Here is a 54,049-nt window from a genome sequence, read left to right on the forward strand (position 1 = left end):
ATGCCAGTCAGGTTGGAGCACCTGATCCGGGGCCAGTTGTCGGGCGGCGACGCAATGAGCCAGCAGGCCCACCACCGCCAGCGTGCCACGCGTCACATCCGTGAGCGTGCTGGGGTGGGAGTGCTGTTGAGCGGGATCGGCCCAGTGCCCGCGGTGAAGCTTTGGGCGTGCGCGTGCCGTATCATCCATGTCAGCCATGAACAACTCCTCTGAAGTTGGTTGTGGTCAGCGAGCCGTCTGGGCGGCTACCCATTCGGCTCGCGCTTACTGCTTCTTGCAGTGTCGCTCGTGATTCGTGTTTGGATGATGCACGAGCGACGCGCCGAACATCGCATATTTCGTGCGAAAAGTCTTTAGGACGCGTTGGAAAAAAACACCCTGAATTTCAGGGTGTTTTTTTGTATGGAGGGGTATTCAAAAAAGTCATGATGGTGGCGACGGCTCACCTTGTAGGAGCGCATTCATTCGCGAAGCAAGTCGCGACTTGGTCGCGGCTTGGGGCTTTTGCGGCCTGAAAGCCCAAAGCCCCCGTCGGCGACTCAATTGCCGATGGCATCGCGAATGAATTCGCTCCTACCTGCAAAGCGCGGGGTGGCGGTTTAGAGCCCGCATGCGCGTCATCGCGCCTGCCCCAACCACGGCCATCGCCACGATGATTTTGAGTTTGACGGTAAGGCGCATGCTCGATATCCCCTGCCATCGCAAGGGTTATCAAGGCATGGGACAGCGGCTGTGACTATGGCCGCCTCGCAGAATCGGCATGGCTGGCGTTCGCACATGACGAGCGCCAGCCATGCCCCGAGGGTTTACTCCTCGCCGTCTTCTTCGTCTTCCTCTTCCTCGTCTTCGTCACCTTCGAACTCAGCCAGTTCTTCCACGCGCACGAAGTTGGGTGCGGTGTCGGCAAAACCGATGTGCTTGCCGTCGGCGCACATCGGGCGCACCTGGCGGCGGGCTACGCCACCTTCGGTGTTCTCGACCAGGGCAAAGCAGACCAGGGCCTGGGCACTTTCTTCGCCAGCATCCTCGAACACGGCGACCCAGCCGTTGGCGGGCAGGAGTTGCAGGATGGTTTCTTGTTGGGACATGGGGATCTCCAGAGGGTTGGGGTAAACGGGCTAGCTTGCCGCGTGGCCGGGAAAGGGTGCAAGCCGGGCCAGCCACATCGTCTCGGTCACTCAATTCTCTCGACCCACACAAAAGACGGACTGATGCAAGGCTTCTGCTTGGACTTTGGCTTGATTGCGGCCGACTGGTGTCTGGATTTACGATGCGCGTCACAATTTACGACGGTTCCGGAGGGAATCCAGACGCGGTCCGAGGGGTTCGTCTTCGGGCATGAACGTGTCTTTGCGCCGTGGCTACCCCGTACCGACGATGGCCGGTGCCGAGCTTCATGTTCGGTTTTTGCATGACCTGCGGGTCTTCAGGGGGAAGTACATGTCGATCCCATTTTCCAGGTGGCTGCTCACGGCGACACTGATGGCCATGGGCCAGGGCGTCTGGGCACAGGCGGCTTCGTCGTCCGCAGCCGATGACGACCTGGCCAGCCTCGATACGCGCATCACGCCGGCCGTCTTCAATGCAGCGCAGAACGTGGCCGCCATCGCGCAATGCAGCCGCCTGTTATACGTCGACAGTATCGACGGCCAGCGCGCGATGCTGGCCTCGGTGTGCCCGGACCATACCGAGCTTAAGATCCGCTGCGACGGCGACCGCTGCGAGGCCGCCCACTAGCCGCCCGGTTTCGATCCGCCTTGGCCGTGCCCGGTGCAACCATGGGCCGGTGTAGCGCACGACGCCTGCCCGGGCCTGGCCACGCTGTACATGGCCCAGCTTATCTGGCGCAGGAGGGCATTGTGGTCATTGCCCTCGGCACAGAGGTCGAAGTGCCCCTTGCCGGGGATGAAGCGAATATCGGCGTGGGCATCGAGCTTGACCAGCGCTTCTTGCAGGCGATGCACGGCACCGTCTAGATAGAAGGTGTCGACATCACCCACGTAGACGTGCAGGCGCCCATCCAGGTTCGGGCGCAGTACGGGCCAGTTCGACACCAGGTAGCGCACGATGTCGTAGTGGTCGCGCCAGTAGGCGACGACGTCAGGGTCGATCGCACCGCTGTCGCGATCGAACATCGGCATCGGCCGGCCATCCGGGCCACGTGGCGAGAACACCCATTCGAACGAGGCCATCTGCCCACCGTAGGCACCGAGCACACGCTCCATGCGCGAGGAACCCTCGAAGGTGTCGATTACCTTGTCGTGGTCGCGCATGATCGGCGTAAGCGAGCCGTCGGCACGACGATAGAGATTGGCGTGCGGCGCATAGAGATCCACGCCACTGAAGTTGCCAAAGTCGACCGGATCGGGCGAGGTGGCCCAGACACCGCCAAAAATCTTCGGGTAGTGCGTTTGCAGCCACAATGCAGCCCAGCCGCCGGACGAATGCCCGGTAAGCAGACGGCCGCTGGCGCGCGCATCCATGCGGTAGCGTGACTCCAACGAGGGGATCAACTCCTGCGTCAGCGCCTTGCCCCACGGGCCGTTGTTGACCGAGTCGGCGAACTCGTGCGTGCCGGTGGCGCTGGATTGATCCAGATACACCCAGATCATCGGCGGCATCTGCTTTTCCGCCATGGCGCTGTATGTCGTGACCGCGCTGGCGGACAACGAGTGATCGTCGCCGCCGAAACCGTGCGTGTCGTAGACCACCGGATAACGTGCCTGGCCTGAGGCTTCGTAGCCGGGCGGCAACAGCACCCAGCCGCGCATGTGGATGGGATGACCCCAGAACGCGGTCAAGGCGGGACTGACGAAATCGATCGGATGCACCGATTCGCGCGCCCGGGCCAGATAGCGCTGCGCGCTCTGGCTGAGTGCGCCGGGCGGGAAGACCCAGGGCTGGCGGCGCGGCATCATGTGGTCGAGCGTCAAGGACACCGGGGCCGTGGTGGGTAGATGCACCGGGGTGGGCGCGCTCTCCAGGTCACCGCCGCTGCGCCCGCGATAGGCATAGTCGTGATTGGTGTCGAGCACGGCCTGGAACACATAGTCACCCGGCGGCAACGAGGCGAACTCGCGCGGCCACGCAAGCCGGCTGGCGTCGATGTCCACCCCGTGTCCGTGGCTGATGGCATGGACTTCGCCCGCTGCCACGTCGACTTCGGTGGGTGCGAAGGGATCGACATCCACCTGCTTGATCGGCGCGCCCTTGGCCTTGGCGCGCGCCGACGCCGCATCGATGGCAAAAACCAGCAGGCGGCCGGATACAGGGACGTCGCCGAGCGTGCGCACGTCCACGTGCACCACCACGGGCGCCGCAGCCCATCCGGCGCATGACCACGCCAGCGCGGCAACAAGCAGCATGGCACGCACCGACCGATAACCCCGTTCATGACGCGCGGCACGAGCTTCCATCAATGCTCCGGCACCAGCGACACGCGCTGCACCTCGACGGGCAAGGCGGTGCCCTGCACGAACGGTGCGACGGGTGTCAGCTCCACCTGCATCGGCTGGCCTAAGGCCCCGGGGGCACGGCGGATGTGCAGGGCGCCCTGCCCGGGCGACCACGCATGACGTTGGCCATCGACCCAGACATCCATGCGCGCGGAGGCCGTGGGTGCCCGGACCTCGATGTTCACCCTGTACGACGGGGCCTTGGCATCCACCGTCCAGGCCAGCTTGTATAGCGTGGCCGGTGCTTCGTAGCCTTCGCCGTTGTAGTTGAGGAAGTGTTCGGCATGCGTGGCATCGAGCGCGAATTGTCCCTGCGCATCGGCCGGCAAGGCGGGGGGCCGCACACGCAACGTGCCGTGCAGCGGCAACACCAGCACCGGCATGAAGTCGGCAAGGTCCGAATGGGTGGCCGGCCAGCCATGCAAGGCATCGAGATCGATGCTTACGCCATCGCCTTCGTCGCTCACCGCCACCGTGGAGGCTGGCGCGCCCAGGCGATAGGCCGCGCCGAACGCGGCAGCCTTCACGCCTTTCAGGTGCAGGCGGTGATCAGCCGGTGGCTTGTCCACGAACAGGTACAGGGCATCCCTGCCCTGGGTTGCATAGCCGAAATCGAGCGCCGGAAAGGGTTGCCGGGTCGTGGCGTAGATGGCCTGGCCGTTACGCTTCATCCACTGCCCGATGCCTTGCAGCACCTGGGCTTCGTAGGGCACGACCGAACCATCGCCCTCCGGGCCGATGTTGAGGATGTAGTTGCCGCCCTGGCTGACCACACGCACGAGACGCGTGATGTTTTCGCGGATCTTGCCGGGAAGATCGTCGCGTACTTGCCAGGAGCGATATCCCCAGGTCTGCGGAAAGATCGACGCGGGTGCCTGCCATGGCAGTTCCATGCCGACGTCCGGCTCGCTGTTGTCGCCCATGACGGCGAAGTCGCCACGATAGTTCCATACGCGACCGGAGATCATCGTCTGCGGTTGTAATGCATGCACGGTCTGCGCGAAGTGCGCGCTTTGCGCGGGCGTGGGCTTGCCCATGTCGAACCAGATCTCGGCGATCGGGCCGTAATGGCCGAGCAGTTCCTTTAACTGGGCCACATTGAAGGCCTCCTGCTGCGGCGTGATCGGGTTGCTGTTGCCTTCGATGTAGGTGTTGCCGCCCGGATGGTGCCAGTCGATCGTGGAGTAATACACACCAAATTGCAGGCCACCGCGTGCGCAAGCCTGCGCCAGTTGCTTGACGATGTCCTTGCGGTAGGGCGTGCCATCGACGGTGTTGTAAGGCGTCTGTGCGGTATGGAACAGGTTGAAGCCGTCGTGATGCTTGGCCGTGATGACGATGAATTTCATGCCCGCCGCCTTCGCCAGCGCCACGATGGCATCGGGATCGAAGCGCACCGGGTCGAATTGTGCCGCCAGGGCTTCATAGTCCTTCAGCGGCACCGGCGCATTGGCCATGATCTGCTCGCTATAGCCGTTGTCCACGCGCTTGCCCTGCCACATGCCCCCGGCCACCGAATACAGTCCGAAGTGGATGAACATGCCGAACTTGCGATCCTGCCAGGCTTTCACGGTGGACGCGCCGGGACCGGGCCCGGCCGGCGGCTGCGGCGCATCCAGCGGCCGGACAGATGGCCCCGCACCCTTGGCGGCCTGCGCATTCATGGCCATGGCGGCCCATGCCATGGTGCCGAGTACGAGCCAGCGTGCGGCCGTGTTTCTGTTTTGCATGGTTGCCTGCATCAAGGATGAGAACGTCTCGTGGCGAGCATAGCAGCGCGTGTCCGCGCGCATGTCCGCACATCGAAGCATGTTGTCCGCGGACGCGCGACGAGGTACGCGAAGAGGTTGTGAAAATGGCGCAACCATGCGGTTTGCGAGGCACCTCGACCGTTGGCACGACGTTTGCGATATCCCTGGTGAAAGAACCCTGCCACCTGAGGAGAACACCATGAAAGCCGAAGCCCTGATCCTGCGCAGTCTGTTTACCGTGTGCTCGCTGACCTGCCTGCTGACCCTGGGAGCGATGTTGTTCTGATCGCCGCGTCGATCTCGCGGCGGCCTGTTCGTTGTCCTTGAGAGACCCTGTCACCCGGAGGACCATCATGAGCCAGAGCCCCGCACTGATTCCCGCTACCGAGCTTGCCAGCCGCAATGTGATGCGCATGCCCCATGAAAGCGCAGCGTATCGCCAGGCACGGCAAGCCCTGCTGGCCGAAGAGATCGAATTGCGCCGGCACATCGAGCGCGTGGCCGAGCAGCGGCGCGCGTTGCCGCCCGGCGGAGAGGTGATCGGCGATTATCGTTTTGAAGGCGAACAGGGACCATGCGACTTTGCCGCGCTGTTTGGTGATAAGTCCACGCTCGTGGTCTACAGCTACATGTTTGGACCGCAGCGAGAACGCCCCTGCCCGATGTGCACATCACTGCTCAGTGCATGGGACGGCGAGGCACGCGACATGGAGCAACGCATCGCGCTGGCCGTGGTAGCTCGTTCGCCCATCGACCGGCTGCTGGCGTTCAAGCGTGAACGCGGCTGGCGCGCCCTGAAGTTGTACAGCGACGTAAACCAGCATTTCAGCCGCGATTACCATGCACTAGGCGAGGACGGGGGCGATTTTCCCGCGCTCCATGTATTTACCCGCCGCGACGGCGTGATCCGGCATTTCTGGGCCGGCGAAATGGGCGACGAAACCAGGGACCCGGGGCAAGACCCGCGCGGCGCGCCGGACCTCATGCCGATCTGGACGGTGCTGGACATGACGCCTGAAGGACGCGATCGGCATTGGTATCCACGGCTCGATTACGGCGCGTGACGAGTCAGGCAGGGCGGGTAGCGTGATTATCCGTTCGCCTGCCTGCGTGCCTGCCCCGCATCGAACTTATTTTTGCTTGCCGTCCTGGTTGTCCTCACCCGTGCCGTTGATTGCATCGCCACTGGGCGAAGTATCTTCGGGACGGCGCGGTGACTTGTTGGTGTGATCGGGGTTCTTTGGCTTGACCGGCGGTGATGCACGATCCCCGTCCTGGCCTTCGTGAGCGTGCGAAGCGGCGAAAATGGGCGGCACGGAGGACGCCATGGATGAACTCATACCCTGCTCCCGGTAAGAATCGAAGAAGTTCACCTTGACCGACACCGGATCAATCGCCGGTGACGGTCATGTCATCAGCGCGCTTACGGGCCAGGCTTCGTGCGTACGCGGTCGATAGCCGACATGAGCTCTTCGGAGCGATAGGGCTTGAGCAGGAATACGTCATACAGGTACCTGTCACGCTGCATGCTTTCCTCGGCCACCGCGCTACACAGGATAATTGGCCGCTCATAGCCTTGCGCGCGCAGCCGGCCGATCATATCCAGGCCCGACATGACCGGCATCATGAAATCGGTAATGATCAGTTCGGGCCGCTCCTGCATGGCAATCTCCAAGCCCTGCTGGCCATCACTGGCCACTGTGACATGGAAATCCGCCGACTCGAGCAGGGCGCTGACGACAAACGCCACATCCGGATCATCCTCCACGAGCAGAATACGCAGCATCGGCTCAGTCCGTACAGCCGAACGCGTGCAAGCGTTCGTCACTGCCCAGCGCAAAACCACGATGACCAATATGGAATTGCTGGGTATGCGGATCGAAATCCCGGCTACGCATCTTCACCACCGACAGGTAGCGGCGCAGTGCCTGATCATGACGTGACAGGTTGAGCAGGACAACATTGTCGATCATCGCCGACAATTCGTCGGTGGGCATGATGCTGTCCAGGCCGAGTTCGCGAATCTCCATGGAATACAGCGATGTTACGCCCATGTCGCGCAACTGCTGGTTGACGGCATTGATCATGTAAGGAAGGCGGGCTCGATCAAGCAGGCCGTCCCGGATGGCGCCCAGGCCATCGACAAAGACACGACGCGCACCCAGGGTGCGGCTGCGCTCGATGATCAGGTGCATGACCTCATCGGCGAGGATATCCGCCGGCGGCTGCCACACGATATGCGCGGCACCGCTGTCGACCATGCGATCCAGGTCGAACCCAAGGCCCCGCGTGCGGGCGCGCAGGCGCGCGGGCGTTTCGTAGAACGTGAACATCAGCGCTGGATGTTCGGGCGTGGCTTGCGACAGGAAGTGCAGCCCCAGCGTGGTCTTGCCCGAGCCGGTAGGGCCCGATACCAACGTGGACGACTCGGCGGGAATGCCACCACCGAATAATTGGTCGAGTTCGCCCAGCCCGGTGCCGAGCATGCCGGTGGCGTGCTGGGAAGAGGGCAGCGGATCGACGCAGCTCTCGATGCGCGGAAACACCGTGATGCCCCGGGCGCTGATATGGAAACCGTGCTTGCCGGTAATGATGTTCGCACCGCGCTGCTTACGCACCTGGATGCTCTGCACCGACCGGTAGCCCGCTGTCTCGTTGCTCATTTCGATCCAGCCATCGACCATGGTGTGCTCGGGGCTGGTGGCCTGGCGTGCCTGGTGGGTGAGCATGACCAATACCGCACCGGCCATCGCGGCTACGCCCTGCAAGCCATGGATGAAGGCGCGAAACTCCTGCTCCGAGGACACCGACTGCGCCACGAACGTGCCATCGAGCACCATGGCGGTGGCCTGGTGACGCTTGAGTTCATGCTGGATCAACTTGCTGAGGCCGGTGAGTCCGTCGCGTTCGAGCACACCGTAGCCGCTGACGTATTCGAGCCGGCCAGGCACCGCCTCGGGATCGAAGAAGGACATCTGGCGCACATAGCTGATCATGCGCTCGCTCGACTCGGCCAGCAGAGACATGTACAGCGCGCGACCACCATCGCGCACATGCGAGTAGCAGAATTGATTGGCCAGTATGGTCTTACCCGCGCCGGGAGGCCCCTGCACGATATACGCCGAGCCGCGCTGGAAGCCGCCATCCATCAGGCGATCCAGCCCCTCGATACCTGTCGAGAGCTTCTCGATCAAAGGAAATTCTCCGTTAGCCCCAATGCATCCGGAGAATGATAAGTGGCCGATCGCAGGGCCCACAACATAAGCGACTTCCATGCAGGTCTGGAGGTCGTTCTAACAAGGCGGATATGGTCGAAGCGTGAACCCATCACGATTCGGCCCAACAGGTGCGGAAGGTTTGCAGCCGGTGCCGATCGGTATCCGGACTGCTGCCCGCTTTCCGGCCCTCAGGCCGCCGGCTGCAAGCCTTCCGCACCTGTATGCGAGCGCGCATCATGGCGTGTGCCGCCATAAAAAAGCGCCATCTGAACTGCATGACGCGCGTAGAGACTGCGTAAAAACTGAACACAGAAAAGGGCGGCCACAGGCCGCCCTTTCCGGGTGACTAACCGATCAGGCGAGCGTGCTGCCGAACAATTTGTCCAGCATTTGCCAGTGGCGATCGTAGGCTTGGGCACTGAACGCCGGGTGGTCCGGCACGGCAAAGCCGTGGTGCGCACCCGCATAGGTCTCCACGGTGTGCTTGACGCCAGCGGCGGCAAGCGCTTTCTCAAGCTCGGCTTTCTGCTCGTCGGTGAAGTGCGCATCTTCCACCGCACCGGCCACATAGACTTCACCCGTGATGCCCTTGACGAAGCGATGCGGGCTATCGGGCGCTTCCGAAGCCAGGCCGCCGCCGTGGAACGAAGCGATCGCGGCATAGGTGTCCTTATGTTCACCAGCCGCGGTGAGCGCGCAGTTGCCGCCCATGCAGTAGCCGGTGCTACCGAGCTTTTCGCCCTTCACCTCCGGCCGTGCAAGCAGGAAGGCCGCGAATGCCTCGGCGTCGGTAACCTTGCGCTCGTGATTGAGCGTGCCCACCAGGCGCATCAGGTTGTCGATGCCGGCCTTATCGGCAAGAACCTTGGCAGGGACCATCTGCTCGTATCCGCCTTCGCGGTAGTACAAGTCAGGCAGCAGCACCACATAGCCCTTGTCGGCCAACTGCTGACCCATCTCCCACAGCACCGGGCGAATGCCCAGGCCATCCATGAAGAACACCACACCCGGCCACGGGCCTTCACCGGCCGGTGTGAACAACTTGGCGGGGCACTGGCCGTCGCGGGTCGGAACGACGACGTCGATACTGGGCATGGCGAACTCCTCGAACAGGGACAGGGGACGCCCATTATAGTTATATGAGGATGCCCTCATACAACAGCAGGAATTTGCGATCCGTTTCGCTGACGAAAGACGAGAGGGCGGTAGCGAGGGCGCGCTGCCCCAGGTGGTCGTCCATTTCCAACGGGCGGCGCGTTCGTGACATGGCAACCTATGACACCCTCTCGTCCCTGCCCCTTCGCTATGCGTCATTCGCCGCTTGAGATCCAGGGCCCAGGTGAGCAGGCACGTATGATCGATCGATCACTGGCTACATACCTTCCTGCAAAGGCATCACACAATGCAGCCCTGCGCAGATCACGCGCAGCAGATTCAGTTCCGCTGGCGTGACCGTGCCATCGGCGCGAATCGCGCGCAGCAGTGCTTGCACGAAGATCTCCTTGGCGGGCGGCATCAGGCCGTCCAGGTCATCCAGCGCTCGGCCGAATGCGTCTTGCCATGGCGTGGGCAAAGGCTGCCACACGCGGGTGGAGCCAGGGTAGGCATCGCCCAGGCCGAGCATCCATGCACGCTTGGCCGCCGCCTCGTCGGTCGCGCCATAGGCGGCCAGCACGGCAATCACCAGTGACGCGCTGTCGATGCAGGCGGTGAGTTTTTTCTGCCCGTCCACCGGCGCACTGCGCGGACGCATGGCTTCGCCCAGTTGCATGCGCAAAAGGCGCATGAAACAGAAGTCATCCAAGGCAACGTCGCCCCCAGTACGCGCCAAGCCATCGAGCGTACCCATGAAGGTGCCCAGCCTGCCCTCGGGAACGCGCTTGAGCGCAGGAAATGCCAGCGCGAACAAGGTGGTTTTCTGGCCCGGTTGCAACGAGGCCACGTCGCCGGCCATGGCGTCGATGGCGTAGACCATGTCATCGCCGAATGCATTGGCCGCCAGACGTCGCTGCGAATCGCGTAGCGCAGATGGCGCGGCCATCGACAAGGCCAGCATGAGTTGCATGGCACTTTCCGGCTGCTGCGCGGCGGTGGTCAGGGCCGTTGGCAAGGCTACCTTGATTGGCGGCGGCGCTGCGTGGCGGAGGTCATCGCCAAGCGGGCCGACCCGGCCTGACGTCGGCGGTATCGCTGCGCCCACGATGAAGGGAATCGGTCCGCGCTCGGCAGCCCGGACCGGGGATTCGCGCTCAAGCTCCTGGTCGCGCGCGTCTTCTTGCTGCTGCATGCGGGTGAAGATGCCTTCCAGGTCGCCCTCGCGAAACGCCGGATCGAGCGCGCGAATACGCTTGATCAGCGGCGGATGCGTGGCATACAGGCCATCGAAGAAGCTCGGCGCATCCGCATCGCCGAACAGCATATGCGCAACCTCATGGCGATTGGCCGCATGCAGGCGCGAACCATCGCCAAGCGCAGCGATTTTCTTCAATGCACCGGCAATGCCTGAGGTCTGGCGTGTGAACTGCACCGCCGAAGCGTCGGCCAGCGATTCGCGCGAGCGCGCCACCGAGGCCTGGATCAGACGCCCGAAGAAGTAACCGATATACCCCACCGCCACCAAGGCCAGCCCCAGGACCGCCACGCCATCCGTGCCGCGACGATTGCTACCGCCACGCGGGCTGAAATAGATCAGCTGCCGACCGATGATCGCCAGGGCCATGATGCCGAACAACATGCCGATCAGACGAATGTTCAGGCGCATGTCGCCATTGACGACATGGCTGAATTCATGGGCGATCACGCCCTGCAATTCATCGCGGGTCAGATGATCGAGACAACCACCGGTCACGCATACGGCCGCATCGGACACGGAGAAACCGGCGGCGAATGCGTTGATGCCGGGCTCGTCGGGCATGACATAGATATCGGGCACGGGGGTGCCCGACGCAATCGCCACTTCCTCGATCACGTTGCGGAGCTGGCGCAATGCCGGATCGGCCGTATCCGGTGGCACCGGGAGTGCGCCCATGCCTTCGGCGACCGCCTTGCCACCCGACGCCAGGCTGGCGATACGAAACAGCGCGCAGCCGCCGATGACCGCCAGCATGCCTACCGTGGTCAGCGGAAGCGCGCGCCGCGCGGCCCAGCCCTGCTCGTTCATGCCATGCCGAACCAGGAATACCCAGACGACGAGGTCTACCGTGACGACGATCGAAATGACCGCCAGCACGAACAGCACCACCATGCGGCGGCTACTTGCGCGCACGCGCGCTTGTTGGGCGAAGAAATCCATGGTGTCCCCTCGTCAGCCGCCACGCCCATAGCGTGGCGGCCACCCACGATCAGGTGAAGGAAACCTTGGGCGCTTCGCGCGCGGCCGGGTTTTCCAGCGCCAGCGGCTCGGCTGGCTGGAAGCTGAAGCTGTTAGCCACCATCGAGCCGGGGAATACTTCGCGGCGATTGTTGTACGTCATCACCGCGTCGTTATAGGCCTGGCGTGCGAAGGCGACGCGATTCTCGGTGGAGGTGAGTTCCTCGGAGAGCTGCATCATGGTCTGGTTGGCCTTGAGGTCCGGGTAGGACTCGCTCAAGGCAAACAGCCGCCCCAGGCTCTGCGTCAGGGTGTTCTCGCTATCGGACAACTGCTGCATGGCTGCCGGATCACCGGGATTGGCCTTGGCGCCGGACAGGCCACTTACGGCCGCATTGCGCGCGCGCACCACCGATTCGAGGGTTTCACGCTCATGAGCCAGATACCCCTTGGCCGTTTCCACCAGGTTGGGGATCAGGTCATGACGACGGGTCAGCTGCACATCGATCTGGGCAAACGCATTCTTGTAACTGTTACGCGCGGTAACCAGGCCGTTGTAGAGCGCAATCACGTAGAGAACGATCGCGACGATGATGACCAGGAAAATGACCAATCCCATGGAAAGCCCCCATATGGCGCCCCGTTGCGCCGGACGCGCCGGAGAATAGCACGGGTATATCGCAGGAAATCACGGGACGGATGGCATGGCATGAAGCAACGTCAGAATAACGAAGCGATATTTCTCAGGAATTTCCTGAGGTTGTCCTGGCTGCCTTCATCGCCTCCCAATCCAGCCCGAACCTCGCCAGATACTTGCGCAGCCTGTCAGCATCATTGGTGGTGGCGCGCTGCTGGCGCGACACGGCAAACAGTTCGCGCCCTGCTTGCGACAGGGACGTCGAACGCATGCACACGCGTACGACTTCTTCCAGTTGCACGCGATCGAAGCGATCCAGTTGCGCCACGTCCCCGCCAAGCAAGTCATCCAGCACCGACGGCGGCTCCACATCGCGCCACTGCCGCTGCAGTCTGCCGATTTCATCATCCACCTGGTCGACCTGGATGCGGCCTGCCGTGGCCAGGGTGGCCATACGCATGACCGAAGCGCCGAGATCGCGGAAATTACCGTTCCAGCGCGCCTGTGTGCTGGTGGCGAAATCGAGAAACGCACGGCGTGCTTCACGATTGAAGGTGACACGCTGATGCTGCTCGCGTGACCAGCGCTCCAGTTCGAATTCCAGGTTGGGCTCGATATCCTCCCGGCGCTCGGCCAGCCCCGGCAAGCGGTAGGTCCACAGATTCAGGCGCGCGAGCAGATCCTCGCGAAAGCGACCGGCGCCCACAGCGTCATGCAGGTCGCGATTGGTGCCGGCGATCAACTGGAAATCGCTATCCACCTCCTTGTCACCGCCTACCGGCAGGAAACGCTTTTCCTCCAGCGCGCGCAGCAGCATGGCCTGTTCGTCCAGGCCCAGTTCGCCGATCTCATCGAGAAACAACAGACCATGGTGCGCCGAACGCAGGAGACCGGCACGATCACTGGTCGCGCCGGTGTAGGCGCCGCGCGTATGACCGAACAAGGTGCTCATGGCGCCGTCGCCACGCAGCGTTGCACAGTTCACTTCGACAAAACGCCCCGGCAATTGGTGCTTGAGTTTCTTCAACTCAAAAATGCGCCGGGCAAGCTGGCTCTTGCCCGCTCCGGTCGGCCCCATCAACAGCATCGGTGCTTTTGAGCGCGTGGCGACGACTTCGATCTGCTCGATCATGCGATTGAACGCCGCATTACGCGTGGCGATGCCGCTTTTGAGGAGATTGCGGTCTTCCAGTTGCTGCTGTTGAAAACGTTGCGCGATGCGGTCGTAACGCGACAAGTCCAGGTCGATGATGGCGTAGCTGCCGGCGACGCTTTCGTCTTTCTTGCGCGGCGGCGATGTCTGAAGCAGACGCCCCGGAAAGATGCGGCTTTCGGTCAGGAGAAACCAGCAGATCTGCGCGACGTGCGTGCCGGTGGTGATGTGGACGTAGTAGTCCTCCTCATCCGGTAGGAATTCATACCCGCGCAGGAAGTCGTGCAGCGTGGCGTAGACGCCTTCGAAATCCCAGGGATCGGGCAGATAGGTGTCGTGCCTGCGCACCTGCGTATCGGGCGAGACCTGCGCGAGGTCCTCGGATACGCCCCTGGCCAACTTGGCATAACGGCGTTCATCCACCAACAGGTCCAGCCGGTCGAGCAGGAAATCCTCATGCATGCCTAAGGCGACTGTTGGCCGCCAATGCTCCCAGCGCGCCGATCCGAAGCCCTGATCGAGCTGGGTGCCAAGCATGCTGATGACCACCTGCTTCTTCATGTATATAAAAAGATAAATCCTGATATGAAGTTATATTTTTTCAGGAGATGAAAGACGCGTCAAATCGAGCAAGACAAATTTATCCTCTTTAAAATCAATGCGATAAGATCATTGGCAGCCATTGGCACGCCGTTTGCCCTATGCCTGGCAAGTCCCACAGGAATGCAGACATGGCAAACATCCGACTCTTTCGCTCCTTCCCTGGCTCTCACGTGCCGCGCGCCGACGCGCACAATGAAGCTGGCGGTGCCGCCTATACCCGAGATCCGAAGTCGGCCCTGGCGTTGTATGCCGCTACCGGCTGCCTTAACAACACGTTCTACGCCAACGCTGGCGAACAGCTCGACCACGTGCTGCAACTGGCGGCTCAGGTGCCGGCGCGCTTCGTGGCGCAGACGGCGATCTATGCCCGCCAGCGCGGTCACATGAAGGACATGCCCGCGTTACTGCTGGCAACCCTGGCGGTGCGCGATGGCAAGTTACTGGAGGCCGCGTTCGATCAGGTGATCGACAACGGCCGCATGCTGCGCAATTTCGTGCAGATCCTGCGTAGCGGCCAGGTCGGGCGCAAGTCGCTGGGGTCACTGCCCAAGCGTCTCGTGCAGCAGTGGCTGGAGCGTGCATCGGTAGACCAGATCATCCAGGCCGCGATCGGCAGCCAGCCGTCGCTGGCCGACGTGATCCGGATGGTGCACCCCAAGCCCGCCGATGCCGAACGCGCGGCCTTGTACGCCTGGGTGATGAACAAGCGCTACGACGAAACGGTGTTGCCGGCCAAGCTGCGCGCGTATGAAGTCTTCAAGGCGGATGCGCGACAGGGGGCGATGCCGGACATGCCGTTCCAGTACTTCACCGCGCTGTCGCTGGATACGGCGCGCTGGGCCGAACTGGCCAAGCGCGCGAGCTGGCAGACGCTGCGCATGAACCTCAACACGTTCGCGCGTCACGGCGTGCTGGATAACCATCGCACGGCGGTGCGCCTGGCCGAGCGGCTGCGTGATCCTGCCCAGGTGCGCAAGGCTCGTGTGTTTCCATACCAGTTGCTGACGGCGTACCGCGCGGCGGATCCGGCCATCCCCGGCGTGATCGTGGATGCCTTGCAGGATGCCATGGAAGTGGCGACCCGCCAGGTACCCGCGCTGCAAGGTTCCGTGGTGGTGGCGGTGGACGTATCCGGTTCGATGGCGTCGCCCGTGACCGGCTATCGACAGGGCTCGACCACGGCGACGCGCTGCGTGGACGTGGCTGCGCTGATCGCCGCGAGCATCCTGCGGGTGCGCCATTCGGCCCGCATCATGCCCTTCGACACCGAGGTGCGCGCACTGCGTCTGAACCCACGCGACAGCGTGATGACGCAGGCCACCCAACTGGCGTCGCTATGTGGTGGCGGCACGCGGGTCAGCGCACCGCTGGCGCAGTTGAATAAGGAAAAGGCCGCCATCGATCTGCTGGTGCTGGTGTCCGACAACGAAAGCTGGCGTGACACGAACCGTGGCCCGGCCACGGCGACGATGCAGGAGTGGGCCCGGATCAAGCAGCGTTGCCCGCAGGCGCGAATGATCTGTATCGACCTGCAACCGTATGCGACCAGCCAGACGGTGGAGTCACCCGATGTGCTGCACGTGGGCGGCTTCAGCGACGCGGTATTCGAGCTATTGGCGATTTATGCCGCCGAAGGCTCCGATACCCGACGATGGACCGAGCGGATCGCTTCGATCCCGCTCTGAAAGGCCGGCACCAGGAGGTGCCGGGGCAACTGCGGCGGAGGGCCGGCGCAGTTGGCCGCAGAAGGCGGGAAGCTTTCGCGCGGCAACGCAGGACGGCAGGCAATGGGGCCTGCCGATGAAGGAAACGGACAGCGGCGAATGCCGGTGCGACTACATCTTTGGAATGTCCCGACTCCGGCCGGGAGACGTCGCACCTTCCTCGTCGTCGCTGTTCGCAGCGATTTTTGGCGATGTGCCGGGAATGCCGGCGAAACTACACCTATTAAGTGCCTGGTCGCGGGTTCGAGTCCCGCCCGTCGCAAGACGGTAGCTCAGCGGTAGAGCAGGAACGTTTCGTCACCCTTGTCGCGGCGCATCGCCAAAGACCGTTTTTATGCGGATGCATGCGAATGCACGTGGAACTACATCCTGTCACGATGAACGCCGTTCCACGCTTGATTTGTCCCATGCGCCGCACCCCGTTGATTCCATGAGCCACATACGATGAACATGAATTCCTACGACGTCATCAACGAAGCCGGTGCAGTACCGATCAAGCTGTGGACCCGCGGCGTACCGCTGGAAGACGAAGCGCGCAGGCAGTTGATCAATATCGCTCGCCTGCCTTTCGTGCACCGCTGGATCGCGGTCATGCCCGACGTACACCTGGGCAAGGGCGCCACGGTCGGCTCGGTCGTGCCCACCGTCGGCGCGATCGTACCGGCGGCGGTGGGCGTGGATATTGGCTGCGGCATGATGGCCGCACGTACCACGCTGACCGGCGACGACCTGCCCGACCACCTGGGTGAGATCCGCGCCGCGATCGAGAAGGCCGTGCCGCACGGACGTACGGTGGGCACACGCGACAAGGGAGCGTGGGCCAATCCGCCGGAAGCGACGGTGGCTGGCTGGAAGACGCTGCACGACGATTTCTCGAAAATCACGGCGCGTCATCCAAAGCTGTCGCGTACCAACAACCTTAATCACCTGGGCACGCTCGGTACAGGCAATCACTTCGTCGAGGTGTGCCTGGACGAGGAAAACCGCGTGTGGTTCATGTTGCACTCCGGTTCGCGCGGCGTGGGCAACGCGATTGGCTCGCACTTCATCGAGAGGGCCAAGCAGGACATGCGTCGCTGGATGATCAACCTGCCCGACCAGGACCTTGCCTACCTGCCGGAGGGCAGCGACTATTACGCCGACTACGTCTTTGCCGTGGACTGGGCGCAGCGCTATGCCCGCATGAACCGCCAGATCATGATGCAACATGTGGTGGATGCGGTGCGCAAGGTGATCACCAAACCGTTCGATGCGCAGGCCGAGGCGGTGAACTGTCACCATAACTACGTCAACCGGGAGCACCATTTTGGCAAGGACGTGCTGGTGACCCGTAAGGGTGCGGTGAGCGCGCGCAAGGGCGAGATGGGCATCATCCCCGGTAGCATGGGCGCCAAGAGCTTCATCGTGCGCGGCCTGGGCAACGCCGAAAGCTTCCATAGCTGCAGTCATGGCGCCGGCCGCGTGATGAGTCGCACCGAGGCGCGCAAGCGCATCAGCGTGGAGGACCACGCCAAGGCGACCGCTCACGTGGAGTGCCGCAAGGACGCCGACGTGGTGGACGAGTCACCCGCCGCGTACAAGTCGATCGAGGCGGTGATGGAGGCACAGCGTGACCTGGTGGAAATCGTGCATACGCTGCGCCAGGTGGTCTGCGTCAAAGGTTGAAGAAAGAGGGAGGGCGCCTGGCGCCCTCCCATGCAAACGATGGAACGATGATGGACATGATCGAGATCGACGGCCAAGCTGGCGGGGGCCAATTGCTGCGCACCGCGCTGAGCCTGAGCCTGTGTACAGGCATTGGCTTCACCATGGAGAACATTCGTGCGAGACGCTCGCGCCCCGGATTGATGCGCCAGCATCTGACCGCGGTGCGTGCAGCGGCGGAGGTGGGACACGCCAGGGCGGGAGCGGCTGCATTGGGGGCAACGCGCCTGCGCTTCGAACCGGGTACCGTTCGCGCCGGCGACTATCGCTTCAACACAGGTAGCGCGGGCTCCACCACGCTGGTGTTGCAGACCGTATTGCCTGCCCTGTGGCATGCGCAGACGGCATCGCGCCTTTCCCTGGAGGGAGGCACGCACAATCCGATGGCGCCCAGCGCTGACTTCCTCGCTGACAGTTATCTGCCGGCGTTGCTCCCCATGGGTATCGAGGCGAGCGTGACGTTGCAACAGCACGGCTTCTATCCGGCCGGCGGCGGCATACTGCATGCCCACGTGCAACCTGCCACGTTCAAGCCGGCCTCGCTGCTGGAGCGCGGCGAACTCGTGACGATGGAGGCGTGGGCCATTCTTTCGGGCCTCGCTTCACAGATCGGCGCACGCGAGCTCGGCGTGCTGGGCGAGGAATTGGGCCTGGCCGAGGATGCGCTGCACCTGCGCAGCATCAAGCCTCCGGTTGGACCCGGCAACGCCTTGCTGGTGAAGGTGCACCACCGTAAGCACGCCGCAACGTTCGCAGCGTATGGCGAGCGCGGCGTGAGTGCCGAACACGTGGCGCGCAAGCTGGCGCGTGACGTACGCGCTTACCTGGCATCGCCGGCCTATGCCTGCGATCATCTGGCCGACCAGTTGCTGCTACCCATGGCGCTGGCCGGCGGCGGTCAGTTCACCACGCACACGATAAGCGACCATTTACAAAGCAATGCGCGTCTGATCGAGAAGTTCCTGCCCGTGGAGATTCTTTGGGAGCGCGAGGCCGATCGGGTCTGGCGGGTTGTGGTGGAGTGAGGTCGCGCCTTTCTGGATGAAGCCGTTCGCTTCACAAGCTGTGAAGGGTGAAGAGGGAGCAAGCAAACTGCGACAAAGCCCCCCCTCGCAGGCGCGACTTCAGCCGCGATGCAAGACGCGTCGTCGTCGCCGCTTGGAGATTTTCGGAGCCTCACTCCGCGATCACGTCGCCGATGGCTTTTCGCGACCGAAGTCGCGCCCGCGTGGGCCTTATTGCCGTGTTTTCCGCCTCCCTCGGACACGCCGAGGGAGGCGATGGATATGGGCTCCTGCTCTCCCTCTTTACCCTTTACAGCGCCGCAGGCGCGACTTTACAGCTCGCGAAGCGAGCGACTTCACCCTCCATCACTTCGCAATGAGCAACAGCAACGACTGCCCGCACTGACCGTAGGTGGCGCCGGCGCTGCCGATCAACGTCTCACTGCCGGGCGCCGCGAAGGTGTTCGCACCATCGTTCCAATTGCAGGTATCGGTGACGCGGTACCACTGCGTGCCAGTTGGAGGTGCCGGCAAGGTGAAGGTCACCTGTCCCGACCAGCCGTTGTACGCCACATACATCGAATTGCTGTCGCCGAACGACGAGCCATTGATCGTGTACGCGATCGCATAGTTGTTGCCGCTGTTCCAGTAGTTGCTGTCGGCGGCCGCTCCGCTGGGCTGATACCACGCCACCTGGCTGGTCGTGTACCAGCTCGCTGGGCGCAAGGCCGGGTGAGCCTTGCGGAAGGCAATCAGCCGCTTGGCATACGTGTTGAAGTTGGTCTGGTCGGTGGTCCAGCTGTAGTTCAACCAGTTGCCACTGGAGTCGAGGTTGTATGCGTTGTTGTTGCAGCGAAGCGAACGCAGGTATTCATCACCGCCCTGCATCAAGGGCGTGCCCGCGGACAGCATGACGAACGCCAGCCCCGTGCGTGCGGCACGACGTTGATCCAGCGCTGTGCCGGTCCCGGCCGACATGCCCTGGTCCCAGCTGTAGTTGCTTGACGTGCCGCCATCGGATGGCCCATAGGGCCACGCCTGGTTGTTGCTGGCGCCATTGCAGGCATAGACGTCGTTGAGCGTCAAACCGTCATGCACATCGATGAAATTGGTCGAATTCCAGGGCGAGCGACCGGCTGCCTGGTAGAGATAAGCAGAACCGGTGAAGTTGTTGGCATCCTGCCCGATGGAAATGGCCATGTTGCCGAGTTCATTCTGCGCCTGGCGGAACGTATCGCGGTAGTTGCCATTCCATTCCGACCAACCTTTGGGAAAGCCGCCCAATTGATACGAATTGCCACCGATCGCCCATGGCTCGGCAAACAGATCCAGGCCGCTGCCACCCGCGGCAGGTCTGGCAGTGAACTCGTGCAGGATGCGATTGATCGCTACGTTCGGATCGGTCGCGCTGAAGTTATAACCCCCGCTAGGGCAGTTTGGTGCGGCCGATTGTGGCGTGTCGCTCAGGCAGGTGTTGCCGAGCACCGCTGCCAGGTCGAATCGAAAACCATCCACGCCCATCGTGTTGGCCCAGTAGGCCAGCGAGTCGACGATGAGGTTCTGCGCCACGGTGTTGTAGGTGTTGAAGTTGCCACCAACGCCCGTGTTGTCATAGTAATACTGGTTGTTTGACGCCAGTTCGTAATACGTGGGGTTATCCAGGCCCCGCCACGAGTAGATCGTGGCGGTGGTCGGATCCGAGCTCGTCCATGTGCCGCCTTCGCCGGTATGGTTGTACACCACGTCGATATATACCTTGATACCGGCATTGTGGAATGCCTGCACCATCGCCTGGAATTCCGCCGTGGGACCGCCCGCAGCCTTGTTCGACGCATAACGGCGGTCGGGCGCGAAATAGTTTTCAGTCATGTAGCCCCAGTAATTCTGGTTGGCATCGGAATTGGGCACTACGTCGTTGGCGTCGTTCTGTGTCTCCTGCACAGGCAGGAATTCCACCGCCGTGACACCCAGGCTCGCCAGGTAACTGGCCTTCATGCCGGCACCCTTATAGGTGCCGCGATAGGCCGCGGCGATACTGCTGTCCTGAGCGGTGAAGCCGCGAACGTTGACCTCGTAGATCACGTCGTCCTTCTGCGCGCGCGTGGGCTTGGTGCCCGTGGACTGCCCGCTGGCGGACAATACGATGCCCTTGGGCGCATACAGGCCGCTATCGGTCGCACGATTGGTCGCCCCTGAGGCGAATACGTTGCCATTCTGGTTCGACGGATTGAGCGGATCCTGGCTCATCTCCAATGCGTAGGGATCGAGCAGCAGCTTGTTGGGGTTGAAGCGATTGCCGGCGCTATCGACGTCACTGACGAAGCCCACGGAACTGCCCTTGGTCCAACTGGCGCTATAGGGCCAGTTCGGCCCCCAGGCACGGTAGCCGTAGTAGACACTGCCGCTGATACCGGCCGACTGGATCGACGATACCGGCACGGTCACCGACCACACGCCATTGCCCGTATTGGTCAACGCATAATTGGCCGCATCCTGCGCGCCATAGCCGCTGCCATACAGATATACGGCGATGCGCGTGGCATGCGCCGAATACACACGGAAGGTAATACTGGTCTTTTGCGCGTTGTAGCTGGCGCCTAGGGACATGCTGTTGATGGCTGCATGCGCCGGCGCAGCGCAAAGGCCCATGCACAACACCAGCGCGGCCAGCAAGGAAGAACGGTTCATCGGATTTTTCTCCATCCTGCTTTCGTTGAGGATCGGATCGGCCACGCCCACGCGCGACCGGAAGCTGCCATGCAAGCCCGTGATGGATGGAACCGGCAGTGGCCGCGCACCCCGTGCGTAGCGGCATCGCCGTGAAGAGCTGACCGTGCAGTGCGCTGGATAGTAGAAAGCATCGCGGTGCAGCAACCAGCCGATGCATACGTATTCATTGCGATCTGCTTCGCAGTGGCCGCGCCATGGGGCGCGGCTTACACGGGGTCGATGCGGCCGAAGAGATCGGCAGCACTACGATCGATCCGGGCGAGGGCGAGGCTATTCTGGTGATCGACGACGAAGACATCGTAAGATCGCTGGTGGTGGAGATATCGCAAGACAGCGGCTATGCAACGCTGGAAGCACCCGATGAACCGGCAGGTTGCCGGCGTGGCACGCCAGCGGCTCCCGGGCCTGCGGGTCTTGTTCATCGCCGGCTTCGCCGAGCAGGCTTCCATGAGCCCCGGCCAATTGGGCCAAGGCCCGGCAGTGCTGACCAAGCCGTTCCTATCGTCACGCTGGGTAACAAGTTACGTGAGCTCATCAATGGCCCATCGCTGCGCGCTCCTGTCGTTCCAGACCGCCAGGGAGCCGGCATGCGTGGTTTCTTGCGAGCACCGTGACGGCGACTGCACAACCGGCCCTTTAGCCTGTACGGGGAGATGAGGACGGCACGTGAGCGACTTCAGACGTTATTCGCGCATTGCCATGTTCGCCCTGCGTTATCGCCGCGCAGGCGTGCTACGCGGTGTACCTGGACCGGTGAAGTCCTCGCCGCGGTTGACACCGCAACGCTTCGTCGATGACCTGGAGGCGCTGGGTCCGGCATTCATCAAGATGGGCCAGGCTCTCTCTGGCCGGCCTGACTTGGTCAATCCCGATTACCTGGCCGAGCTGGCACGCATACAGGATGACGTCACGCCCATCAGCGTGCAGGCCGTGCGACGCATGGTGACGGTGGAACTGGGCCAATCGCCCGAGCAGTTGTTTCGCCACTTCGATCCGGTACCGCTGGCCGCCGGTTCGCTGGCGCAGGTTCACGCCGTCACCCTGCCCGACGGGGACGAGGCGGTCATCAAGGTCCAGCGCCCGGGTATCGCCCGCCGCATCCGCCACGACCTCAACGCGCTCGAACGCATGGCCATCGCCGCGCAACGGCATACCGAGGTGGGTCGCCGCTACGGTTTCGTACATTGGATCGCCGAGCTTCGCCGTAGCCTCTTGAACGAACTGGATTTCGTCGCCGAAGCCGACCACCTGCGCACATTCGCCTCCAACCTGGGGCATTACGACGCGCTGGACATTCCAGTGCCGTATATGGAATTCACTACAGCGCGCGTATTGACCATGGCACGTGTGCGCGGCGAGAAACTGCCACAAGACGGGCCACTGCCCGGATCGCCTTCCCAGCACGTGCAACAGGCCAGCCAGTTACTGTGCGCGTATATCGACCAGGTATTCGTGCATGGACTGGTGCACGCCGACCCGCATCCGGGCAACCTGGTGCTGATGGACGATGGCCGCCTGGCATTGTTGGACTTCGGCATGGTGACCGGCCTGTCGCCCAGTATGCGGCGCGATCTGCTGCGCTTGATGATGGCTGCCGCCGATGGCGACGCCGAGAGTGTGTCCGATATCTGCGAACACCTGTGCTCGGCGCTGCCCGAGCTCGATCGCCTGGCGTACCGTCGCGCGGTGTCCAACGCGGTGATGCGCTACGCCACTGCCGGTGAACGCAGCACACTGGAGGAAGGGCGCCTTTTGCTGGCGCTCACTGTCATCGGCGCCGACAACGGGCTGCGTCCACCAGCCGAGCTGAGCCTGCTCGGTCGGGCCTTGCTCAACCTGGAACCGGCCGTCGCACGTCTGGCACCCCATCTGCCAGTGCGTGAACTGGTGCGCTCGCGCCTCAACGGCATCTTGATGCACCAGCTTTCGCATCCGTTATCAGCCGCGCAGAGCGGCGCATTGCTGCTCGATGCCCAACGACTCGCGCTCGATGCGCCAGGACACATGAATACGCTGTTGCGCACCCTGGCCGACAACCGATTCAAGGTCCGCCTGGATGGCCTGGAAGAATCACACCTGATCGAAAACCTGCAAAAGATCGCCAACCGCATCTCCGCAGGCGTCATCACCGCTGCACTGTTGATCGCCGGCGCGCTGGTGAGTCGCTCGACGCGTGCCGGTTATGGATGGGTGGCGGCGATCATGTTCGGGCTGGCCGGCCTGATCGGCCTCGTGCTGGTCGCCAACTCAATGCGTCGCGACCGCGCGCCACGCGATGATAGCGACGCCGGAGTGCACTAAGCATACGCAGGAACGGCTTCAGTCGCTATGCAATCTGCGATTCCGTCGCAGATTGGACTTTTAAAACCTCCAGGCCGCGACCTCGTCACGCCTACCGCAACGCGGTGCTGAATTCGCCGGGACGACGGTTGGCAAGGGTTTGTCGCAACAACGTATCAGCGTTTGGCAGTTACGTTCGGCAGTTCCACACGCGCCATGTACTGCTCGACCAGTTCGGGAAGGTGCTGGTCAAGCCAGTCGGCCATGGCCTGCTCTTGCGGCAAGATGGTCTGGCAGATGCGTGCGACATCGTCTTCGCCCGATGTCTTGGCTGCGGCGATAAGCGTGCGGTAGACGGTTATTTCCATGCGCTCGAACGCACTGGCGGAAATCGCGCTCTTGATGATTTCATCGGCGGCGGTCACCTGGAACAAGCCCTGGCCCAAGGCCGCGAAACGAGCCCCCAGTTCCTTGATCGCCGAAGGCTCCGCGCCGAGTTGCTTGAGACATTGCGCCAGCATGGCCTGCTGTTCTCTCGTCTCTGTAAGATGGCGTTCGATGCGTTCGCGCAGCTGTGGATAATGCTCGATTCGTCGCATCTGCGACTTGAGCATCTCCTCGCTGTGCACCTCCATCGCGTGCGCATTGCGTAGCCAGTCAAGCAGGACGTCGCGTGCCGTGGTCATGGGATGTCTCCGTCGGACAGACCGGTGCCCAGTATGCGTCGGGGCTGTGATTTCATGGTGAAACTGCTCGCGGCACTCGCAGTCAGGACGAAAGAGGAAAGACGGAAAGCGCTATTCGGTGCGCCTGCAAGACTGCTTTATCCCTTTACTTTTTACAGCGCCGAAGGCGCGACTTCACGGGCGCCAGCGGCGCCGACCTCACCCTTGACAAAACAGCCATCGAGATGGTCATTGACCATGCCGACCGCCTGCATCATCGCGTACATCGTGGTGGGGCCGACATAGCTCCAGCCGCGTTTCTTCAAGGCCTTCGATAGCGCGATGGATTCGGCGCTGGTGGTGTGTTCGCGATAGCGCGCAAGGTCCACGCTTTCGGAGCGTTGGTCTGCCTTGGGTGCGAATGACCATAGCCAGTCGCTGAGCGATCCGGTCTCCTTGATCAGTTCGAGCGCCCGCCGGGCGTTGTTGATGGCCGAAACAATCTTGGCGCGGTTGCGGATGATGTCGGCGTCGGCCATCAGGCGCTCGATGTCGCTTTCGGTAAAGCGGGCAACATGCCCGATATCGAAATGATGGAAGGCCCGACGAAATGCATCGCGCTTGCGCAAGATGGTCAGCCATGACAAACCCGACTGGAAACCTTCCAGGCAGATGCGCTCGAACAGTTCGCGGTCACCACGCCGTGGCCGGCCCCATTCGCCGTCGTGGTAATCCATCATCGTGGCCGCCCAGTAGCAACGTGGGTGGCTGTCCGGCCCGATCATCAGGCCATCGTCTTCGTGCATCTGCGCATCACCGTGTTCGGCATACGAGCCAGATACGGCCCGCAAGGATCAGAACAGGTGTTTTAGCACGATGAACAGCATGCCAGCGAGCAGGATCGATGCGGGCAACGTCAGCACCCAGGCCATCAGCAGGTTTCTTACGGTTGACCACTGCAGCCCCGACCCGTTGGCCGCCATGGTGCCAGCCACGCCAGACGTCAGCACATGGGTGGTACTGACCGGCAGGTGATACATGTCGGCCGCCTGGATCAGACTCATCGCGATCAGTTCGGCCGAGGCGCCCTGCGCATAGGTCAGATGCTCCTTGCCGATCTTCTCACCCACGGTCACCACGATGCGCTTCCAGCCGACCATGGTGCCCAGGCCCAAGGCCAATGCCACGGCGACCTTGACCCACGGCGGAATGAACTGCGTGGCCTTGGTAGCCAGGCCACGCCAGGTGGTGAGCGCCTTGGTCTGCTCATCGCTCAGGCCAGGCTTGCTCAATACCATCGGCAATGCGGTATTGGCCAGGTAGATGTCGTTGCGCACATTGCCCATCTGTTCCTGCGGCACGTCCTTGAGCGAGGGGCGGTCGCCCACTTGCAGGTCGATCTGCGCGATCAACGTGGCTAGCGCCGGGATAGTCGTCGGCTGCAATGCCTTGTGTTGCACGGCGGCCTGCACCACCGCACGCGGGTCGCCTCCCATTGCCACCGAACCGCCAATCTGGCCCAGCGCACGGCTGGTTTCCACCGACACCTGGTGAAAGGTCTTTACTTCACCGCTGCTAACGGCACCATTGAGCGCGTAAGCCGTCGGTACGGTGCCGATCAGGATCAGCATGATCAGGCCCATGCCCTTCTGGCCGTCATTGGAACCATGGCTGTAGCTCACGCCCGTGCAGGTGAGAATCAGCAACAGGCGAATCGGCCATGGCGGCGGCTGGTTGCCCTGCGGCGCCTTGTACAGCGCGGGAATCTTAACCAGCAGCTTGAGCAGGTACATCAGAAGGCCAGCCAGCAGGAAGCCAGCGATCGGTGAGAACACCAGTCCCTTGAACACCCCCATCGCCGCGCTCCAGTCCACGCCGCTGGCGCCCGTGCCGCTTGATGTGAGCTGGTTGGCCAGGCCCACGCCGATGATCGATCCGATCAGCGTATGCGAGGACGAATTGGGCAGGCCGAAATACCAGGTACCCAGGTTCCACAGAATCGCCGCGAGCAGCAGCGCGAACACCATGGCAAAACCGGCATTGCTGCCTACTTGCAGGATCAGTTCCACCGGCAGCAGCGATACGACCGTAAAGGCGACCGCGCCCGTGGACGTCAGCACGCCGAGGAAATTGAACACGCCTGACCAGATCACCGCGAGATTGGCCGGCATGGAATGCGTGTAGATCACCGTCGCCACCGCATTGGCGGTGTCATGGAAGCCGTTGACGAATTCGAAGCCCAGGGCAATCAGCAGCGCGATGCCCAGCAGGATGAACGGCCCGGCCGAGTGGTCATGCACGATGGCGAGGTCATCGAGCAGATGGGAGCCTGCGTAGACACCCCCTATCAGCAGGACGAGACCGAATACCGCGCCGAAAATACGACCCGACGTGCGACTTGGAGCGTTGACGGCGGTCATGGCGGCTTCGGTCTGCATGGAACGTGCCCTCGTTTGTCAGCCCTGTGGAAACTACGGGGAGCACAAGACAGGGGAGTGACAGCGAGCGCGGTGGTCAGTGGACAGAAGCGAAGGCGTGAGAAGAAAGGCCAAGGCCACCACCCGGTGCGATCTGCCTGCTTTTGCCTGTTCACCCTTCACAGCCGCCAACGGCGGCGTGCGCGTCTCACCTGGTGAGACGCGACGTGGCTTTACTGCCCCATCACCCTTTTCGCGAGCCAGCCCATGAACGCCTTGTCGCATCGTCATGATGCCTCCGATGAACTGGTGCTGCGTGAGCCGGGGGATGGGCGCCTCCTGGCACAGCGGCTTGCCAAGCGCTTTGGCTCGCGTATCACCGGAGCGTTCGTGGTGCCAGGGCGCGAAGGATCCTACGCCGCGCTGCCCGAAGACATGCCGGCGTCCCTGGCTCATGCGTTGCACCAGCGCGGGATCGGTCAACTTTATAGCCACCAGGCCGAGGCCTGGACGGCTGCTCAGCAGGGCCGCCACGTTGCCGTGGTGACGCCCACCGCCTCGGGCAAATCGTTGTGCTATACGTTGCCGGTGCTCACGGCAGCGATTCGCGACAAGGCCAAGGCGCTTTATCTGTTTCCCACCAAGGCGCTGGCACAAGACCAGGTCGCCGAGTTGCTGGAGATCAACCAGGCAGGCGACCTGGGCGTACGCGCCTTCACCTTCGACGGGGATACACCGGGCGATGCGCGCCAGGCCATTCGCCTGCATGGCGACGTGGTGGTGAGCAATCCGGACATGCTGCACCAGGCGATCCTGCCGCATCACACCAAATGGGCGCAGTTCTTCGAGAACCTGCGCTATGTGGTGATCGACGAGGTGCACACCTATCGCGGCGTATTCGGCTCTCATGTGGCCAACGTGCTGCGCCGGCTCAAGCGGGTCTGCGCGTTCTATGGCGTGACGCCGCAGTTCATCCTCTGTTCGGCGACCATCGGCAACCCGAAGGAGCATGCGCAGGCGTTGATCGAGGACGAGGTGGTGGCCATCACCGAAAGCGGCGCGCCTTCCGGCGACAAGCAAGTGCTGCTGTGGAATCCGCCGGTGATCAATCCGGACCTGGGCCTGCGTGCCTCGGCCCGTTCGCAGACCAACCGCATTGCGCGACTGGCGATCAAGTCGGGCCTGAAGACGCTGGTGTTCGCGCAAAGCCGCACCATGGTCGAGGTACTGACCAAGTACCTGAAAGATGTTTTCGACCATGACCCGCGCAAGCCGCCACGCATCCGCGCATACCGTGGCGGCTACCTGCCCAAGGAACGCCGTGCCGCCGAGCGCGAGATGCGCGCGGGCAGCATCGATGGCATCGTCAGCACCTCCGCGCTGGAACTGGGCGTGGACATCGGCAGCCTCGACGTGGTCGTGCTCAACGGGTACCCAGGCTCGGTGGCAGGTACCTGGCAACGCTTCGGCCGCGCCGGACGCCGCCAGCAATCGGCGCTGGGCGTATTGGTAGCCAGCAGCGATCCGCTGGATCAGTACCTCGTGCGCCACCCGGAATTTTTCCAGGCGGCACCGCCGGAGCACGCGCGCATCCATCCCGATCAACCCTTGATCCTGCTCGACCACATTCGTTGTGCCGCGTTCGAACTGCCTTTTCTGGGCAACGAGATCTTCGGCAACGAGCCTGCCGGCCCGTGGCTGGAGGTGCTGATGGAAGATGGCGTGTTGCACCGCGAGGGCGAGCGCTGGGAATGGATCGCCGACAGTTATCCGGCCAATGCGGTATCGCTGCGCTCGGTCGCCGATGGCAACTTCGTCGTGGTCGATCGCACCGGCGGACGCCAGACCATCCTGGCCGAAGTGGATTTCAGCGCGGCAGCGGTCACGCTGTATGAAGGGGCGATCCATATGATCCAGTCGGTGCCTTTCCAGGTGGAAAAGCTCGACTGGGACGGCCGCAAGGCCTATGTCACGCGCACGCACGTGGACTATTACACCGACGCGATCGACTACACCAAGCTCAAGGTACTGGATTGCTTCGACAGCGCACCAGCCGGTCGCGGCCAAGCCAATCATGGCGAAGTGCATGTCGTGCGGCGCGTGGCCGGCTACAAGAAGATCCGTTATTACACGCATGAAAATATCGGCTACGGCCCGGTCAACCTGCCCGACCAGGAGCTGCATACCACGGCGGTATGGTGGCAACTTGCCCAGCACGTGCTCGAACAGGCATTCGATGGTCGACAGGATGCGCTCGATGGCTTCCTCGGCGCGGCTTATGCATTGCACATCGTTGCCACCGTAGCCGTGATGGCCGAGGCGCGGGATCTGCAAAAAGCCGTAGGCAGCGGTGATGGCGCATGGTTTGTCAGTGCCGATACGCAGGGGCGTGGACAGATTCGCGGCCACGATGGGCAGCCGACCGCGCTCGCACCGGACGCGCCATTTACACCGACGGTGTACCTCTACGATGCCTTTCCTGGTGGCGTGGGCTTGAGTGCACCTTTGTTCGAACGGCGCGAGGACCTGATCGCCCAGGCACGCAGCCTCATCGAGCGCTGTGACTGCCACAATGGCTGCCCTGCCTGTGTGGGGCCGGTGCTGGCCAGTGACGAAGTCTCCGATCGTTCGCCGAAGGCATTGGCGCTGCGCGTGCTTTCGCTGATGGGCGCGCTATGAGCGACCTGCTGGGCAAGTTGCGCGGCCTGCGCAACCAGGCCGGGCTCATGGCGCCGCCGCCCCAAAAAGCGCTTCCGCCCGAGTTGCGCCGGTTGTTGGCTACCCGTCAACGGCACGCAGGCCCGTCACGCCTCGCAGCCGCGGAGGATCGTCACGTACACGGCGAGGAAATCGCACCAGGGCTGCGCCTGGTCGAGACATTTTTCGAATGGCCGGCGCCGGCAGATCTCATCGATGTACGTTTTGCACGTATCGACGTGCCGATCGAGCGATCCCGCCTGTTGCATTTCGACACCGAAACCACCGGCCTGGCCGGCGGCACCGGCACGCGCGCCTTCATGATCGGTGCGGCCGACTGGATCGATACACGCTTGCGCCTGCGCCAGTTGACCATCACCAGTCTCGGCGCGGAGAGCGCCATGCTGCGCCACTTTGCCGGATGGATCGACACACACAGTGTGCTCGTCAGCTACAACGGCAAATGCTATGACGCTCCCTTGCTTGCCACGCGCTACCGGCTGGCGCGCATGGCCAATCCGCTCGCCGGCCTGCTGCATGTGGACCTCGTGCATCCGGTGCGCAGGCATTGGAAAGGTGCGTGGGAAAACTGCAAGCTGGCCACTGCCGAACGGCAATTGCTGGGCGTCGTGCGAGAGGATGATCTACCCGGATCGCAGGCCCCGGCAGCATGGCTGTCGTACTTGCGCGGCGGAGCCGCGACGGATCTGCGCCGGGTAGCCGAGCACAATGCGCAAGACTTGAAGAGCCTCGCTGGCGTATTGCGCTATATGGCCGCGATGCCACCTCCGCAACTCGCTTCCCTGTAGATACCGTCTCGCGCCGCGCCAAGCAAGAGCGATATTGGGATCAAACGGCTTGCCGGAGCGAATTCATTCGCGATGCAAGACGCGACTTAGGTCGCGGCTTGGAGGTTTTCAGAGCCCCAATCTGCGACCGGATCGCAGATTGCTTCGCGACTGAAGTCGCTCCTTAGGTCGCAAGGCCATCGGCGATTCGGTCGCCGATGGAGCTCCGCAACGCCGAGGCGCGAAAGAGGCCCGCGAGCTGGCACAAAAAAACGGCCCGTGACTAGGTCACGGGCCGTCCTGGCGACAGATATCGCTACCCACCATCCTGTTCTTACGGGTCGAACTTCTTCTCCACGCCCAGCAGGATCGACTGGTTGTCCTTGCTCGTGTTGTCGAGATAGTTCTGGTATTCCGCGCGTAACAGCCAGCCGCGTGTCATCTGCAACGCCACGCCTGCACCGAGCATGGTGTGATTGCGCGACTGGTTCATCAGCGTGGCCTGGTACAGCGGACCGTCCAGCGTATCGGCATAACGCATCGCCGCCGTACTGGAACCTTGCATGTCATGGCCAAACTCCACGCGCAGCTGCGGCGACCAGATGCCGTAATCACGCTTGGCGGTCCACTGTGCAAGCAATCCCAACGTGCCGGTGCTGGTCTTGACCGTCTGGCGCTGATAAGCCAGCGAGTAGAGTGCATCGCCGCTTTCGGTGTAGCCGTCCAGATGCGCGCGGGCGATATCGAGGCGGCCATACGGCGTCAGCGTCATGTTGTCGGCCTGATGCACGTAACCTGCCGAGATCGAGCCGAAATACTGCTTGCCGTCGCGGCTGCCATGCACCGTGTTGCCGTCGTCGGTGACATAGCGACGCGCGTCGTAGCTCAACCACTGATAACCCAGCACGCCATCGACATAGATCGAATCGGCAGGATGGTAACTGGCATACAGCGCCACGTTGTAGCTGTCGAGCGAACTGCGGCTATTGTGCTGGCCGACATCGGAGATGTCGTGGCCGTAACCCACGCCGAAGCCAGCCGCGAAGCTGCTGCTGAAGGCCTTGTCCACGCCCATGCTGACACCGGAGGTGGTGAAGTCGATACCGTTGTCGCTGGTACCGGCCTGCATCTTGCCGAAGTTCACCGCACCGCCGGTCCACACCGAGATGTCGCCCGGCAGGCTGCCGCCCATGGCCTTGGATTGGGCCGGACCGTTGCCGGCATCCGGTTGCACCAGGAAGCGGCTGTTCCCCGCCTGGTCGGCGCGATTGAGGTCAGCCAGGGCATCCGGGTGACGCTGGCTGCTGGCCGAGGTCATGGTGATGCCGTTGCTGAAGCCGCTGGCACCACCACCGCTGTGCAGGGTTTCCAGGCGACGCTGGAAGTTGTCGATCTGGCCGGTGGCCATGCGACGGGCCGCGTCAGCCTGCGCGCTGAGCACACCCAGCACTTCGGCGTCCTTGGACGGATCGCTGCGCGGCGCCACGCTGACATTCACCGTGCCCGGTGCCGATTCGGCATAGGCGTTGCTGATGGTGTAGGTCAGCTGGGCCGAGCCACTGAAGGCCGGTGCGGCAACGAAGGTCAACACGTAGCCGTCCGTGGTGGACTTGATGCTGGCCGAACCGGCATTGCTTGGCGAGATGGACACCAGCTTGGCCGATGTGAATGGTCCGCCATGCGCGGTCGCGGTCAGGTTTACCTGCACCGCGTTGCCCGCTATCACGGTGGAAGTCAGCGATGGTGCGACCGGCAGCGGATTCACCGTCAAGGTGACATGCGCTGGCTGCGAGGCACCGAAGGGATTGCTCACGGTGTAGTCGAAGCCGACCGTACCCGAGGCATCGGCCGTGGCGGTATAGACGATGTCGGTTCCCTGCACCTGCGTCGTGCCGGATGCCGGCGGAGTCACCACGGCTGCGCTCACGAACGGGCCATTGGTGGCATTGGCGGCTGCGTGGATGGTCACCGACTTGCCAGCCAGCAACGTAGCCGATTGCGCGGCGGCGGTCGGCACCGCACCCGGGATCACCGTGATGGTCTCCGTTGCCGGCGAGGACGTACCGCCCGGGCCCGTTGCGGTGTACTGCAACGAATCGCTACCGAAGTAATTGCTCGCCGGCGCGTAGACGATGTTCAGTCCATTCACCGTGGCCGTGCCGTGGGCTGGCTGCTGCGTGACCGTGATGCTGGTCACCGGACCGCCTTCGCTGGCCACCGGAATAGTCACCGAGCCGTTGGCGGGCACCGAGGTGCTGCCATTGACCACGATCGGCGTGGCCTGGTTGACCGCCACGGTATAGGCCTGGCTGCCCTGGAAGCCCAGGTGATCGGTCGCCGTCACGGTGAAATTGAACGAACCGGGCGCAGTGGGTGAGCCGGACAACACACCTGCCGGACTCAACACCAGGCCGGTCGGCAGCGAACCGCTCGTCACCGCGAAGGTGTACGGCGCGGATCCGCCGCTCGCCGACAGCGTGGTCGTCGTGTACGCATTGCCCACCTTGCCCTGCGGCAACGTGGTGGGCGCCAGCGCGATGGTCGGCGCGTTGACCACTAACTGGTAGTTCTTGGTATCCGTCTGCGTGGCCGCATCGGTAACGCGCAAGGTGAAGTTGTACGTGCCCGAATTGATCGGCGTACCGGAAATCGTGCCGGAGGCATTCAACACGATGCCCGTCGGCAGCACGCCGCTGATCAGCTGGAACGTGTACGGCATGGCGCCGCCGACCGCGCTGATGGTCAGCGAATACGCCGAGCCGCCTGTGGCAGTGGGTAGCGGACTGGGCGTGGCGAACGACACCGCGCCACCGGGCACCACGATGGTGAACGATTGCGACACAGTGGCCGCCGGATGGAACGCGCCGTTACCGGCCTGATCCGCATGAATGGTGCAGGTACCCGGCGTCACGGTGGTCAGTGTGCCGCCGGCAGTGATCGTGCAGACCGCTGTGGTGACCGACGTGAAGCTCACCGGCAATCCCGACGAACTGGTGGCAGTCAGCGTCGGCGACGTGCCGAAGTTCTGCGAGCCCGGGTTGTTGAACGTGATGGTCTGGTTGCCCTGCGGTGTCACGCTGTTGGACGCCGACGACGCCGGGCCGGTACCCGAACCATTGGTCGCGGTCACGGTGAACGTGTATGCCGTGCCGTCGGTCAAGCCAACCACGGTGATCGGGCTCTGCGTCCCGCTGGCGGTCAGGCCACCCGGGTTCGAGGTCACCGTGTACTGGGTAATCGCCGAGCCACCGTTGTTCGAAGGCGGCGTGAACTGCACGGTCGCCTGACCGTCACCGCCTGTTGCGGTACCGATGGTCGGCGCCCCCGGACCTACACCGGCGACCTGGAAGTTCTGCTGCACTTGCGGTGCGGCCGCGTAGGTGGCGTTACCCGGCTGGTTGGCATCGATGCTACAGGTGCCCGCCGCGAGGAACGTCAACGTGCCACCGCTGGTGATCGTACAGACGCTGGTGGTTTCCGAGCTGAAACTCACCGGCAAGCCCGAAGACGCCGAGGCGGTCAACGTGGGCGTGGTGCCGTAGAGCTGCGAACCGGGATTGTTGAAGGTGATCGTCTGCGAACCCTGCACCGTGACGGAGTTCGACTGCGCCGATGCCGCACTAGTACCGACATCGTTCGTTGCCGTCACCGTGAAAGTGTAGCCGGTACCCGACGTCAGGCCCGTGATGGTGATGGGGCTACCCGGGCCACTAGCCGTGATGCCGCCCGGGCTGGACGTAACCGTGTAGCCGGTAATCGGCGATCCACCGTTATCGGATGGTGCTGTGAAGCTCACTTGCGCGTCGCCGGAGCCTGGCGCGCCCGCCGTAGCCGTGCCGATCGTCGGCGGATGCGGCACAACTGCCGCCACGTGCAAGGTGTAGGGCGCGGCATTGGAAAACGACTGCGCGTCGGTCGCGGTCACGGTGAACGGGAAATCACCCGATCCGGTCGGCGTGCCGGACAGCACGCCCGTCGCCTGGTTGAAGTTCAGGCCCGCCGGCAGCGCACCGCTGATGCTGAAGGTGTACGGCGCCGTGCCACCGGATGCGGTGAATGTCTGGCTGTACGACAAATCCACCGTGCCGTTGGGCACAGAGCTCGGCGCGATATTGATGGTGGGAGCAGCCACTTGCAGCGTATAGGAACGCGAACCCGAGTAAGGCGCGGCCGGCCCGGTGGTGGCATCGCTAGCCAGCACCGTGATATTGAAATTGCCCGCCTGGGTCGGTGTACCGCTGAGCAGGCCGTTGCTCGCCAACGTCATGCCTGCCGGCAATGAACCGCTCGAAAGCGTATACGAGTACGGCGACGTACCGCCGGAAGCCGAAAGCGACACACTGTAAGAACTATTGACGGTGCCCGCCGGCAGCGTGGTTGGCGAGATCACAATGACAGGCTGATTGACCGTCAAAGTCACATTGGCGGGTGCTGAACTGAACGGTCCGGTGCCGGTGGAACTATCCGTGGCGGTCACCTTGACCGTCACTGTGCCGACCGCCGTCGGGGTACCGCTGATGGTGCCGTTGGATGCCAGGCTCAAGCCGGCCGGCAGCGTACCGGTGGTGACCGCATAGGTATACGGCGCGGCGCCGCCACTGGCGCCGGCGATGGAATGGTTATAGGACGCACCTGCCGTAGGATTCGGCGATGCGGCCGGGGCGTAGGTAATGGTCGGTGGCGAAACCGTGATGGTTGCCGTGGCCGGCGACGACGTACCCGAACCATTGGTCGCGGTATAGGTGAACGAGTCCGGTCCAGCGTAACCGGTCGCGGGCGTATATGTGATCGTGGTACCCGATGCCGTGGCGGTGCCGTGGCTCGCCTGGGTCGCCACGGCGACCGATGTCGGCGTGCCGCCAGTGATATTGAGGTTTACGGAGCTGTTGGTGCTGCCGTAAGCCACGGTGGTCGACGAGGCGCCGGCCGTCGGCGCGCTGCCGCCGGTGATCGTGATATTGAATGTGATGAGATTGCCGGAATCGGAATCCCTGAGGACAAACGTATCCGACGAGCCGCCGGTGTTGTGATAGATCACAGACGGATCTTGCGAGAAATCCAGCGTGCCGTTGTTGGGTGGAGTATTGGGCGGAGTTTCGAAGCCGAACGTCGAACACGAGAAGGTTGCCGATCCCCCCGCCGCGATGGTCGCGGTCTGCGGAGAGGAGCAGGCAGCCCAGGCGCTCCCAGCAAAACCGAAGAAGAGCAGGCACAGCGCCATCAGGCGCAACCAGGCGTTCATGCTGCTTCGCAACACCGATCGCCGGTGATTCAATAAAAGTGTCGTCATCATGTGCCCCTGTTAAGCCAGATCCATGCCATGGCCGTCCGCAGATGCGAACGCCGCACATTCAGCTGTATCTGGCTTGCCCCAATCACAACACGCGGCGAAGAAGCCCGTGCCTGATGAGCCCGCTAAAGTGCTATCCGCATTATGCGAACCCATCCCCCGCGATTATTCAATCAGCAATTTGCTGATACCGCAAAGTATTTTTTTCAAAACTGCGTGTCCAATGCAGAAAGAAGCTTGTCAAAGCACCGCGCCGTAGGCGAGAGTGTTTAAGAGTCACTCAAGCAGATGACCATTCGCATGGCCCTGGGCACGCCGCACGGCTGATGAAATGGCATGCATGGATGGCTTCGGCATGGAACATCCGTCGTTTTGCTTATCAACGTCGATGCCAGGCTGTCATTTGATTGGCATATTTTCCTGCGGCAAATATGTCCAATTGTGACGCTCAGGGTCACTAACTTGGGGATCAATGCAATGACCGACGTCTTTACAGGCCAGATCATGATGGCCGGCTTCAACTTTGCTCCGCGAACATTCGCGATGTGCAACGGACAAATTCTTCCGATCTCGCAGAATGCTGCTTTGTTCAGTCTGCTTGCCACGCAGTACGGTGGCGATGGAAGCGTCACCTTTGCCCTTCCGGATCTGCGCAGTCGTACGCCCGTTGGGGCCGGCCCCTCGCAGGATCCTGCATGGCAGCCCACTCCCTATGTGCAAGGTGAGCTCGATGGTGTCGAACAAGTCTCGCTGCTGTTAAGCGAAATGCCTGCGCACACGCATGCAGTTGGCGTGACCACCAATGCTGGCGTTACACGACTTCCCACCTCGAACATCTATGCGTCAACCGGCACCCAGGAGCCGCTCTACGCTGCCCCCGGCTCCCAGGTTGGACTCAATCAAGCCTGCGTTTCCACAACTGGCGGTTCGCAACCTCATTCGAACGTGCAACCCTTCCTCACGATCAACTTCATGATCGCGTTGAGCGGTATATATCCGTCTCGCGGATGATGCCGAGAACATCGATCTGCATACCGCTCTCAAACAGGAACAGGAGCTCATAGCATGAGTGATCAATACCTCGGCGAAATCCGCATGTTCGGCTTTCCCAGAATCCCAACCGGCTGGCTAGCATGCAATGGGGCATTGCTTTCCGTCGCGCAATACCAGGCACTATTCTCGCTACTTGGCACGACCTACGGCGGCAACGGCGTCACCACCTTTGCCTTACCGGATCTGCGCGGCCGCGTGCCGATTCACCAGGGCAAGGGCACAGGCCTTTCGGAGTACCCCTTGGGAGCATCCGCAGGCACCGAACAGGTCACGGTTCTCGTCGCACAACTTCCTGCCCACAGCCACATCATGGCGGTGACGACCACGCTGGGCAACAGTAACTCGCCGTCAGGTACCCAGCTTGCTGCTCAGTCGACAGATACGCCATATGCAACCAACGCAACCGGCGCAACTGTGGTGCAGTTATTCGGACAGATGGTTCAGTTCGTGGGTGGAACTCAGCCACACGCGAACATGATGCCTACGCTGCCAGTATCTTTCTGTATCGCCTACCAAGGCGTCTATCCCACGCAGAATTGAAGAACGGGCCGCTGTTCGCGCTAGCAGCTATCACATTCCTTTGGGGAAAAGCATGAGCACAAATTACATCGGCGAGATCCAACTCTTTGGATTCAACTTCGCACCGCAAGGCTGGGCGCTGTGCCAGGGCCAAACGCTGCAGATTTCACAGTTCAGCTCGCTATACGCGCTTCTCGGCGTCAGCTATGGCGGTAATGGCACGAGCAACTTCCAACTACCGAACTTCGCCAATCGCACAGCGTGTTCCCAGGGCCAGGGCCCTGGCCTCTCACAGAGGCAGGTCGGCGCGGCAACCGGTACCGACAGTGTGGCGCTGACCATTGATGAAATGCCTGCACACAATCATCTGGTATCTCTATACAGTCAGGCCGATGCCACCAAGCGTACCGGCATGCCCACCAATGGTGTCTATCTTTCCAATTCACACAACACCTCGACCTTGCCGTACACGGCGCCACCCGCAAATTCCGCATTCGCACCGCAAGCACTAGTCCAGACGGGTAGCGGACTTCCGCACGAAAATCGCCAGCCATTTCTGGCAGTGAATTTCTGTATCGCCCTGGAAGGCATGTTCCCGAGCTTCCAGTAACAGCGCTCAGGTGACGCCAGTTCGTTTTCCGATACCAGACGCGCCAGCCATGGCCGTGCCGCCCACCTGGGCGGCACGATCGCTGGTGCTACGCCATGCTATCGATGAGGACATGCCGTTCCTGCGGCGGCTTTATGGCCAGACCCGCGCGCAGGAATTGGCCGCCGTACCATGGCCGCGTGACATGCTCGAACGATTCCTCGATGACCAGTTCGCGCTGCAACACCGGCACTACGTCAACCAGTTCGGCACTGCGCAATTCCTGATCATCGAACACCAGGGGCGGCCGATCGGACGACTGTACGTCGAAAAGCTCGCCGCGGGTTACCACATCATCGACATCAGCATTGTCGACAACCAGCAAGGCCAGGGACTTGGCTCGGCATTGATCAAACACCTGCAAGTACAAGCAGGGGGTGAAGGGCTTGGCGTTTCGCTACATGTGAATGTGTACAACCCACATGCCAGGCGCCTCTACGAACGACTCGGGTTTCGATCGATCGCAGAGGAAGGCACCTACCTGGCAATGCGCTGGCAATCGATCAATTGAAGACGGCCTGGTAGATAAAACCATCCTTGTCGCGTGCGATCGGCACCAGGAAGATGCCGAACTCACCCATGCCATCGATATTCATGGTGTAAGTGCGCTGTGGAAACAAGATGGCCGACTCGTTGCGGAACAGCAGGGAGAATGGCGCGCGCACCAGGCCCGGCATCGGACGGTATTGCAACGGACGCGCCTCGACCAGCACGAAAGGCGTGCGCACCTGGTCGATGTCTACGTAAAAGGTTTCGTTCAGATGGCCGGCAAAATGATCGAGTTGCAGAAACTGCATGTCATATCCCCTCAAGTCATGGGGAGCATGCCGAAGGTCGGCGCAGCTTTCAATAAGGAAAATTGCCCGAGTTTGTTCTCGGCGCACGCGCATCGAAAAATCGTGGTTCCTTGCAACGGGAACACTGGGAACATGGCGCGAGATATAGATCGGCGAGCAGCAGCTCGTCATGGTTGATCCTTACCGCGCGCTTGAGCGTGTTGCGACTGCCGAGCCACATCGTCATCCTGAGAACACCTTGCCATGAAACCTTTTACTTGAGATATGGCAAGTGCGGATGCGGCCGCCCCAAGTCATGGTCGACCATGCAACCCACGGATGATGTCACCGCTGAAGACACGCGCGTCAGTCGTATCGTTCATGGACTTATCTGCGTTGCATGACTGGCGTTCGGCTGATGTTTCTTCGGCCAACAACCCGTTGTTTTTACTTCGTGTCCTTCGCTCGTGAGCGAGCTCAACAGGATCGGTTCAAGCAAGGACTTGACGTGCCGACCTGGTGGACTCGTGGTCAGTTGCGCGATCCCTCGCTTACGACTCAAAGACTTGGCCCTTGCAACAGGAAAGCTACTTCGAAACATGCGCCAATCAGCAAATCACTGATTTTTAGCGTCACCCAACCATGGCGCATGTCAATAATGCGAAGTAATGCAGCATTTCACGGCCGCAAATAACTATAGGTTATGGCCGCCACCCCCTGTCGCTACCGGGTGGCCGGCCGCTTGATTCCCGACGCGCCGAACGATTGGAAACCGCGCTTTTACCGCTCCTGCCCTTCTCGGGCGGGCCGGCAAAGGCATCTCTTTCGAAAACGATCTGGAGGAACCTGACTCATGCAGACTGACGATATCGTTTCAAGCTGGCTCAGCGGCTCGGACAGTTTCGACAATCCAGCCGGTCCGCTATTCATGGCCGGTGACGCCACTACCGAAGAAGCCATGAGCAGCCCGGACGCGGGCATGAACATGCTGACCAGCGCTACCACGGCGTCGTGCCGCCCGAACGGCGGTTGCGCCTGTTGTTGATGGCTTGACGAAACGGCGCGCGGGGCGCCAACACCCGCGCGCCGGTTTCCAGCTGCTTATGGTCGAAAGATCAGGGATGCGTAGCGAGGCCGCTTGGCTACCTCTTGTCGCCTATGTTGGGCTTATGGAGAGCCATTGCCGGGGCTATATTTTCGGCAGCCCTCGACTTGTGCTCGTTAACTAACCGATCTTCTAGCGCTCACAGCATCCCAAATCAGCCACTCCGAGCTGTTTCCCCAAGGACTTCACACAAGCGAAGACATCCCATGGCCGAATCCGCTATCCATGAAGGGTTTGCTCCGATCATCGAACGCTTTACCGAATCGGCGCGCGATGATTTCGCAGCAAGACTGATCGCCTGGTCTTCAAAACTTGGACCGCACGAAATCGAACTCATCGCGCAAGCGGGCAATGAAGCGTTGCGGCAAAATGCGCGCCTGAAGCTTAATCGCGTACTGTTGATCGAATTGCATGCCGCTCGCATCGGCGAGCAATTGGGCGATGGCGATGAAAGCGAACGCTTCGCGCAATTCATCGCCATCGCATGCAAACCCGCTTTCAGGAAACATCTTGCACAGCGCTATCCTGCTCTCGCGCCACGCCTGGAGCGGACACTGCAACAGCAGCGCCAGGCTATGGAATACCTCGTGGATCGCTTCATCACCGATCGTGAGGCGCTGACTTTCCTGCTGGGGCGTCCGGGAGGCTCATTGCTTGGCATCGAACTAGGCCAGGGTGACCTGCACCTTGGCGGGCAATCCGTGGCAAAGCTGACGTTGGAGGGCGGCATCGTGATGTACAAGCCGCGTTCGCTACGTGTCGATCGATGCCTGGAAACATTTCTGGCCGTGGTCTTCGGCCAGAACGATGGACGTATTCGCGTGCCGCAGGCGATCGACCGCGGCGTCTACGGCTGGGCGGCGTTCGCACGCCACGATTATTGCCGCGACGATAGCGAGCTGCACGCGTTCTATCGCGGCCTGGGGCACTGGTTGGCCGTGTTACGGCTTCTGGGTGGCACCGACATCCACCAGGAAAATCTCATTGCCTGCGGCCGGGTGCCGGTCGTGATCGACGTCGAAAGCTTGTTCGCCACCTTGCCTCGCGGACGGCCATCCCATTACGGCCATGCCTATGACGTTGCCCAGACGTTGATCCGCCATTCCGTGCTGCGCACCGGCATCGTGCCGTTCCGAGCGCCTGCCCTGGGCTTGAACGGCGTGGACCTGTCGGCGGCCGGCGGCCTCCCCGGCGAGCAACCCATCTTGCAAGCACCGGTCATCGTCAATGACGGCACTACACAGGCGCGCCTGCAACTGGTCGATGCCTCGATGCCTCCAGCCCAGAACCACCCGGACCCTAACCCCGATGTTTCCCAATATTGGGATGACCTCAGCGAGGGCTTTCTGCAAGCAACCCATCGGCTGCGGCAACTGGATGCCGAAGACCGGCTAAGACCCCTGCTCGACAGCTTCGAGGGCTGCCAGGTGCGGGATATTTTGCGTCCTACCCAGGTCTACGTCGAACTCGGTCGCATGCTGTGGCATCCGGCTTCGCTGCATGACGAGGAAAAGGCCATGCAGCGCGTACATGGTCTGCTGTCGAGCAATGCGCGCGTCGTACCGATCGCGCCGTCGTCGGGTTGGGCTATCCGGGGTGAGATCGACGACCTGCGCTATGGTGACATTCCGGTATTCAGTGCCCCGCTCACCTCGACGCGCATCGCTGAAACCTATGCCGATTGGCGCGCCATGCGCGTGGACCTGGAAGAACTGACGATCCGCAGCGCGCTGGTGACCACCTCGCTCAACCGGCGCACCGAGTGGGCAAAGGAACTACGCGAGTACGGCGCACGCCAGTTGCATAGCGACCATCTGGAAGCACGTCGACGCCGCCTGGCCAGCGACGCCGTCGAGCGACTACTGCGCCTGGCCGTGCGCGGCGACGATGGCTCGGTCACCTGGATCACTCCGGAAACCAGTCATGCTGGGTGGATGGTGCAACCGCTACAGGGCGATGTGTATTTCGGGCTCGGGGGTGTCGTGGTGGCGCTGGCCGGCTACCGCCGCGAAGTGGACGACGGCCGCGCCAATCCCGTTGCCGGCCTGGGCGACGCGTTGGAAGGGGCATTGCAGATGCTGCGGGCGTTGGATACGGACAAACCACGCACCATCGGCGGCTTCACCGGCTATGGCGCGCAGATCTGGACCTGGCTGACCCTGCACGACCTGTTGCCGCGCACGGCCTGGGTCGAACATGCCGTGCGAAGCGCACAGGCACTCGAACGCGAGGGCTTCGACGGCGACCGCCTGTTCGACATCCTCGATGGCAGCAGCGGCGTCATCGTGCCACTGTTGCAACTGGCTCGTGTGACTGGCAACGACCACTGGCTGGCGCTCGCCGCACGGGCAGCCAACCACCTTGAATCGCGGGCGCGCATTGACGAGCGCGGTGCCTGCTGGCCCTCGGAGATGTTCGCCGAACCGATCGGTGGGTTCGCACATGGCGCGACCGGCATCGGCTGGGCACTGATGCGCGTCGCGCTGAGCCATGCCGGCAGCACGGCAGATCGCTCACGCTGGCAGCAACTGGCACATGCGGCATTTGCGTTCCAGGACTCGTTATACGACGACATCGCCGGCAACTGGCTGGATGTACGCCAACGCGACATCAGTGAAAGCTTTCACACCTGGTGCAACGGCAGCGTGGGCATCGGCCTGGCTGCCTGCGATCTATATGCACGCACCCAGGACACTCGCTATTTGCATACGTTACGCCGCGCCGTGGCCGCCTCGCAGGATACCTGGGGGGCCAATCACACGCTTTGCCATGGCGATTTTTCATTGTGGGAGCTGTTTACACGTGCCTCGCAACTGGACCCGGAGGGATCGCCCTCCGATCGCGATATGGCGATGGCGCACGTGGTGACGGCCATCGAGGATCACGGCGTGATTGGCGGCATGACACGGGGCGCATTCACGCCAGGCCTGATGACCGGCCTGGCTGGTGCCGTACACAGCCTCAGCCGCATGCATCCCGATTGCCGGCTGGCGTCGCCGTTACTGCAGGAAGAGGCCTTGCGCAAGGGCAGCCGGGCTGGTTGAGGCACTGTGCGGCCGTCAATCCTGGCGAAATGCCTTCAGCACCGTCAGCAGGCTGGAAAGGTTATCGGCCATGCCGGTCTGGGCCACTTTTTCGGTCGCGCCGGCAGCTGCGGTGGTGTCCAGACTGTAGATCTGCATAACGCCCTGGTTGGCTGCCGCCTGGGTCAGGGTGTTCTGTTGTTGCTGGGCCGCCACGGCGTTCTCGAACAGGATGCCGGTCGAGTGCGCCATGCTCTGGTAGATCGTACCCATCGCCATGGCTGGCGCCTCGGCGACCACCTTGACGTTGGACTGGGTCACCGCGTCGGTGATCTGATCATTGACGTTCGTTGGAAAAGCCATCGTCCTGCTCCCAGGGATATGAGGAAACCGCGAACTCGGGTTGCATCATTCATACCAACTTGTCGCGCTAACGTGTTTCCTTGAGCAGACGAACCGCTTCGTCCAGTTGCCGCTGCAAGGCACCGAACTGGCTTTGGAATGCTTTCTCGACTTCATCCTTGACGAGCTTGGCCAGCCGGTCGGCAATCTGGTTCACGGTTTCATTTCCCACCGCTGGCGCGCTGGCAGGGGGCTCGGTTGGGCGCAGGCCAGACAACGAGTTAGCGCGCTCCACCGTCTTGAGTATCTCCTGCTCCGCTCGCTTCTGGGTGTCCTGGGCCTTCTGCGAACTATGTTGAAGCACCTGAAGAATATCGCGGACCCGCGCCTGGGAGCGCTCCGCGCCTCCCTCGGCAAGCCACTGTGCCTGTGCTCGCACAGCTTGGGCATCGCCCGCTTCTCGCGGAGCCTCGGCATGGGCGCGCTCGTATTGCGCAAGCATCTGCATCTCGGCAGGAACAAGCGGTCGTCCGAGATACTTTTCCGCGATCATCCGGGTCGTAGGACTGACAATATGATCATCGTTCATGCATGTTCTCCTAGAAGATTCGCCTGACCGCACGTTCAGCCTTGCGGCGCGTCCGATGCTTCGGATGTCTGGACCGGAAGGTCGTTGGAAAGCACCGCGCCCGGCTGATGCGTGAGACCGTTATCGGCCATCTGCCTGAGCAATACCGCCTGTGCGGCAAGTGCAGCCTTGATGTCACCTTGGAAATAGCGCGCGGCCGAATCGGCTACGAGACCGGCCATGCGATCGGTCATGTCCTGGACCGCACTGGCAGGTATGTCACTGGCGAGCGCCTGGACCGCCTGCTTGATGGCATCTGCGTGCTGATCGTTCGTGAGGTCTACCATGCATATCCCTGATGAGTCCGTGGCATGTCTGCCCGCTTGCCGCTTCGCGCCACGGCGGCTTGTCGATACCGCAAGGCCACGAGCGCCATGAGGGTTATACGGCGGGTGTGCGCCGAACTTGAGTTCCAGAGCAGGTTGGCGAGCGAGTTATTCGTCCTGCAAGGACGTGGCACGGCGTTCGTCTTGTGTCGTTGAGCGCCGGCCAGTGGAGGGGACGAACCCATGACTTGATCGCGTCGCGCCGTGACACACATTCGATAAGCCTGCGGCTTGGAGATTTCAGAACCGCCAGGCGCGATTTCGCCGTTCGCTTGCGAGCAGCCTCACTCATCGCCCACTTTCAACACAAGCTTGCCCACCGTAGAGCCATCGAACAGGCGGTTGAGTACCTTCGGTGCGTTTTCCAATCCTTCGGTCACGGTTTCACCGGCCTTGATGCGACCTTGCAGCACCCATTGCGTCAACTCTCGCACACCTTTCTCGGCGTCGCGGTAGTCAAACACGAGGAAACCACGTACCGTCAGGCGCTTGACGATGATCACGCTGTAATCGTCGGAAGGGCGGCCGCTGGCCGCGTAGTTGGCGATCAATCCACACAGTGCAACACGCCCGTCGTTGACCATGCGCGACATCACCGCGCGCATGACCGCGCCACCGACGTTCTCGAAGTTCACATGCACGCCATCGGGTGTGGCTTCGGCGAGCTTCTTCTTGAAATCCTCAGCCTTGTAATCAACGGCAACATCGAAGCCGAGATCCTCGACCAGGTGCCTGCATTTGTCCGCGCCACCGGCAATGCCCACCACCCGGGCACCACGCAGCTTGCCAATCTGGCCGGCGATCGAACCTACCGAGCCGGCTGCCGCCGAAACCACCAAGGTCTCGCCGGCTTGCACGGGCGCGATGTCGGTCAGGCCGTAATACGCCGTAAGCCCACTGAAGCCACAGGCCCCGAGCAAGGTCGGCAGCGCCACCGGCGGGTGTGGCGGCAGCTTGACCCAATCCTTCGCCCGTTTATCGTCGATGACGGCGTAATCCTGCCAGCCGACCAGGCCCTGCACGAGATCACCTTCGGCAAAATGCGCCGAACGCGAAGCAACGACGCGTCCCAGTCCCAGGCCACGCATGGTCTGGCCGATCGCCACGGGCGGCATGTACTGCGGCACGTCGCTCATCCACACGCGATTGGTCGGGTCCATCGACAGGTAGAGCACGCGAACCAGCGCCTGGCCTTCGGCCAGTTCAGGCACAGGTGATTGGACAAGATCAAAATGCTCCGGACCGACGAGCTGCTCCGGGCGGGCTTTCAGCCGAAGCTGGCGATTGAGGGTAGTCATGGGTGAGTCCTTGTCGATGCGTCAGATGGCGCGTGCACCGCCGTCGATCACCAGCTCCGCGGCGGTGATGTAGCGGCTTTCGTCGCTGGCCAGGTACAACACGGCGTACGCCACATCATCGGGCTCGCCGAGGCGACGCATGGGAATGCCACGCGTGAGCTTACGTGTGGCCTCGTCTTCGCCCAATGCATCAAAGAACGGCGCCACGATGCCAGTGCGGATGAATGCCGGATGGATGGAATTGCAGCGTACGTCGATTTTCTGCTTCGTGCAGTCCATCGCCACCGATTTGGTGAGCATGGCCACGGCCGCCTTGGACGTGTTGTAGGCGGTGTAATCGGGATCGACCTTGAAGGCCGCCAGCGAGGAGATGTTCACGATGGAGGCCGGCTGGGCCTGGCGCAGATAGGGCAACGCGTATTTGCAACCAAGCAGGATGCTTTCCACGTTGATGCCCATCACGCGTCGCCATTCCTTCAGCTCGATCTGCTCGACACCGCCCAGCGATCCGATACCGGCGTTGTTGACCAGTACCGACAGGCCACCCATGGCCTGGACAGCCTGCTCCAGCCGTTCGACCCAGATGGCTTCCTCACGCACATCCTGCGCTGCTGACCACGCTACGGTGGCCCCAATGGTGTCGTTGATCTCGTGCGCCACGGCAGCCACCGCATCGTCGTCGATATCGGTGAGGAATACCTGCGCACCATGGCGCGCGAGCATGCGTGCGGTCGCGGCACCAAGTCCACCGGCGGCGCCGGTGATGAAAGCTTTCTTGCCGGCTGCGCGCGGCTGAATGGATACACTCATGATGACTCCCTTCGATCAGACGCTGAGATAGCCGCCATCCACGTTGAGGATGGCGCCGGTGGTGTATGAAGCGGCGTCGGATGCCAGATACAGCGCGGCGCCTGCCATTTCGGACGGCTGCGCCACGCGACGCATCGGCACATGGGCCAATGCCTGCTTGAGGATGGCCGGCGTGTTTACCAGCACGGAGGCAAACTTGGTATCGGTCAGGCCCGGCAACAGCGCATTGCAGCGCACACCCTGCTCGGCGCACTCCACGGCGAATGCCTTGGTCATGGAGATGACGGCAGCCTTGGTGATGGAATAGATGCCTTGCTGGAAGCCCGGCACCACGCCGTTGACCGAAGAGACGTTGACGATGGCGCCACCACCATGACGCGCCATCAGGCGCGCACCATGCGTGGACATATAGAAGTAACCGCGAATGTTCACGTCCACGGTCTTCTGCAATACCGACGGCTCGGTATCCAGGATATGCCCGAAATAGGGATTGGTCGCGGCGTTGTTGATCAGGATATCCAGCCGGCCATGGCGCGACTGCACGGCGTCATAGAGCGCCTGGATCTGTTCGAGTTCACCGATGTGGCAGGCGATCGCCTCGGCCGATCCGCCCTGTGCCACGATGTCATCGACGACCGACTGACAATCGTCCTGGCGACGACTCGATACGATCACGTGCGCACCGTTGCCGGCCAGCAGGCGTGCGATTTCCGCGCCGATGCCACGGCTGGCGCCGGTGACGATGGCGATCTTTCCGCTGAGGTCGAAGGGATGGGTCGATGTCATGGCAAGTCTCTCGGTAACGGAAAAACGGAAAGGAACATGCAGGGATTCATCGCAACGTGATCCACGCGCGAGCCTGGCCACGCTCCAGGTGCGGCCAGCTGTTGTAAGTGGCGATGCTTGCGCCCTGCGATCCCAGGCGCACGCGTGTGATGCCGCTGTTGACCAGCGACCAGCTTAGATCGAACACGTGCTGCTCAGGCACCTGCAACAAGGTGCCAACCATGACCGCAATCGGGCCACCGGAGGTGAATGCCCACATGGTGGTGGCCGGGGTGGCGGTCATCGCCGTCAGCGCATCGAGCACGTTGGCGCGAAACCGCGGCCAGGTACAGCGATATTCCGCATCGTGCTCGCCGCTCATCCAGCGACGAATCGACGCGACGAACAATATCTGGAAGGCTCGCTTGGGGTCCTCGCTCTTGCGCAACGCCTCGCGCAATTGCGAGGCCTCAGCCAGGTCCGGGCGCTGGCGCGCCAACAGCTCCTGGTGATCGACTTCATCCAGGCCATCGAGCCTGTGCGGTGTTGCCTGCACGCCGGCCGCCTCCAGGCATAGCCGTGCGGTATCGCGATGGCGTACGCGCGGCCCCATCGCCACATGTTCCGGTTGCGTGCCACATTCCGCGAACCATTGCCCCAGGGCGCGCGACTGCTGCTCACCGAGCGGTGACAGCACGTCATAGTCGTCGTCATGGAAACTGGCCTGTCCGTGACGGATCAGCAACAACTCCCGCACGGCTTCAGCCTCGTGTCCGGGCGATGACGCGACGGCAGCGCTGCCCCATGTATCGCGCCGCATCGCCGAAGCCGGCGAATTGCGGATTGGTGGTCTGGCCCAGGGCAAAACGCCGATAGATCTGCTGGATGATCACCATCAGGCGAAACAGCCCGAATGCCTCGTAGAAATCGAACGAAGGCATGTCACGACCAGTGCGCTCCCCGTAATAGGCCACCACTTCGGCACGCGTCAGCATGCCCGCCTCGTGGGTGGGCTGGCGCCGGAACGACTGGAACACCGGATCGTCATCGGCCTGCACCCAGTAGGCCAGCGATCCGCCAAGGTCCATCAGCGGATCGCCCATGGTGGCCATTTCCCAATCGAGCACGCCGATGATGCGCAGTGGATCGTCTGGATGCAGCACGACGTTGTCAAAGCGGTAGTCGTTGTGGATCACGCAGCGACCGTTGTCGTGGGCGGGACGATGCGTGTCGAGCCACGCCATGATGTCATCGCAAGCATCGGCACCTTCCGTCATGGCCTGGCGATAGCGCTCGGTCCAGCCGCTGACCTGGCGTGCGATATAGCCCTCGCCCTTGCCCAGATCCGCCAGACCGGCGCGGGCAGGATCGACGCGATGCAGTTCGACCAGCCTGTCGACGAATCCCAGGCACAACTGGCGCACGCCAGCGGCATCCAATCCCAAGGACGCCGGCAGGTCGCGACGCAGGATGCTGCCGTGCAGGCGTTCCATCACATAGAAGTCGCCGCCGATCACCATGTCGTCATCGCAGCGCGCGAGGATGCGCGGTACGTACGGATAGCTGTTGCGCAACGCAGCCATGATGCCCGCTTCGCGCAGCATGTCATGCGCGGCCTTGGATTTGGCACCCGCAGGCGGGCGCCGTAACACCATCTCGCGATTGGCGTAGGCGAGCAGATAGGTCAGGTTGGAGGCGCCCCCAGGAAACTGGTGCACCTGCGGGACGCCCTCCAACCCGGGCACCTGTGCCTTGAGGAAAGCATCCAGGCGTACGAGATCGAAAGCATCTTCTTCGCGCACCGCCCGCAACGGATCGGTCAACATATTCATGCCTGCTCCTTCGCGGCGTGCTGCGACTTCATTTCCAGGCGCGCCACCACGGCGCGATGCACTTCGTCCGGGCCGTCGGCTAACCGCAACACGCGAGCGTAGGCATATAGGCGCGCCAGTGGGAAATCGTCGGAGAGGCCGGCACCGCCGTGGATCTGGATCGCCGCATCGGCCACCTGCTGCGCCACCATCGGCACGACGACCTTGATCTGCGAAATCAGGCTCAACGCGGCCTTGCTGCCTTGGGTGTCGAGTGTCCACGCCGTCTTGAGGGTGAGTAGACGCGCCTGTTCGATCGCCATGCGCAGGTTGGCGATCATGTCGGCGTTACCCCCCAATTGCGCCAATGGCTTGCCGAAGGCCATGCGCGCGGCGGCGCGCTCGCACAAGAGCGACAAGGCACGCTCGGCAGCACCCAGGGCGCGCATGCAATGGTGCACGCGGCCAGGGCCAAGGCGACCCTGCGCGATCTCGAAACCCGCGCCGGGAGCAAGAATCACATGGTCACGCGGCAGGCGCACGGCATCGAAGCTCAGTTCGCCATGGCCGGATGGCTCGTCCAGGTCGTGGAATACCGGCAGCATGCGTTCCACGTTCACACCGGGCGCATCGAGTGGACAGATCACCATGCTGTGGCGTCGATGCGGCTCGGCGTCGGCATCGCTCAGGCCCATGAAGATCACGAAGCGTGCGTGCGGATGACCGGCGCCGGTCGTCCACCACTTGCGCCCGTCCAACACCACGCTGTCACCGTCCATGCGCGCGGTGGCGCGCATGTTGGTGGCGTCGGAGGAGGCGACCTCTGGCTCGGTCATGGCGAAACCCGAACGGATCGTGCCGTCGAGCAGCGGTAGCAGCCACTGCTGCTTCTGCTCGGCCGAGCCGTAGCGATGCAGCACTTCCATGTTGCCGCTATCCGGTGCCGAGCAGTTAAAGACTTCTGGCGCGATGAACGAGTGCCCCATGATCTCGGCCAGCGGCGCGTATTCGGCGTGACCCAGGCCTTGGGAAAGCTCGGGCATGAACAGGTTCCACAGGCCCTGTTCGCGCGCCTGGCGCTTCAGCGCTTCCATGATCGCCGGCTGCCGCCAGTGGCGGTGATCGCCACTGCCGGAAAGCTGCTGGCGATAGACCGATTCAGCCGGCTGTACGTGTTCACGCATGAAGCGCCACAGCTTGGCGGCAAGCTGCTGGCTGCGCTCGGACGGAGAAAAATCCATGGCGACCTCCTCGTGAATCGTTGCAGGGTACGCCCGGGGAGGTCGATAATTGAAATGAATGTGCTTTATGTAGGCACATTCATTTGACGAATAACCTGGAATGGGACGAAAGGCGAGCAGCGAGAGCGCATTGATGCATGAGGGTCGTGGCATCAAGGGTCGCAGAGAGGATCTGGCAATCCTGGGATGGGCTTCCTGTCGCCCTTGTCTTTGTCATTTGTCTTCCGGCCCTGAGGCGTCATGAACCGCGATATCCGCATCGACCTCAACCTCTTTCGTGTGCTGGATGCCATCTACACCCACGGGGGTGTCAGCGCGGCGGCACGGGTGCTGCATCTGACCCAGCCGGCGGTGACCCATGCGCTGGGGCGGTTGCGCGAGCACCTGGGCGATCCGTTGTTCGTGCGCCAGGGCAACCGGCTGGTGCCTACCGAGAAGGTGCGGGCGATGATGCCGGCGGTGCAGTGGCACTTGCAGGCCCTTCTGGCCAGCGCGCATACCCAGCCCAGCTTCTCGCCATCGCGTTTGGCGATGGAGTTCGTGGTGGGCTTTCGCGACATCCTCGAATCGACGGTGCTGCCAAGCCTGATGGCACGCATCGAACGTGAGGCACCCGGGGTACGGCTGGTCAGCCGGCGCGTTGCCGCCGACGAAGTGGAGCGTGAACTGACCACGGGCACACTGGACCTTGCGGTCGACCGCCCACTGCGGGCCGGCCCACGCATCGCACGCCAGCATCTGCTGGATGAAACGTTGGTGGTGGCGATGCGCCATGCGCATCCCTTGAGCGCGCTGCTGCGACGAGCCGACTACCTGGCCGCCGAACACGTCACCGTCTCACCATTGGGCGAGCCCAATGCCCTGGATATCCTGCTCGGCCAGAACGGCATGACCCGACAGGTGCGACTGGTCTGCCAGCATTATTTTTCGGCCTGCCAGATCGTCGCCGCCAGCGATCTGCTGCTGACCCTGCCACAGTCATACGCCACTCATGTGGCTAGCCAACTGCCCATCGTCACTCATGCGCTGCCATTGCGCCTGAAAGCCTTCCCGATCCTTGCTTACTGGCATGACTCGAAGGACAACGATCCTGCGCATGCGTGGTTTCGGGCGCGGATGAAAGAAGCCATGGGAGGCATCGTTCCCGATGGACACAAGACGATCCACGGCAAGGCGTAGGAGCGATTTCAATCGCGATGCGGGGCACCAGGCGGGCCGCAACGGGGTCGCCGGCGCACAAAAAAACAACGGCGCGGGGAGCGCGCCGTCAGAACCGTTTTTTGGGGAGGATTGAGAGGTACGGGTTCTCAATACCTCGATCCGACGGGGAGGGTGTCGGGGAGGTATGCCGATAAGTGTGGCAGTGCGGCATGACAAGGACGTGACGCGCCTCATGTCAGCCCGCTTATGCACAAGCCACAGAGTTATGCACATAAGGCGTCGCACCGTCGTTTGCAGGCCTAACATTTCAGCGACGTGAGATTGACGATGCAATTTATTGATTTTAAATAATATTTTTCATTTCAAGCAGATTTCAGCGTCTTTTTGCCCATCAGGCCGCCCACGCGCCGCTCGCTTCCCCACAGAGTTATCCACAAGCTTACCCCCAGCACGAGGGGCATTGCCGATACCGCGCACGGGCGTAACCTCCCGGGTCTGCTAGGATTGTCGGTTCCATTGCATGCCGACCCTCGACCGTGAAAGAACAGCTGCGCGACCTGCTGCTGCAGGCGATTCGTACCCTGCAGGCCCATGCCACCCTGCCCGCCGACCTCGAAGTGCCAAGCTTCGTTATCGAGCGCACGCGCAACCGCGACCATGGCGACTTCGCGGCCAATGCCGCGATGCTGCTGGCCAAGCCGGCACGAGCCAAGCCACGTGATCTGGCCCAGCAACTGGTCGACGCGCTGCCGCCCGAAGGGATGCAGCAATTGCGCATCGATCGTGTCGAGATCGCCGGCCCGGGCTTCATCAACTTCTACCTGGGCTCCGGCATGGCCTCGGTCATCGCCGAGCGCATCTTCAAGGAAGGCGAGGGCTACGGCCGTAGCACCCACGGCAACGGCAGAACCGTCGGCGTGGAATACGTGTCGGCCAACCCGACCGGTCCGCTGCATGTGGGACACGGCCGCGCGGCCGCCATTGGCGACACCCTGGCCAGGGTGCTCGATGCCACCGGCTGGAACGTCAAGCGCGAGTTCTACTACAACGACGCTGGCGTGCAGATCAACAACCTGGCCATTTCCACCCAGGCCCGGGCACGGGGTATCGCACCCGACACCGCCGGCTGGCCGGAAGACGGTTATCGCGGCGACTATATCGCCGAGGTCGCCCGCGCCTACCTGGCCCGTGAATCGGTCGAGGCAGACGGCCAGTGGGTGACGGGCGCGGGCGATGCGGATGATCTGGACGCCATCCGCCAGTTCGCCGTGGCCTACCTGCGCCGCGAGCAGGACCTGGACCTGAAGGCTTATGGCGTCCATTTCGACACCTATTTCCTTGAGTCTTCGCTGTATACGGACGGCAAGGTGGAAGAGACCGTGCGTGAGCTCGTCGCCCATGGCCACACCTATGAGGAAGGCGGCGCGCTATGGCTGCGCTCCACCGATTTCGGTGACGACAAGGATCGCGTCATGCGCAAGTCCGATGGCACCTACACTTATTTCGTGCCGGACGTGGCCTATCACCTCAGCAAATGGCAACGTGGCTACGAGCGCGCGATCACCGAGCTGGGTTCGGACCACCATGGCAGCCTGGCCCGCGTGAAGGCGGGTTTGCAGGCGCTCGACTGCGGCATCCCCAAGGGCTGGCCCGAATATGTGCTGCACCAGATGGTGACGGTGATGCGCGGTGGCGAGGAGGTGAAGATCTCCAAGCGCGCCGGCAGCTACGTGACTCTGCGCGATCTGATCGAGGAAGCCGGCCGTGACGCGACGCGTTACTTCCTGATCGCCCGCAAGGCCGATTCGCAACTGGTCTTCGACATCGACCTGGCCCGCTCGCAGAGCAACGACAATCCGGTCTACTACATCCAGTACGCCCACGCCCGCGTCTGCCGCGTGCTGGAGGAACTGGCCGAACGTGGCCTGCCCGCCGTAGATACGCAAGCGGGTATCGACCAGCTTGCCACGCTCGACAGCGAGCACGAGCAGGTATTGGTGACCGAGATTTCCCGTTACCCGGAAATCGTCGAAGCCGCCGCCGTCAATCTGGAACCGCACCTGATCGCCCAATACCTGCGCGATCTCGCTGGTGCCCTGCACAGTTACTATCACGAGCACAAATGGATCGTGGACGACGCCACCGTGCGCAATGCGCGCATCACGCTGGCTGTCGCCACGCGTCAGGTCATCCGCAACGGTCTGGATTTGCTGGGTCTCAGTGCCCCGGAGAAGATGTAAATGGCACCACGCAAGGGTAAAGGCCGTCAGGCCGTGCGCAACAGCAACGGTGGCATGCCCGGTTGGGGCTGGGCGATCATCGGCGTCCTGATTGGCGTGGTACTGATGGTTCTGGCTCGCAGCCACCTGCCGATGGGCGGCAAATCCGGCGATGTTCCGCAAGCCAACCCACAGGCGACGGCCCAGCGCGGTAGCGATGCCGGAGCCGAACAACCGCCGGCGGCCGATGGCGGCGCGCCCAAGAAGCCGCAATACGACTTCTACTCGGTGTTGTCGGAAAAGGAAGTCCGCATTCCCGACGCGGTGATCAGCGCCCAGGCCAAGGCCGAACAGCAGCAGAAGCAGCAGGCGGCCCAGGCAGCTGCCGCGGCCCAGCAGCAACAAGCCGCCGCACAGCAGAAGCCGCCAGCAAACGCGCCGAACGCGGTGACCGAGAACATCACGGCCGCGCCCGCCACTCCCGCCCAGCCAGCCGCGTCGGGCACGGGTGGCGGATACCTGCTGCAAGTGGCCGCCCTGCCCAGCGCATCGGAGGCAGAAAGCCTCAAGGCCAAGCTCGCACTGCAAGGTTTCGTGGCCAACGTGGCAACAGTGAACGTGAACGGGCAGACGTACAACCGCGTGCGCCTGGGCCCGTTCAAATCGGCCACCGAACTGGAAGCCACGCAACAGCGACTGCGCTCGGCCGGTATCAGCGCCATCGCCCTGAAAGAAGGCAAGTAAGCCGCTGACGGCATGAGGAAAAGGGGCGCTTCGGCGCCCTTTTTGTTGTGCGGTATCCACTCGCCGTCCGTGTATGCCGATATTCGGACCAACGGCTTGCGGGCCACCCGATCAACGCGCCAAGCTACGGGTTCGCGAGGGATGAGGGTCCAG

General features: G+C 62.5%; 46 protein-coding genes. 19 read left to right on the forward strand and 27 right to left on the reverse strand.

What is annotated here, in order from left to right:
- Positions 1-198 (reverse strand): hypothetical protein (locus VF436_RS01305; RefSeq protein WP_330902165.1); only part of this gene is annotated, 198 nt, incomplete at its 3' end.
- 608 nt (positions 199-806) lie between these two features.
- On the reverse strand, positions 807-1,088 hold the full coding sequence (locus tag VF436_RS01310; protein WP_330902166.1) for a hypothetical protein: 282 nt from the start codon (positions 1,086-1,088) through the stop codon (positions 807-809).
- Positions 1,089-1,440: 352 nt separating this feature from the next.
- Between VF436_RS01310 and VF436_RS01315 the strand changes: the two genes are divergently transcribed.
- Positions 1,441-1,737 carry a hypothetical protein gene (locus VF436_RS01315; protein ID WP_330902167.1) on the forward strand — a complete coding sequence of 99 codons (297 nt, stop codon included), beginning with the start codon at positions 1,441-1,443 and terminating at the stop codon, positions 1,735-1,737.
- Here the strand turns inward: VF436_RS01315 and VF436_RS01320 are convergent.
- Both VF436_RS01320 and VF436_RS01325 read right to left on the reverse strand, forming a co-directional pair.
- Positions 1,734-3,416, reverse strand: coding sequence for an alpha/beta hydrolase (locus tag VF436_RS01320; protein WP_414649795.1), 1,683 nt, complete (start codon positions 3,414-3,416; stop codon positions 1,734-1,736). The genes VF436_RS01315 and VF436_RS01320 overlap by 4 nt on opposite strands.
- Positions 3,416-5,185, reverse strand: a complete 1,770-nt coding sequence (locus VF436_RS01325) for an alpha-L-fucosidase (RefSeq protein ID WP_330902168.1) — start codon at positions 5,183-5,185, stop codon at positions 3,416-3,418. The genes VF436_RS01320 and VF436_RS01325 overlap by 1 nt, the downstream gene beginning before the upstream one ends.
- Before the next feature lie 136 nt (positions 5,186-5,321).
- Between VF436_RS01325 and VF436_RS01330 the strand changes: the two genes are divergently transcribed.
- Positions 5,322-5,492: a hypothetical protein gene (locus VF436_RS01330; protein ID WP_330902169.1), complete on the forward strand. Its 171-nt coding sequence runs from the start codon at positions 5,322-5,324 to the stop codon at positions 5,490-5,492.
- Positions 5,493-5,559: 67 nt separating this feature from the next.
- On the forward strand, positions 5,560-6,270 hold the full coding sequence (locus VF436_RS01335; protein ID WP_330902170.1) for a DUF899 family protein: 711 nt from the start codon (positions 5,560-5,562) through the stop codon (positions 6,268-6,270).
- A 66-nt stretch (positions 6,271-6,336) separates the two neighbouring features.
- On the opposite strand, the gene VF436_RS01340 is transcribed toward VF436_RS01335, so the two are convergent.
- The 8 genes from VF436_RS01340 to rtcR all read right to left on the reverse strand — a co-directional run bounded on the left by VF436_RS01340 (position 6,337) and on the right by rtcR (position 14,085).
- The gene (locus VF436_RS01340) at positions 6,337-6,546 is read right to left on the reverse strand and encodes a hypothetical protein (RefSeq protein ID WP_330902171.1); all 210 of its coding nucleotides are present in this window, start codon (positions 6,544-6,546) and stop codon (positions 6,337-6,339) included.
- Positions 6,547-6,629: 83 nt separating this feature from the next.
- On the reverse strand, positions 6,630-6,992 hold the full coding sequence (locus VF436_RS01345) for a response regulator (protein WP_330902172.1): 363 nt from the start codon (positions 6,990-6,992) through the stop codon (positions 6,630-6,632).
- Positions 6,993-6,996: 4 nt separating this feature from the next.
- On the reverse strand, positions 6,997-8,400 hold the full coding sequence (locus VF436_RS01350; RefSeq protein WP_330902173.1) for an RAD55 family ATPase: 1,404 nt from the start codon (positions 8,398-8,400) through the stop codon (positions 6,997-6,999).
- Positions 8,401-8,778: 378 nt separating this feature from the next.
- A complete protein-coding gene (locus VF436_RS01355; protein ID WP_330902174.1) occupies positions 8,779-9,519 on the reverse strand; it encodes a dienelactone hydrolase family protein in 741 nt (246 codons plus the stop codon).
- A gap of 40 nt (positions 9,520-9,559) precedes the next feature.
- Positions 9,560-9,691, reverse strand: a complete 132-nt coding sequence (locus tag VF436_RS01360; protein WP_330902175.1) for a hypothetical protein — start codon at positions 9,689-9,691, stop codon at positions 9,560-9,562.
- A gap of 105 nt (positions 9,692-9,796) precedes the next feature.
- On the reverse strand, positions 9,797-11,716 hold the full coding sequence (locus VF436_RS01365; protein ID WP_330902176.1) for a M48 family metallopeptidase: 1,920 nt from the start codon (positions 11,714-11,716) through the stop codon (positions 9,797-9,799).
- 49 nt (positions 11,717-11,765) lie between these two features.
- Complete coding sequence (locus VF436_RS01370; RefSeq protein WP_330902177.1) at positions 11,766-12,353, reverse strand: LemA family protein; 588 nt, start codon at positions 12,351-12,353, stop codon at positions 11,766-11,768.
- Between the two features lie 124 nt (positions 12,354-12,477).
- Positions 12,478-14,085, reverse strand: a complete 1,608-nt coding sequence (gene rtcR / locus VF436_RS01375; protein WP_330902178.1) for an RNA repair transcriptional activator RtcR — start codon at positions 14,083-14,085, stop codon at positions 12,478-12,480.
- Positions 14,086-14,255: 170 nt separating this feature from the next.
- Between rtcR and VF436_RS01380 the strand changes: the two genes are divergently transcribed.
- The 3 genes from VF436_RS01380 (at position 14,256) to rtcA (ending at position 18,580) form a co-directional block, all read left to right on the forward strand.
- Positions 14,256-15,812, forward strand: coding sequence for a vWA domain-containing protein (locus VF436_RS01380; RefSeq protein WP_330902179.1), 1,557 nt, complete (start codon positions 14,256-14,258; stop codon positions 15,810-15,812).
- A gap of 483 nt (positions 15,813-16,295) precedes the next feature.
- The gene (locus VF436_RS01385; protein ID WP_330902180.1) at positions 16,296-17,516 is read left to right on the forward strand and encodes an RtcB family protein; all 1,221 of its coding nucleotides are present in this window, start codon (positions 16,296-16,298) and stop codon (positions 17,514-17,516) included.
- A gap of 56 nt (positions 17,517-17,572) precedes the next feature.
- A complete protein-coding gene (gene rtcA, locus VF436_RS01390) occupies positions 17,573-18,580 on the forward strand; it encodes an RNA 3'-terminal phosphate cyclase (protein ID WP_330902181.1) in 1,008 nt (335 codons plus the stop codon).
- 345 nt (positions 18,581-18,925) lie between these two features.
- Here the strand turns inward: rtcA and VF436_RS01395 are convergent, their stop codons facing one another.
- Positions 18,926-21,247, reverse strand: a complete 2,322-nt coding sequence (locus tag VF436_RS01395; protein ID WP_330902182.1) for an isoamylase — start codon at positions 21,245-21,247, stop codon at positions 18,926-18,928.
- Positions 21,248-21,483: 236 nt separating this feature from the next.
- Here VF436_RS01395 and VF436_RS01400 point away from each other — a divergent pair, with 236 nt between their 5' ends.
- Both VF436_RS01400 and VF436_RS01405 read left to right on the forward strand, forming a co-directional pair.
- Positions 21,484-21,903, forward strand: a complete 420-nt coding sequence (locus VF436_RS01400; RefSeq protein ID WP_330902183.1) for a hypothetical protein — start codon at positions 21,484-21,486, stop codon at positions 21,901-21,903.
- Positions 21,904-21,955: 52 nt separating this feature from the next.
- On the forward strand, positions 21,956-23,590 hold the full coding sequence (locus VF436_RS01405) for an ABC1 kinase family protein (RefSeq protein ID WP_330902184.1): 1,635 nt from the start codon (positions 21,956-21,958) through the stop codon (positions 23,588-23,590).
- Positions 23,591-23,745: 155 nt separating this feature from the next.
- On the opposite strand, the gene VF436_RS01410 is transcribed toward VF436_RS01405, so the two are convergent.
- The 3 genes from VF436_RS01410 to VF436_RS01420 all read right to left on the reverse strand — a co-directional run bounded on the left by VF436_RS01410 (position 23,746) and on the right by VF436_RS01420 (position 26,672).
- On the reverse strand, positions 23,746-24,255 hold the full coding sequence (locus VF436_RS01410) for a ferritin-like domain-containing protein (protein ID WP_330902185.1): 510 nt from the start codon (positions 24,253-24,255) through the stop codon (positions 23,746-23,748).
- Positions 24,256-24,407: 152 nt separating this feature from the next.
- Positions 24,408-25,085, reverse strand: coding sequence for a DNA-3-methyladenine glycosylase I (locus tag VF436_RS01415; RefSeq protein WP_330902186.1), 678 nt, complete (start codon positions 25,083-25,085; stop codon positions 24,408-24,410).
- Between the two features lie 3 nt (positions 25,086-25,088).
- On the reverse strand, positions 25,089-26,672 hold the full coding sequence (locus VF436_RS01420) for an inorganic phosphate transporter (RefSeq protein WP_330902187.1): 1,584 nt from the start codon (positions 26,670-26,672) through the stop codon (positions 25,089-25,091).
- Positions 26,673-26,918: 246 nt separating this feature from the next.
- On the opposite strand from VF436_RS01420, the gene VF436_RS01425 reads away from it, so the two are divergent.
- The gene (locus VF436_RS01425; RefSeq protein ID WP_330902188.1) at positions 26,919-29,330 is read left to right on the forward strand and encodes a DEAD/DEAH box helicase; all 2,412 of its coding nucleotides are present in this window, start codon (positions 26,919-26,921) and stop codon (positions 29,328-29,330) included.
- Positions 29,327-30,157, forward strand: coding sequence for a ribonuclease H-like domain-containing protein (locus tag VF436_RS01430; RefSeq protein ID WP_330902189.1), 831 nt, complete (start codon positions 29,327-29,329; stop codon positions 30,155-30,157). Before VF436_RS01425 ends, VF436_RS01430 begins: the two co-directional genes overlap by 4 nt.
- Before the next feature lie 313 nt (positions 30,158-30,470).
- Here VF436_RS01430 and VF436_RS01435 read toward each other — a convergent pair whose 3' ends face one another.
- Positions 30,471-35,378 carry a putative Ig domain-containing protein gene (locus tag VF436_RS01435; RefSeq protein WP_330902190.1) on the reverse strand — a complete coding sequence of 1,636 codons (4,908 nt, stop codon included), beginning with the start codon at positions 35,376-35,378 and terminating at the stop codon, positions 30,471-30,473.
- A gap of 525 nt (positions 35,379-35,903) precedes the next feature.
- On the opposite strand from VF436_RS01435, the gene VF436_RS01440 reads away from it, so the two are divergent.
- The 4 genes from VF436_RS01440 to VF436_RS01455 are packed head-to-tail and all read left to right on the forward strand — an operon-like array spanning position 35,904 to position 38,158.
- Positions 35,904-36,437: a phage tail protein gene (locus tag VF436_RS01440; RefSeq protein ID WP_330902210.1), complete on the forward strand. Its 534-nt coding sequence runs from the start codon at positions 35,904-35,906 to the stop codon at positions 36,435-36,437.
- A 54-nt stretch (positions 36,438-36,491) separates the two neighbouring features.
- Positions 36,492-37,019, forward strand: coding sequence for a phage tail protein (locus tag VF436_RS01445; RefSeq protein ID WP_330902191.1), 528 nt, complete (start codon positions 36,492-36,494; stop codon positions 37,017-37,019).
- Positions 37,020-37,071: 52 nt separating this feature from the next.
- Positions 37,072-37,608 (forward strand): phage tail protein, encoded by a 537-nt coding sequence (locus VF436_RS01450; protein ID WP_330902192.1) that lies wholly within the window; start codon positions 37,072-37,074, stop codon positions 37,606-37,608.
- A gap of 49 nt (positions 37,609-37,657) precedes the next feature.
- The gene (locus tag VF436_RS01455) at positions 37,658-38,158 is read left to right on the forward strand and encodes a GNAT family N-acetyltransferase (RefSeq protein WP_330902193.1); all 501 of its coding nucleotides are present in this window, start codon (positions 37,658-37,660) and stop codon (positions 38,156-38,158) included.
- Here the strand turns inward: VF436_RS01455 and VF436_RS01460 are convergent.
- Positions 38,151-38,444 (reverse strand): DUF6916 family protein, encoded by a 294-nt coding sequence (locus tag VF436_RS01460; RefSeq protein ID WP_330902194.1) that lies wholly within the window; start codon positions 38,442-38,444, stop codon positions 38,151-38,153. The genes VF436_RS01455 and VF436_RS01460 overlap by 8 nt on opposite strands.
- 832 nt (positions 38,445-39,276) lie before the next feature.
- Here VF436_RS01460 and VF436_RS01465 point away from each other — a divergent pair.
- Together VF436_RS01465 and VF436_RS01470 are read left to right on the forward strand one after the other, a co-directional pair.
- Entirely contained in the window at positions 39,277-39,468 is a 192-nt protein-coding gene (locus tag VF436_RS01465) for a DUF6229 family protein (RefSeq protein ID WP_330902195.1), read from the forward strand.
- A 266-nt stretch (positions 39,469-39,734) separates the two neighbouring features.
- Entirely contained in the window at positions 39,735-42,572 is a 2,838-nt protein-coding gene (locus VF436_RS01470; protein WP_330902196.1) for a type 2 lanthipeptide synthetase LanM family protein, read from the forward strand.
- 15 nt (positions 42,573-42,587) lie between these two features.
- Here VF436_RS01470 and VF436_RS01475 read toward each other — a convergent pair whose 3' ends face one another.
- The 9 genes from VF436_RS01475 to VF436_RS01515 all read right to left on the reverse strand — a co-directional run bounded on the left by VF436_RS01475 (position 42,588) and on the right by VF436_RS01515 (position 49,772).
- Positions 42,588-42,914, reverse strand: a complete 327-nt coding sequence (locus VF436_RS01475) for a RebB family R body protein (RefSeq protein WP_330902197.1) — start codon at positions 42,912-42,914, stop codon at positions 42,588-42,590.
- Between the two features lie 67 nt (positions 42,915-42,981).
- Complete coding sequence (locus VF436_RS01480; RefSeq protein ID WP_330902198.1) at positions 42,982-43,482, reverse strand: hypothetical protein; 501 nt, start codon at positions 43,480-43,482, stop codon at positions 42,982-42,984.
- 35 nt (positions 43,483-43,517) lie between these two features.
- A complete protein-coding gene (locus tag VF436_RS01485; protein ID WP_330902199.1) occupies positions 43,518-43,808 on the reverse strand; it encodes a hypothetical protein in 291 nt (96 codons plus the stop codon).
- Positions 43,809-44,131: 323 nt separating this feature from the next.
- Entirely contained in the window at positions 44,132-45,145 is a 1,014-nt protein-coding gene (locus tag VF436_RS01490; protein ID WP_330902200.1) for an NADP-dependent oxidoreductase, read from the reverse strand.
- Positions 45,146-45,166: 21 nt separating this feature from the next.
- A complete protein-coding gene (locus tag VF436_RS01495; protein WP_330902201.1) occupies positions 45,167-45,955 on the reverse strand; it encodes an SDR family oxidoreductase in 789 nt (262 codons plus the stop codon).
- 15 nt (positions 45,956-45,970) lie between these two features.
- Entirely contained in the window at positions 45,971-46,741 is a 771-nt protein-coding gene (locus VF436_RS01500) for an SDR family oxidoreductase (RefSeq protein WP_330902202.1), read from the reverse strand.
- Positions 46,742-46,787: 46 nt separating this feature from the next.
- Entirely contained in the window at positions 46,788-47,540 is a 753-nt protein-coding gene (locus VF436_RS01505) for a histidine phosphatase family protein (RefSeq protein WP_330902203.1), read from the reverse strand.
- Positions 47,482-48,552 carry a phosphotransferase family protein gene (locus tag VF436_RS01510; RefSeq protein ID WP_330902204.1) on the reverse strand — a complete coding sequence of 357 codons (1,071 nt, stop codon included), beginning with the start codon at positions 48,550-48,552 and terminating at the stop codon, positions 47,482-47,484. The genes VF436_RS01505 and VF436_RS01510 overlap by 59 nt, the downstream gene beginning before the upstream one ends.
- Positions 48,549-49,772, reverse strand: a complete 1,224-nt coding sequence (locus VF436_RS01515; protein ID WP_330902205.1) for an acyl-CoA dehydrogenase family protein — start codon at positions 49,770-49,772, stop codon at positions 48,549-48,551. The genes VF436_RS01510 and VF436_RS01515 overlap by 4 nt, the downstream gene beginning before the upstream one ends.
- Before the next feature lie 240 nt (positions 49,773-50,012).
- On the opposite strand from VF436_RS01515, the gene VF436_RS01520 reads away from it, so the two are divergent.
- The 3 genes from VF436_RS01520 to VF436_RS01530 all read left to right on the forward strand — a co-directional run bounded on the left by VF436_RS01520 (position 50,013) and on the right by VF436_RS01530 (position 53,896).
- Positions 50,013-50,951: a LysR family transcriptional regulator gene (locus VF436_RS01520; protein ID WP_330902206.1), complete on the forward strand. Its 939-nt coding sequence runs from the start codon at positions 50,013-50,015 to the stop codon at positions 50,949-50,951.
- Positions 50,952-51,469: 518 nt separating this feature from the next.
- On the forward strand, positions 51,470-53,173 hold the full coding sequence (gene argS / locus VF436_RS01525) for an arginine--tRNA ligase (protein WP_330902207.1): 1,704 nt from the start codon (positions 51,470-51,472) through the stop codon (positions 53,171-53,173).
- Positions 53,174-53,896 (forward strand): SPOR domain-containing protein, encoded by a 723-nt coding sequence (locus VF436_RS01530; protein ID WP_330902208.1) that lies wholly within the window; start codon positions 53,174-53,176, stop codon positions 53,894-53,896.
- Positions 53,897-54,049 lie beyond the last annotated feature (153 nt).

Source organism: Dyella sp. (assembly GCF_036384435.1).
Lineage (GTDB): Bacteria > Pseudomonadota > Gammaproteobacteria > Xanthomonadales > Rhodanobacteraceae > GSA-30.

Excerpts from the sequence above, each read along its gene's own strand:
- VF436_RS01310 (WP_330902166.1), bottom strand. The coding sequence starts at position 1,088 with ATGTCCCAACAAGAAACCATCCTGCAACTCCTGCCCGCCAACGGCTGG.
- VF436_RS01315 (WP_330902167.1), top strand. The coding sequence starts at position 1,441 with ATGTCGATCCCATTTTCCAGGTGGCTGCTCACGGCGACACTGATGGCC.
- VF436_RS01320 (WP_414649795.1), bottom strand. The coding sequence starts at position 3,416 with ATGGAAGCTCGTGCCGCGCGTCATGAACGGGGTTATCGGTCGGTGCGT.
- VF436_RS01325 (WP_330902168.1), bottom strand. The coding sequence starts at position 5,185 with ATGCAAAACAGAAACACGGCCGCACGCTGGCTCGTACTCGGCACCATG.
- VF436_RS01330 (WP_330902169.1), top strand. The coding sequence starts at position 5,322 with ATGCGGTTTGCGAGGCACCTCGACCGTTGGCACGACGTTTGCGATATC.
- VF436_RS01335 (WP_330902170.1), top strand. The coding sequence starts at position 5,560 with ATGAGCCAGAGCCCCGCACTGATTCCCGCTACCGAGCTTGCCAGCCGC.
- VF436_RS01340 (WP_330902171.1), bottom strand. The coding sequence starts at position 6,546 with ATGAGTTCATCCATGGCGTCCTCCGTGCCGCCCATTTTCGCCGCTTCG.
- VF436_RS01345 (WP_330902172.1), bottom strand. The coding sequence starts at position 6,992 with ATGCTGCGTATTCTGCTCGTGGAGGATGATCCGGATGTGGCGTTTGTC.
- VF436_RS01355 (WP_330902174.1), bottom strand. The coding sequence starts at position 9,519 with ATGCCCAGTATCGACGTCGTCGTTCCGACCCGCGACGGCCAGTGCCCC.
- VF436_RS01360 (WP_330902175.1), bottom strand. The coding sequence starts at position 9,691 with ATGTCACGAACGCGCCGCCCGTTGGAAATGGACGACCACCTGGGGCAG.
- VF436_RS01365 (WP_330902176.1), bottom strand. The coding sequence starts at position 11,716 with ATGGATTTCTTCGCCCAACAAGCGCGCGTGCGCGCAAGTAGCCGCCGC.
- VF436_RS01370 (WP_330902177.1), bottom strand. The coding sequence starts at position 12,353 with ATGGGATTGGTCATTTTCCTGGTCATCATCGTCGCGATCGTTCTCTAC.
- rtcR (WP_330902178.1), bottom strand. The coding sequence starts at position 14,085 with ATGAAGAAGCAGGTGGTCATCAGCATGCTTGGCACCCAGCTCGATCAG.
- VF436_RS01380 (WP_330902179.1), top strand. The coding sequence starts at position 14,256 with ATGGCAAACATCCGACTCTTTCGCTCCTTCCCTGGCTCTCACGTGCCG.
- VF436_RS01385 (WP_330902180.1), top strand. The coding sequence starts at position 16,296 with ATGAACATGAATTCCTACGACGTCATCAACGAAGCCGGTGCAGTACCG.
- rtcA (WP_330902181.1), top strand. The coding sequence starts at position 17,573 with ATGATCGAGATCGACGGCCAAGCTGGCGGGGGCCAATTGCTGCGCACC.
- VF436_RS01395 (WP_330902182.1), bottom strand. The coding sequence starts at position 21,247 with ATGAACCGTTCTTCCTTGCTGGCCGCGCTGGTGTTGTGCATGGGCCTT.
- VF436_RS01400 (WP_330902183.1), top strand. The coding sequence starts at position 21,484 with ATGGGGCGCGGCTTACACGGGGTCGATGCGGCCGAAGAGATCGGCAGC.
- VF436_RS01410 (WP_330902185.1), bottom strand. The coding sequence starts at position 24,255 with ATGACCACGGCACGCGACGTCCTGCTTGACTGGCTACGCAATGCGCAC.
- VF436_RS01420 (WP_330902187.1), bottom strand. The coding sequence starts at position 26,672 with ATGCAGACCGAAGCCGCCATGACCGCCGTCAACGCTCCAAGTCGCACG.
- VF436_RS01425 (WP_330902188.1), top strand. The coding sequence starts at position 26,919 with ATGAACGCCTTGTCGCATCGTCATGATGCCTCCGATGAACTGGTGCTG.
- VF436_RS01430 (WP_330902189.1), top strand. The coding sequence starts at position 29,327 with ATGAGCGACCTGCTGGGCAAGTTGCGCGGCCTGCGCAACCAGGCCGGG.
- VF436_RS01435 (WP_330902190.1), bottom strand. The coding sequence starts at position 35,378 with ATGAACGCCTGGTTGCGCCTGATGGCGCTGTGCCTGCTCTTCTTCGGT.
- VF436_RS01440 (WP_330902210.1), top strand. The coding sequence starts at position 35,904 with ATGACCGACGTCTTTACAGGCCAGATCATGATGGCCGGCTTCAACTTT.
- VF436_RS01445 (WP_330902191.1), top strand. The coding sequence starts at position 36,492 with ATGAGTGATCAATACCTCGGCGAAATCCGCATGTTCGGCTTTCCCAGA.
- VF436_RS01450 (WP_330902192.1), top strand. The coding sequence starts at position 37,072 with ATGAGCACAAATTACATCGGCGAGATCCAACTCTTTGGATTCAACTTC.
- VF436_RS01455 (WP_330902193.1), top strand. The coding sequence starts at position 37,658 with ATGGCCGTGCCGCCCACCTGGGCGGCACGATCGCTGGTGCTACGCCAT.
- VF436_RS01460 (WP_330902194.1), bottom strand. The coding sequence starts at position 38,444 with ATGCAGTTTCTGCAACTCGATCATTTTGCCGGCCATCTGAACGAAACC.
- VF436_RS01465 (WP_330902195.1), top strand. The coding sequence starts at position 39,277 with ATGCAGACTGACGATATCGTTTCAAGCTGGCTCAGCGGCTCGGACAGT.
- VF436_RS01470 (WP_330902196.1), top strand. The coding sequence starts at position 39,735 with ATGGCCGAATCCGCTATCCATGAAGGGTTTGCTCCGATCATCGAACGC.
- VF436_RS01475 (WP_330902197.1), bottom strand. The coding sequence starts at position 42,914 with ATGGCTTTTCCAACGAACGTCAATGATCAGATCACCGACGCGGTGACC.
- VF436_RS01480 (WP_330902198.1), bottom strand. The coding sequence starts at position 43,482 with ATGAACGATGATCATATTGTCAGTCCTACGACCCGGATGATCGCGGAA.
- VF436_RS01485 (WP_330902199.1), bottom strand. The coding sequence starts at position 43,808 with ATGGTAGACCTCACGAACGATCAGCACGCAGATGCCATCAAGCAGGCG.
- VF436_RS01490 (WP_330902200.1), bottom strand. The coding sequence starts at position 45,145 with ATGACTACCCTCAATCGCCAGCTTCGGCTGAAAGCCCGCCCGGAGCAG.
- VF436_RS01495 (WP_330902201.1), bottom strand. The coding sequence starts at position 45,955 with ATGAGTGTATCCATTCAGCCGCGCGCAGCCGGCAAGAAAGCTTTCATC.
- VF436_RS01500 (WP_330902202.1), bottom strand. The coding sequence starts at position 46,741 with ATGACATCGACCCATCCCTTCGACCTCAGCGGAAAGATCGCCATCGTC.
- VF436_RS01505 (WP_330902203.1), bottom strand. The coding sequence starts at position 47,540 with ATGCGGCGCGATACATGGGGCAGCGCTGCCGTCGCGTCATCGCCCGGA.
- VF436_RS01510 (WP_330902204.1), bottom strand. The coding sequence starts at position 48,552 with ATGAATATGTTGACCGATCCGTTGCGGGCGGTGCGCGAAGAAGATGCT.
- VF436_RS01515 (WP_330902205.1), bottom strand. The coding sequence starts at position 49,772 with ATGGATTTTTCTCCGTCCGAGCGCAGCCAGCAGCTTGCCGCCAAGCTG.
- VF436_RS01520 (WP_330902206.1), top strand. The coding sequence starts at position 50,013 with ATGAACCGCGATATCCGCATCGACCTCAACCTCTTTCGTGTGCTGGAT.
- VF436_RS01530 (WP_330902208.1), top strand. The coding sequence starts at position 53,174 with ATGGCACCACGCAAGGGTAAAGGCCGTCAGGCCGTGCGCAACAGCAAC.